40 protein-coding genes and 1 pseudogene (1 of these 41 cut by a window edge) are annotated in these 57,671 nt (G+C 65.8%); 23 read left to right on the top strand and 18 right to left on the bottom strand.

Annotated features, from left to right (window positions below):
• Positions 1–1,624, top strand: the 3' portion of a protein-coding gene (locus RZN05_RS02275) for a PAS domain-containing protein (RefSeq protein WP_317225001.1). It extends 1,862 nt beyond the left edge of the window; 1,624 of the gene's 3,486 nt are visible here — the last part of the coding sequence; its start codon lies beyond the left edge, outside the window; it ends in the stop codon at positions 1,622–1,624.
• A gap of 22 nt (positions 1,625–1,646) precedes the next feature.
• On the opposite strand, the gene RZN05_RS02270 is transcribed toward RZN05_RS02275, so the two are convergent.
• The 4 genes from RZN05_RS02270 to glf all read right to left on the bottom strand — a co-directional run bounded on the left by RZN05_RS02270 (position 1,647) and on the right by glf (position 7,881).
• Positions 1,647–2,708, bottom strand: coding sequence for an SDR family oxidoreductase (locus tag RZN05_RS02270; RefSeq protein ID WP_317227546.1), 1,062 nt, complete (start codon positions 2,706–2,708; stop codon positions 1,647–1,649).
• Between the two features lie 283 nt (positions 2,709–2,991).
• Positions 2,992–4,167 carry a zinc-dependent alcohol dehydrogenase gene (locus RZN05_RS02265; protein ID WP_317225000.1) on the bottom strand — a complete coding sequence of 392 codons (1,176 nt, stop codon included), beginning with the start codon at positions 4,165–4,167 and terminating at the stop codon, positions 2,992–2,994.
• Between the two features lie 325 nt (positions 4,168–4,492).
• On the bottom strand, positions 4,493–5,440 hold the full coding sequence (locus RZN05_RS02260) for a manganese catalase family protein (RefSeq protein ID WP_317224999.1): 948 nt from the start codon (positions 5,438–5,440) through the stop codon (positions 4,493–4,495).
• A 38-nt stretch (positions 5,441–5,478) separates the two neighbouring features.
• The gene (gene glf, locus RZN05_RS02255) at positions 5,479–7,881 is read right to left on the bottom strand and encodes a UDP-galactopyranose mutase (RefSeq protein ID WP_317224998.1); all 2,403 of its coding nucleotides are present in this window, start codon (positions 7,879–7,881) and stop codon (positions 5,479–5,481) included.
• Between the two features lie 66 nt (positions 7,882–7,947).
• Between glf and RZN05_RS02250 the strand changes: the two genes are divergently transcribed.
• The 8 genes and pseudogenes from RZN05_RS02250 (at position 7,948) to RZN05_RS02215 (ending at position 18,900) form a co-directional block, all read left to right on the top strand.
• On the top strand, positions 7,948–10,320 hold the full coding sequence (locus RZN05_RS02250) for a sugar nucleotide-binding protein (RefSeq protein ID WP_317224997.1): 2,373 nt from the start codon (positions 7,948–7,950) through the stop codon (positions 10,318–10,320).
• A 707-nt stretch (positions 10,321–11,027) separates the two neighbouring features.
• Complete coding sequence (locus tag RZN05_RS02245) at positions 11,028–11,285, top strand: GlsB/YeaQ/YmgE family stress response membrane protein (protein WP_317224996.1); 258 nt, start codon at positions 11,028–11,030, stop codon at positions 11,283–11,285.
• 87 nt (positions 11,286–11,372) lie between these two features.
• Positions 11,373–11,888, top strand: coding sequence for a hypothetical protein (locus RZN05_RS02240; RefSeq protein WP_317227644.1), 516 nt, complete (start codon positions 11,373–11,375; stop codon positions 11,886–11,888).
• Positions 11,885–12,148, top strand: coding sequence for a transglutaminase-like domain-containing protein (locus RZN05_RS02235; RefSeq protein ID WP_449618997.1), 264 nt, complete (start codon positions 11,885–11,887; stop codon positions 12,146–12,148). The genes RZN05_RS02240 and RZN05_RS02235 overlap by 4 nt, the downstream gene beginning before the upstream one ends.
• 42 nt (positions 12,149–12,190) lie before the next feature.
• Positions 12,191–13,936 carry an FAD/NAD(P)-binding protein gene (locus RZN05_RS02230; RefSeq protein WP_317224995.1) on the top strand — a complete coding sequence of 582 codons (1,746 nt, stop codon included), beginning with the start codon at positions 12,191–12,193 and terminating at the stop codon, positions 13,934–13,936.
• Positions 13,933–14,433, top strand: coding sequence for a DUF1543 domain-containing protein (locus tag RZN05_RS02225; RefSeq protein ID WP_317224994.1), 501 nt, complete (start codon positions 13,933–13,935; stop codon positions 14,431–14,433). The genes RZN05_RS02230 and RZN05_RS02225 overlap by 4 nt, the downstream gene beginning before the upstream one ends.
• Before the next feature lie 1,024 nt (positions 14,434–15,457).
• Positions 15,458–18,134: pseudogene (locus RZN05_RS02220) on the top strand (PAS domain-containing protein); the annotation flags it as partial.
• Between the two features lie 322 nt (positions 18,135–18,456).
• Complete coding sequence (locus RZN05_RS02215; protein ID WP_317224993.1) at positions 18,457–18,900, top strand: hypothetical protein; 444 nt, start codon at positions 18,457–18,459, stop codon at positions 18,898–18,900.
• Here RZN05_RS02215 and mnhG read toward each other — a convergent pair.
• The 7 genes from mnhG to RZN05_RS02180 form a co-directional block, all read right to left on the bottom strand.
• Positions 18,897–19,238, bottom strand: coding sequence for a monovalent cation/H(+) antiporter subunit G (gene mnhG / locus RZN05_RS02210; protein WP_317224992.1), 342 nt, complete (start codon positions 19,236–19,238; stop codon positions 18,897–18,899). The genes RZN05_RS02215 and mnhG overlap by 4 nt on opposite strands.
• Complete coding sequence (locus RZN05_RS02205) at positions 19,235–19,510, bottom strand: monovalent cation/H+ antiporter complex subunit F (RefSeq protein ID WP_317224991.1); 276 nt, start codon at positions 19,508–19,510, stop codon at positions 19,235–19,237. The genes mnhG and RZN05_RS02205 overlap by 4 nt, the downstream gene beginning before the upstream one ends.
• On the bottom strand, positions 19,507–19,893 hold the full coding sequence (locus RZN05_RS02200) for a Na+/H+ antiporter subunit E (protein ID WP_317224990.1): 387 nt from the start codon (positions 19,891–19,893) through the stop codon (positions 19,507–19,509). The genes RZN05_RS02205 and RZN05_RS02200 overlap by 4 nt, the downstream gene beginning before the upstream one ends.
• A complete protein-coding gene (locus RZN05_RS02195; RefSeq protein ID WP_317224989.1) occupies positions 19,839–21,308 on the bottom strand; it encodes a proton-conducting transporter transmembrane domain-containing protein in 1,470 nt (489 codons plus the stop codon). The genes RZN05_RS02200 and RZN05_RS02195 overlap by 55 nt, the downstream gene beginning before the upstream one ends.
• Entirely contained in the window at positions 21,301–21,681 is a 381-nt protein-coding gene (locus RZN05_RS02190) for a sodium:proton antiporter (RefSeq protein WP_317224988.1), read from the bottom strand. The genes RZN05_RS02195 and RZN05_RS02190 overlap by 8 nt, the downstream gene beginning before the upstream one ends.
• Positions 21,678–24,407: a hydrogen gas-evolving membrane-bound hydrogenase subunit E gene (gene mbhE, locus RZN05_RS02185; RefSeq protein WP_317224987.1), complete on the bottom strand. Its 2,730-nt coding sequence runs from the start codon at positions 24,405–24,407 to the stop codon at positions 21,678–21,680. Before mbhE ends, RZN05_RS02190 begins: the two co-directional genes overlap by 4 nt.
• 228 nt (positions 24,408–24,635) lie before the next feature.
• A complete protein-coding gene (locus RZN05_RS02180) occupies positions 24,636–25,046 on the bottom strand; it encodes an endonuclease domain-containing protein (RefSeq protein WP_317224986.1) in 411 nt (136 codons plus the stop codon).
• A gap of 353 nt (positions 25,047–25,399) precedes the next feature.
• Here RZN05_RS02180 and RZN05_RS02175 point away from each other — a divergent pair, with 353 nt between their 5' ends.
• The 4 genes from RZN05_RS02175 to RZN05_RS02160 all read left to right on the top strand — a co-directional run bounded on the left by RZN05_RS02175 (position 25,400) and on the right by RZN05_RS02160 (position 29,639).
• Positions 25,400–26,119, top strand: coding sequence for an EAL domain-containing protein (locus RZN05_RS02175; protein ID WP_317224985.1), 720 nt, complete (start codon positions 25,400–25,402; stop codon positions 26,117–26,119).
• Between the two features lie 384 nt (positions 26,120–26,503).
• Positions 26,504–27,244, top strand: coding sequence for a 3-keto-disaccharide hydrolase (locus RZN05_RS02170; RefSeq protein WP_317224983.1), 741 nt, complete (start codon positions 26,504–26,506; stop codon positions 27,242–27,244).
• A complete protein-coding gene (locus tag RZN05_RS02165) occupies positions 27,241–28,947 on the top strand; it encodes a GMC family oxidoreductase (protein ID WP_317224982.1) in 1,707 nt (568 codons plus the stop codon). Before RZN05_RS02170 ends, RZN05_RS02165 begins: the two co-directional genes overlap by 4 nt.
• Positions 28,944–29,639, top strand: coding sequence for a gluconate 2-dehydrogenase subunit 3 family protein (locus RZN05_RS02160; RefSeq protein ID WP_317224981.1), 696 nt, complete (start codon positions 28,944–28,946; stop codon positions 29,637–29,639). Before RZN05_RS02165 ends, RZN05_RS02160 begins: the two co-directional genes overlap by 4 nt.
• 19 nt (positions 29,640–29,658) lie before the next feature.
• Here RZN05_RS02160 and RZN05_RS02155 read toward each other — a convergent pair whose 3' ends face one another.
• A complete protein-coding gene (locus RZN05_RS02155) occupies positions 29,659–30,078 on the bottom strand; it encodes a DUF6771 family protein (protein ID WP_317224980.1) in 420 nt (139 codons plus the stop codon).
• Between RZN05_RS02155 and RZN05_RS02150 the strand changes: the two genes are divergently transcribed.
• The 7 genes from RZN05_RS02150 to cobA all read left to right on the top strand — a co-directional run bounded on the left by RZN05_RS02150 (position 30,071) and on the right by cobA (position 39,643).
• Entirely contained in the window at positions 30,071–30,652 is a 582-nt protein-coding gene (locus RZN05_RS02150; protein WP_317224979.1) for an ANTAR domain-containing response regulator, read from the top strand. The genes RZN05_RS02155 and RZN05_RS02150 overlap by 8 nt on opposite strands.
• Entirely contained in the window at positions 30,649–31,857 is a 1,209-nt protein-coding gene (locus tag RZN05_RS02145) for a CmpA/NrtA family ABC transporter substrate-binding protein (RefSeq protein ID WP_317224978.1), read from the top strand. The genes RZN05_RS02150 and RZN05_RS02145 overlap by 4 nt, the downstream gene beginning before the upstream one ends.
• Positions 31,858–32,093: 236 nt before the next feature.
• On the top strand, positions 32,094–33,344 hold the full coding sequence (locus RZN05_RS02140; RefSeq protein ID WP_317227544.1) for a nitrate/nitrite transporter: 1,251 nt from the start codon (positions 32,094–32,096) through the stop codon (positions 33,342–33,344).
• Positions 33,345–33,381: 37 nt separating this feature from the next.
• Positions 33,382–35,847, top strand: a complete 2,466-nt coding sequence (gene nirB / locus RZN05_RS02135) for a nitrite reductase large subunit NirB (RefSeq protein ID WP_317224976.1) — start codon at positions 33,382–33,384, stop codon at positions 35,845–35,847.
• Positions 35,844–36,182 carry a nitrite reductase small subunit NirD gene (gene nirD / locus RZN05_RS02130; protein ID WP_317224975.1) on the top strand — a complete coding sequence of 113 codons (339 nt, stop codon included), beginning with the start codon at positions 35,844–35,846 and terminating at the stop codon, positions 36,180–36,182. The genes nirB and nirD overlap by 4 nt, the downstream gene beginning before the upstream one ends.
• Before the next feature lie 61 nt (positions 36,183–36,243).
• Entirely contained in the window at positions 36,244–38,880 is a 2,637-nt protein-coding gene (locus tag RZN05_RS02125) for a molybdopterin-dependent oxidoreductase (RefSeq protein WP_317224974.1), read from the top strand.
• Complete coding sequence (cobA, locus tag RZN05_RS02120; RefSeq protein WP_317224973.1) at positions 38,873–39,643, top strand: uroporphyrinogen-III C-methyltransferase; 771 nt, start codon at positions 38,873–38,875, stop codon at positions 39,641–39,643. The genes RZN05_RS02125 and cobA overlap by 8 nt, the downstream gene beginning before the upstream one ends.
• Before the next feature lie 28 nt (positions 39,644–39,671).
• Here the strand turns inward: cobA and RZN05_RS02115 are convergent, their stop codons facing one another.
• The 5 genes from RZN05_RS02115 to RZN05_RS02095 all read right to left on the bottom strand — a co-directional run bounded on the left by RZN05_RS02115 (position 39,672) and on the right by RZN05_RS02095 (position 52,361).
• Positions 39,672–42,050 (bottom strand): hypothetical protein, encoded by a 2,379-nt coding sequence (locus RZN05_RS02115; RefSeq protein WP_317224972.1) that lies wholly within the window; start codon positions 42,048–42,050, stop codon positions 39,672–39,674.
• Positions 42,051–42,096: 46 nt separating this feature from the next.
• A complete protein-coding gene (locus RZN05_RS02110; RefSeq protein ID WP_317224971.1) occupies positions 42,097–43,134 on the bottom strand; it encodes a LacI family DNA-binding transcriptional regulator in 1,038 nt (345 codons plus the stop codon).
• 41 nt (positions 43,135–43,175) lie between these two features.
• On the bottom strand, positions 43,176–46,214 hold the full coding sequence (locus RZN05_RS02105) for a glycosyl hydrolase family 28-related protein (RefSeq protein WP_317224970.1): 3,039 nt from the start codon (positions 46,212–46,214) through the stop codon (positions 43,176–43,178).
• A gap of 70 nt (positions 46,215–46,284) precedes the next feature.
• A complete protein-coding gene (locus RZN05_RS02100) occupies positions 46,285–49,248 on the bottom strand; it encodes a TonB-dependent receptor plug domain-containing protein (protein ID WP_317224969.1) in 2,964 nt (987 codons plus the stop codon).
• A 101-nt stretch (positions 49,249–49,349) separates the two neighbouring features.
• Positions 49,350–52,361: a glycosyl hydrolase family 28-related protein gene (locus RZN05_RS02095; RefSeq protein ID WP_317224968.1), complete on the bottom strand. Its 3,012-nt coding sequence runs from the start codon at positions 52,359–52,361 to the stop codon at positions 49,350–49,352.
• Between the two features lie 181 nt (positions 52,362–52,542).
• On the opposite strand from RZN05_RS02095, the gene RZN05_RS02090 reads away from it, so the two are divergent.
• The 3 genes from RZN05_RS02090 (at position 52,543) to RZN05_RS02080 (ending at position 54,857) form a co-directional block, all read left to right on the top strand.
• Positions 52,543–53,028, top strand: a complete 486-nt coding sequence (locus RZN05_RS02090) for a gluconokinase (RefSeq protein WP_317227543.1) — start codon at positions 52,543–52,545, stop codon at positions 53,026–53,028.
• A gap of 155 nt (positions 53,029–53,183) precedes the next feature.
• A complete protein-coding gene (locus tag RZN05_RS02085) occupies positions 53,184–53,447 on the top strand; it encodes a helix-turn-helix domain-containing protein (RefSeq protein ID WP_394804771.1) in 264 nt (87 codons plus the stop codon).
• 126 nt (positions 53,448–53,573) lie between these two features.
• Positions 53,574–54,857, top strand: coding sequence for an MFS transporter (locus RZN05_RS02080; protein ID WP_317224967.1), 1,284 nt, complete (start codon positions 53,574–53,576; stop codon positions 54,855–54,857).
• Between the two features lie 57 nt (positions 54,858–54,914).
• Here the strand turns inward: RZN05_RS02080 and RZN05_RS02075 are convergent, their stop codons facing one another.
• Positions 54,915–57,560 carry a glycosyl hydrolase gene (locus RZN05_RS02075; protein ID WP_317224966.1) on the bottom strand — a complete coding sequence of 882 codons (2,646 nt, stop codon included), beginning with the start codon at positions 57,558–57,560 and terminating at the stop codon, positions 54,915–54,917.
• Positions 57,561–57,671 lie beyond the last annotated feature (111 nt).

Below are 57,671 nucleotides of genomic sequence, written 5' to 3'. Positions count from 1 at the left end.
TCGAAAGTGGACAGCGGCGGAAGAAGATCTGTTCCGAGAAGTTGGCGAGCGAGTCAAAGCCGCGATCGAACGCGCCCGCGTGGACGAGCAGCTTCTCGACTTGAACGAAACGCTGGAGCAGCGGGTCGAGCAACGGACTGCGGAGCGCAACCAGATGTGGACGCTGTCGCGCGACGTCATGCTGCGCTGCGGTTTAGATGGTCGGATCCTGGCCGTGAATCCGGCCTGGACCGAGACACTGGGCTGGCGTGAAGAAGAGCTGGTCGGGCAAATCTTATTCGAATTGATCCATCCAGAGGACCTGCGCCACACGCAGGAGGGTGCGCAGTCTCACGCGGAAGGTCGATCCTTCGAGCGCTTTGAGAACCGCTACCGAACCAAGGGCGGCGACTATCGCTGGATCTCGTGGTCAACGCGGGCCGACGCCAACGTGATCGTGGCGGTCGGGCGCGACATCACCGAAGATAAAGAGCGGGAGAAGGCCCTCCGACAAGCGGAGGAAGCATTGCGCCAGTCCCAGAAAATGGAGGCGATGGGCAGCCTCACCGGTGGAGTAGCGCACGACTTCAACAATCTGCTCACGCCAATCATCGGCTCACTCGATATGCTGGTGCGCAAAGGCATTGGCAACGACCGCGAACGCAGGCTAATCGACGGCGCTCTACAGTCGGCGGAACGGGCAAAAGTCCTTGTCCAGCGACTGCTCGCCTTCGCCCGGCGCCAGCCGCTACAGCCAATTGCAGTAGACGTCGGACGTCTAATCGACGGAATGGCGGGTTTGATCGGCTCCACTCTTGGCCCAACTATTGACGTCCGTGTCGATCTTGCTGTTGATCTGCCGCCGGCGCAGGCCGATCCAAACCAGCTCGAAATGGCACTTCTTAACCTGGCGGTGAACGCTCGCGATGCGATGCCCGAAGGTGGCCAGCTCACGATCGAAGCAAGACGCGAGAGCATTCGTGGCGTACACAACTCCGGCGTGAAGCTCGGACATTACGTCAAGCTACGGGTTGCGGACAGCGGCGTCGGCATGGATGAGGCTACACTCGCACGAGCCGTCGAGCCCTTCTTCTCCACCAAGGGGATTGGAAAGGGCACGGGTCTGGGACTGTCCATGGTTCACGGGCTCGCCGCCCAGCTCGGCGGGGGACTAACTATTGAAAGTCAGCCAGACCGGGGAACGAGCATCGAGCTCTGGCTGCCGATCAGCGGGACGGTCGTCGGCGACGATGACGAGGCCGCTCCCGCGCCGGCGGCAGGCGTAGGCCGCGGCACGGCACTTCTGGTCGACGACGAGGAACTCGTTCGCATGAGCACCGCCGATATGTTGATTGATCTTGGCTTCGAGGTCATTGAAGCGAGTTCTGCTGAGGAAGCGTTACTGATTGTCAGGAGTGGCGCAGATCCTGACATTCTTGTGACTGATCATCTCATGCCAGGAATGAATGGTGCAGACTTGGCGCGCGAGGCCCGTGTGTTGAAGCCCTCCCTGCGGGTGCTGGTGGTATCCGGATACGCGGATATGGAAGGCATTGCGCCGGAGTTGCCGCGATTGACGAAGCCGTTCCGAAGCTCCGAGTTGGCCACAAGCCTTGCGACCATCATCCCTTTGGACGGTGCATAAGACGAGCCGACAGGGGCATCGATCATGGAATCAGTCGATTGAACCGCAACTGCTCAAACAGAGCAAAGAAGGCATCGTCAGTCGGCTGATAGCCCGCGAAGCCAAAGCGGCGGCTCTTGGACATGTCTGTGACCACCTCGATCGGTCGACCGAGGTCAGCATCGGTATGCCAGGCCGAGGCCAGTCGATGTAAGTCGGGCTCGATCAGCCCCTCGCGGTCGGCGATGGCGCGCCACACTCCAGCATCGCCAGCCATTTGCTCCTCCAGCGGGCGAACTGTTCCATCAAATGACGCTGCTCGCAGCCCGAACCATTCGGCAAGACGCGGCCACATCCACTGCCAGCGGAAGATGTCCCCGTTGACGACGTTGAATGCCTCGTCATGCGCCGCCTCTGTCTCGGTCGCCCATAGCAAATGAGAGGCGAGTTGGCCGGCATCGGTCATGTCGGTGAGACCCGTCCACTGCGTCGCGGAGCCCGGGAACGTGAAGGGCCGCTGCGTCTCGCGGCACAGCGTCGCATACACCGCCAGTGTCGTGCCCATGTTCATCGCATTGCCGACCGCCAGGCCGATGACCGTATGAGGGCGATGCACACTCCAGCTGAATCCGTCGCGGGCGGCGGCGGCAAACAGCTCATCCTCTTGCGCGTAGTAGAAGTTCTCGATGTTCAGTCGGCCCTGTTCCTCGCGGAAAGGCGTTTGGGGCAGCCCGCCCTGTCCGTAGGCTTCGAACGGGCCGAGATAATGCTTAAGGCCAGTCACCAGAGCGACGTGGCGCGGCCTGGTTGCCTTGGGCAGCCCATCAAGCAGATTGCGGACCATCGCGGCGTTGACGCGGATGTTCTTCGCTTCGGTATCCTGTCGTAGCCAGGTGGTGATGAAAATGGCATCGGGGTCGATGGCAGCGAGCGCCTTGGCGGTACCCGGGGCGTCCTGAAGGTCGGCTGGCACCGGCTGAACCCCATCTTGCATCGTCGGTCGCCGGGCCAACCCGGCCACGGACCAGCTCCGACTCTTGAGAAGGGCCACGGTTGCGCTGCCGACGATGCCGCTTGCACCCACGACCAAAGCTGTTCTTGTCATCGTGCTATTCCGATCGGTGGTGTTTTCACCGACGGTTCGGCTGCAGTTCCAACGATCGCGGGGGTTATGGTATCCGCGCCAATCATCGACGACTTTCACGATAAGCGGAAGTTTAGGGGAGGTTGGCGCACCTACGCCGGTCGTCCACGGCGCGCCAAGCAATACCGATGCCCGCAGTTCGTTCGAATGCGTCGACAGGCCTTTGAAGGGCCCGGTACGGGTCAGGGCGACGTCCGACCCTTGGTCAGGGTCGGACGCAGAGCAACGGTAATGATTGTGCGGCTCAGCCGTGCGGGCGCATCACCACCTTGATCACGCCATCGTCTTTGTCGCGAAATTTCGCGTACATCTCAGGCGCGTCCTCAAGGCTTGCCGGGTGGGTAATCACGAAGCTGGGATCAATCTCCCCGGCTATAATCTTTTCCAGGAGCGGTGCGGTGTAGCGCTGCACATGAGTCTGCCCGAGCTTGATGGTGAGCCCCTTGTTCATCGCCGCGCCGATAGGCAGCTTATCCCCCATACCGACGTACACGCCGGGAACGGAAACCGTCCCGCCCTTGCGGCAGCTCATGATCGCTTGCCGCAGCACATGGACGCGATCGGTGGCGAGCATCACACTCGCCTTTACCTTGTCGATTACAGCGTCTGCGGCTCCGTGACCGGCGGCCTCGCAGCCGACGGCATCGATGCAACTGTCAGGCCCACGTCCCTTTGTTCGCGCCTGCAGTTCGTCGTAAACTTCGGTCTCGGCGAAATTGATTGTCTCAGCCCCACCGGCCTCGGCCATAGCGAGGCGCTCGGGAATTTCGTCAATTGCAATGACGCGGCCGGCACCCATCATGAGTGCGGAGCGGATAGCGAATTGGCCGACCGGGCCGCAGCCCCAGATGGCGACCGTGTCGCCTGCTTCAATCTGCGCATTCTCGGCTGCCATGTATCCGGTGGGGAAGATGTCGGACAGGAACAGCGCCTGATCGTCGGTGACGCTGTCCGGTATCTTGATCGGCCCGATATCGGCCATCGGGACGCGGAGATACTCTGCCTGACCGCCACAATAACCGCCGAGCATGTGGCTGAAACCCAATAGGCCGGCGGGCGAGTGCCCCATGGCCTTGGCGGCCATTTCGGCATTCGGATTGGTCCGATCACACGCTGCGAACAGGCCCTTCCTGCAGAACCAGCAGTCGCCGCAGCTAATGGTGAACGGTACGACCACGCGGTCGCCGATCCTGAGGTTGGTGACCTCGGAGCCCAGCGCCACGACCTCGCCCATATTCTCGTGACCGAGGATGTCGCCTGCCTCCATGGTAGGCTGAAAACCGTCGAACAGATGGAGGTCAGACCCGCAGATCGCGCAGGCGGTCACCTTGATGATGGCGTCTCGCGGGTGCTTAATCTCGGGATCTGCGACGGTGTCGACGCGAACGTCGCCTTTGCCGTGCCAGCATAGTGCGCGCATTTTTCTTCTCCGTTTGAGCAGGAGCTCCGCCAGGATCGGAAAAGCGACTGAACCACCTCAACGTTTGTGAGAGCGGAATGGGCTCGGCCTTCCACCGCAAGCAACTTCGCGTTACCGGAAGCGGGTCGTCGCATCTTGTCGCATAGCGTCGAGAAGCATCAGAATTAGCGGATCAGATTTCCATGTACCCGACCGAGACGGCTGGCAGTTGGGCAATGTACATTCGCCATGCAGAACGCTTCCTCCTGTTGCGAGGAGAAATGGGCGCCGCGAAAATATCGCGACGCCCTGACTCATTTCGATACCGCCAAAGGATGGACAGAAACTACGGCGCGTCGGCCATCTTTGCTGCGTCCTTGATGTCTTCGGCACCGCCCAGATCCTCGCCCGTAATCGGGCCCGCACCCGGGCCCGCGCCAAGATCGACGCCGGTCTCGGGATCGCTCTCCGGATCCGACGCGGTCCGCGCCGCCAGCTTATCCGCCACTGCGGCATCGTTCTTGGCAAGCGTGACGCTCGCGGTGCCGTCGCCGTCGTCGATCGGCATGGTCTGATCGAGATCGTCGATCCGAACCCATTGATCACCCGTATTCCAGGGGCCGTCCGTGTCACCTTCGCCTTGCGACGTGTTGACGTAGATGTTGGCGAACTTCTCGATCCCTGGCAGCTTGCCCGAGGGGAAATTGTCCTCGATCGCGTAGAGGGCCTTCTCGAAGGACTTCTGGTGCGCGATTTCGCGGGTCATCAGGAACCCGAGTGCGTCCTTGATGCCCGGATCGTCGGTGATGTTGATGAGGCGCTCATAGACGATCTTCGCGCGGCTTTCGGCCGCGATGTTCGAGCGCATGTCGCAGGTCGGATCGCCGCGGCTGTCGATATAGGCAGCGGTCCATGGCACACCGGACGAATTCGTCAGCGAGGGACCGCCGCCGAACAGCAGCGACTGGGTGTGGCTGTTGCCGCCCGCGGTCATCGAGAGATAGAGCTCGGCCTCTTCCATCGCCGCTTCGGCCAGCTGGGCCTTGGCACCCTTGTTCAGCATCGCGACGATCGATCCGATCACCTCGAGATGGCTGAGCTCTTCGGTTGCGATGTCGAGGAGCAGATCCTTGCGGCCCGCGTCCAGTTCGCCCAACCCTTGCGTGAAGTAGCGCATCGCCGCCGCGAGCTCGCCGTCGGCACCGCCGAATTGTTCGAGCATGAGCGAGGCGAGAACCGGGTTCGGCTCCGATACTCGGACGGTATATTGTAGTCGCTTGTTGTGCATGAACATGATGCGCTCCTGTCGTCGTTGAATCGCGTGGAATTGGTTCAGCCGGCGCTGACCTTGCGTGCCGGCTGCTCGACCGCAGTCCGGGCGTCGGGATAGGCAGGTTCGGCCGACGAGGAGGCCATCCGGCGATAGGTGGCGAGCGCCTGGCCGACGACCTGGTCCATATTGTAATAGCGATAGGTCGCGAGCCGGCCGACGAACGTCACGCCGGACAGGCCGAGCGCCAATGCTTCATAGCGCTTGAAAAGCGCCTGATTCTCGGGCCGCGGGATGGGGTAATAGGGATCGCCCGTCGCGCTGGGAATCTCATAGGTCAGACTGGTACGCGGCGCTGTCTGCCCCGTGAGATGCTTGTATTCGGTGATCCGGGTATGCGGCGCCGATTCCGCCGGGAAGTTGACCACCGCCACGTCCTGGAACCACTCGCAATCGTGCGTTTCGTGCCGGAATTCGAGCGAGCGATAGGGAAGCTTGCCGTATCGGTGGCCGAAATACTCGTCGATCGGACCGGTAAAGACCAGATGGTCGTGCGGATAAGCCTCGCGCGCTTCCTCGAAATCGACTCCGAGCAACAGGTCGATATTGGGGTGATCGAGCATGCGCTCGAACATCTTGGTGTAGCCGTCGCGCGGCATCGCCTGGAAGCTGTCGTTGAAATAGCGGTCGTCTGTCGAGGTTCGCGTGGGCACTCTCGCGGTGACTGACTTGTCGAGCTCGGAGGGATCCATGCCCCATTGCTTGCGCGTATAGCCCTGGAAGAAGGTCTCGTAGAGTTCGCGGCCGACCTTCGAGATCACGACATCGGCCGAGGTGACGATCGGCTCGACCGGTTCGGCCTTGCTGGCAAGAAAGGCTTCCGCCTCGGCATCGCTGGCGAGGTCGAGTCCATAGAGCAGATTGAGCGTGGTGCGGTTGATCGGCATTGGCACCCGCAGCCCATCGATATCGGCCAGCACGCGGTGCTCGTACGAGCGCCACTCGGTGAAGCGCGACAGATAGTCGACGATGTCGCTCGAATTGGTGTGGAAGATATGGGGGCCATATTGGTGGATCAGCACCCCCGCATCGTCGAGCCGGTCGAACGCGTTGCCGGCGACATGCGGCCTGCGATCGACCACCAGCACGCGCTTGCCGCCATCGCGGGCAAGACGCTCGGCCATCACCGCGCCGGCAAAGCCAGCGCCCACGACCATCACGTCATAACGCTTCACGCGTTCGGCCGGCCAGCTGGTCGGCGAGACGATCGGGTGGGCCCGATCCGCAGCGCGAATGGCCAGCGCGATCAACTCCGACATGTGCTGGAACGTCCGGTCCCACGACATGCGGGCCAGCAGGACGTCGATTTCTTCGCGCCATGCGCTTGATGCGCTTGGCTCGCGCGACATTGCGAGCGCGGCATCGCAGGCCTCGACAAATACTTGCGGGGTATCGGCAATCCTGACGGCAGCGACCTTGCCGTAATGACGGGTGACGTCCGCGATGGGGGTCGACACCACCGGGCGCCCCGCGGCGAGATATTCCGGCGTCTTGGTCGGGCTGATGAAGCGCGTCGAGTCGTTGATTGCGAACGGCATCAACGCGACATCCCACCCGCCCAGATAGGCAGGCAGCTCGTCATAGGTCTTGCTGCCGAGATACTGGAGATTGGGTCGCTGCGGCAGATCGGCGGGGTCGATCTTGACGACCGGGCCGACGATAATGATCGACCAGTCCGGCCGCGCGTCGGCGAGATACGCCAGCAGACCGAGATCCATGCGCTCGTCGACCACGCCGTAGAAGCCGAAGCGTGGCCGCGGCAGGCCGGCCTGGTCGGCTGGATCTTCGTCGTGCGAACGCGCAGCGGCGAAGTGCGCGACGTCCACGCTCGACGGAAAGGCGTGGACGTTCGCGTGCCGGCCGCGCTTCGCCTCGTAGAGGCTGTAGCCGCCGGTGAAGACGATATCCGCCTGCTCGAACAGGCGCAGCTCGAGCTGCATCAGCTCGGCGGGCGCGTTCTTGAAATTGGCCAGCTCGTCCATGCAGTCATAGACGACGCACTGCGCTTCGACATGCTCGGAGAAGGGGAGCATCATCGGCGTGTAATACCAGCGCATCACCGGCTGCCCGAGGTCGCCGAGGCAGGTGTCGAGCAGGCGCTTGAGCATCGCGGTTTGGTTCGCCGGCGACTGGCCGCGCGGCAGCTGCGGCGTCGCAACGGTGACTCCGGTGACGGCGCAACGCGCGGTCTCGAGCCACGGCGTCTCGTGTTCGTCCAGATAGTGCGGCTCTTCCCAGTACAGCACGTCACGTTCGCGGGCGAAGCGGCTCATCAGGTGCTGCGGACGCTGGAAGACGAATGCCCAGCGCAGATGGCTGAAGCAAAGCACGGGGCTGGCGCGCGTGGTCCCGCCGCGCGTATCGTCGTTCCCCGGTACGTGACCGAAGGCGCTCAACCGGACCATGCATTTTCCCTAAATTGGAGGCGAGATCAAAAAAGAAATCTCGTGAGGTTTGAACAATGGAGCAAAGTGTTCGTTCCCGAAGAATTCCGAATGATATTGATTTACAAAATTGATCTGTATCATCAATTGATCCAGATTAACTTGCGCGCGATAATAAATAATATCACTGATATAATTTTCGGAAATACAAATATAATAAGGCTATTATTTACGGATATGCTGGTGGAAAAGCTGATGGCTGCGGCGATCGAGCTGTGGGGTGGGCATGAATGCACGGTCAATCGGGTCGGCGAATGCTTCAGCGACCAGTCGCTGATCAGCGGTCACGATACGCGGAATGACGATTTAGACCGCTTCGCAGCGCTGGGCGTCACAGCGTTGCGCTACCCCGTCTTGTGGGAACGTATTGCGCCCGCCGATCCGTTTGCCCGCGACTGGAGATGGACCGATGCCAGGCTCCAGCGGCTGCGATCACTGCAGATCCGGCCGGTCGCCGGGCTCGTCCATCATGGCAGCGGGCCACGGTACACCAATCTGCTCGACGAAGACTTCGCACAGGGGCTGTCGGCCTTCGCCGGTGCCGCCGCGGCGCGGTACGAATGGATCGAGGACTGGACGCCGATCAACGAGCCGCTCACCACGGCGCGCTTCTCCGCACTCTATGGCTATTGGTATCCGCATGCCCGCGACGAGCGCAGCTTCTGGCTTGCCTTGCTCAACCAGATCGACGGGATCCGCCTTTCGATGCGCGAGATCCGCATCGTCAATTCCTCCGCGCGGCTGATCCAGACCGAAGACCTCGGCCGCAGCTGGTCGACTGCGCCGCTTCGCCACCAGGCGGGGTTCGACAATGTGCGACGCTGGATGACGTGGGACCTGCTGTGCGGACGCGTCGTTCCCGAACACGACATGTGGAACCGTCTCGCGAACCTAGGTCTCGCACGCCGCTTGGCAGCGATTGCCGACGATCCGTGTGTCCCCGACATCATCGGCGTGAACCACTACCTCACGAGCGATCGCTTTCTCGACCACCGCTTGCGGCGCTATCCTGCACAGGTGATCGGCGGCAACGACGAGCAGCGCTATGCCGATGTCGAGGCGATCCGGGTGCTGAGCCCGGCACCCGCGGGGTTGCGCGGGGCGCTGCGCGAAGCATGGCTGCGCTATCGGATTCCGCTCGCAGTCACCGAGGTGCACAATGGCAGCACGCGCGACGAGCAAATGCGCTGGATGGGCGAGGCATGGCAAATCGCCGGAGAGCTGCGCCAAACCGGTGTTAATATCCGTGCCGTGACGAACTGGGCTTTGCTGGGAAGTCAGGGCTGGAACACGCTGCTGACCGGTACAGGGCGGTACGAAGCAGGGGCATTCGATACCAGAAGCGGCGCGCCGAGACCGACCGCCGTCGCGGACCTGCTGGGCGCGCTCGACCATCCGGAGGTCCAGCATCCGGTGATGCGCGGAGCAGGCTGGTGGCGGCGACCGATCCGATTGCTGTACCCTCCCGTGCCGCGGGCGGCACCGATGACCGAGACTGGCGCGGTCAAGTGTCCGCAGGCAACGGTGCCGCCGCTGCTTATCTGCGGTGCGTCGGGCACGCTCGGCCGTGCGCTCGCCAAAGCCTGCGTCCATCGCGACATCGGCCATGTGCTGCTCGATCGCCACGCGCTCGATGTGACCGACTTGGCGAGCATTTCAGCCGCGCTCGATGCCCATCGACCATGGGCGGTGATCAACGCCGCGGGCTGGGTACGGGTGGATGAAGCAGAGGAGGCCTCCGACGCATGCGTCGGGGTCAATACCGACGGTGCGGTTGCGCTGGTACGGCAATGCGCGGAACGCGGCATCCCGACCTTGAGTTTCTCGAGCGACCTCGTCTTCGACGGCGCGAAGCGATCGCCCTATCTCGAGGCCGACCCGGCCGCGCCGCTTTCGGTCTACGGAGCGAGCAAGGCGCGCGCCGACGCGGCGATCGCGGCGCTTGAGGGCGTGCATCTCGTCATCCGCACCGCAGCATTCTTCTCACCTGACGACCCGCACAATTTCGCGATGCAACTTGTCGCGCGCTTGCTTTCGGGACAACGCTTCGCTGCATCCGCAACGCATATCGTTTCGCCGACCTATGTCCCGCATCTCTGCGATACCGCGCTCGATCTGCTGATCGATGGCGCGTCCGGCCTCTGGCACGTCGCCGGCGACACCGCATTGTCCTGGCATGATTTCGCCCGGCGGATCGCCAATGGTTGTGGCTTGCAGCAGGCACTCATCGACCAGTCCTCTCCGCACGAACTGGGTTGGAGAGCCGAGCGGCCGGCCTATACTGCGTTGGCAACCAGCCGCGGGCTGGCGATGCCGAGCCTCGATGCCGCGATCGGTCAGTTTTGCGATTCGCTGCCGGTTCTCTCGCGTCCTCCGCTGCTCGCCGTGTCCGAGGTCTGAGAAGGTAGCGCGCAATCTTCGCCCTAGCACGCGCCTACCAAGGAAGCCGAAAGGTCGGTCGGCCTAAAGCGGCGAACCCGAATGGACTATGTTTGCGTCGCCATCGGCAAAACCGCAGCGATGGCGTGCTGGTCCGGTCTACCGTCAATCTGGCGCACGAAGTCGGCCTGAAAGTGGTGGCAGAAGGCGTCGAGGATGCTGCGTGCTTGGAGTTCCCCTAGTCGATCGACTGCGACATCGCGCAGGGCTATTTCGTGAGCCGACCTGTCTCTGCCGATGCACTCGAAGGCCAGCTTTCCGAGTACTCACTTGCTGTGTAGCCGGCATATCGGCTCAGCGGGCGGCGGCCGCACTGTGAATGAACCTTGCTTCCATCCATATCTTAGTCGTTTGCATGGTACCGCGCGACAATATGCTGCGCTCGATCCGACGGACAAATCTTCCGTTGGAGTTCGGAAGCGTGACGAAGCGCCCACGCCGGTACTCCGGATTGCGCCGAGGCGGGATGGCGGCCTAGCCTGCGCAACCTATATTCCCCGCCCTTCCCCACCGGCGCCGATCCTGAGGGTCTGAACAAGGGTGCCGGGGACCTGAGGCTGTTCCGAGCACGATAGCAAGTCGGAAGTCGCACTGGAACGTTGCCAGAGGCCACCGGTTATCGCTGCTCAAAGCGCCGGTCGCGGTGTGCAACCTACAGGGAGGTTCTTATGGGTATCATCATGTGGCTCATTGTGGGCGGCGTCATCGGCTGGCTCGCGAGCATCATCATGCGCACCGACGGCCAGCAGGGCATCTTTCTCAATATCGTGGTTGGCATTGTCGGGTCCTTCCTAGGTGGGCTGCTTCTCGCGCGCGGCGACATCAATGACGCGCCGCTAACGGTGACGACCTTCCTCGTCTCGCTCATCGGCGCTGTCGTCCTGCTAGCGATCGTCAACCTCGTCCGGCGCGGCCGCGTGCGCTAAAGCACCCGCACCTCCCGACGGCCAATCCTTTGCGGACTCCATCTTTAACGAGGGAGCGGCGTCTGGTCCCTCTCTTCCGGAACTCCGATGAAGATCAGCATCGAGGCCATGCTCGACTATCAGCTTGAGCGACCAACCGACATCCTGCTCCAGATCGAGGCTGCTGCGATTCCTGAGCAGGTGATTGAAAGCGCCAACCTGACCCTTTGCGACAATGCGCATTTCGCTCGCGTCTGTGCGCAGGACAGCGTGGGCGAGCGCATCTGGGTGCGTGCCGAGGGCCGCTTCACCGCGGCCTATAAGGCGACCGTCTCAATTCAGCGGATTCTCGCCGACTGCCTCGACCTGCCGATCCTCCCACCGCACCAGCTTCCCGGCGAAACCGTCCAATATTTGATGGGCTCACGCTATTGCCCCTCGGACCAGTTCCAGAGCTTCGTGGACGGGGAGTTCGGCAGCATCGAGGGCGGCGCCAGGATCATCGCGATCCGCGACTGGGTGCACAACCATTTGCGCTATGTACCCGGCGTCAGCACCTCGGACACGACTGCAGCCGACACTTTATCCGGCGCGAGGGCGTATGCCGAGACTATGCCCATGTGATGATTACCCTGGCGCGAGCGGCGGGCGTGCCCGCGCGTATCGCCAGCGTCTATGCGCTAGGAGTCGAGCCGCAGGACTTCCACGCCGTCGCCGAGATATTCCTGGGAGGCGAATGGCATCTGGTCGATGCCACTGGCATGGCTGAGGAAGGCGCGATGGCTAAGATTGGCGTCGGTCGTGACGCCGCCGATGTCTCGTTTCTGACAGTGTTCGGCACCGCGGTGATGAACGGGCAGAGCGTCAAGGTCGCCGCCGCCTGACAGCTTGCGACTTGCGCGATCTGGTCTCCAAAATTCCCTATCGTGAAAAGCCTGATTGCTGCACTTCTGGCAAATCACGGAACACAAAAGCAGATGCCGGGAATTTACGCGACAATGCCTCTGTCTATCGCCTTTGTCGGAGCCGGCCCGACCACCATCTACACCTTCTGTGCCTTTCTCCGGGAAGTCAGCGGCGCTGCGTCGGTGACGATTTATGAGGAGCAGGCGCGCGCAGGCCTTGGCACGCCCTACCGACCGGGCTGGAACGATCCGGCGATGCTGTCCAATATCGCCAGCATCGAGATCCCGCCCATCTGCGAGACGCTTATAGCATGGCTGGAGCGCCAGCCGCGCGCGCGTCTGGTGCGACTCGGTATCGATCCCGACCTGATCGATGAGCACGCCTTCTACCCGCGGCTGGCCCTAGGCGAATATTTCCTCGACCAGTTCAACGGGCTGATCGACCAGGCGCGCGCGCGCGGTATCACCGTCGAGGTCGCGACCAGCTGCCGGGTGACCGACATTCGCGCCGAGGAGGCCGGCCTGCGTCTGGCGGTTGAGCCGCGTGATAGCAAGGCGTGCAAACGGGTCTACGACCGCGTCGTGCTCGCGACCGGCCATCAATGGCCCGAAGAGCCCGAGGTCCGGCCCGGCTATTTCTTGAGCCCTTGGCCGGCGACCGCGCTCCAGCGCATCCCGCCGATCGAGATCGGCATTCGCGGCAGCTCGCTAACCGCGATCGACGCCGCGGTGGCGCTTGCGGTCGCGCATGGCACGATGATCGAAACCGAAGGCGAGGCGATTCACTATCGCATCCATCCCGGCGCCGAGGCGCTGGGTATCACCATGATGTCGCGGAAGGGCCTGCTGCCAGAAGCCGATTTCTATTATCCGATTCCGTTCGAGCCGTTGTCGATCTGTACGCCGGAGGCGGTTGAGCGGCTGATCGCCAAGGACTGCGCGCATCTGCTTGACCAGTGCTACGACCTGTTTCGCGCCGAACTCACTGCAGCCGACCCGGGCTATGCCGCGCATGTCGGCCTCGCCGAGTTGTCGGTCGAGGACATTGCCGAGCGCTATTTCGCCGACCGCGTCGCCGCCGATCCCTTCCAATGGACCGAGACGAACCTCGCCGAAGCCCGCGCCAATTTCGAACGGGAGTATACCGTGCCGTGGCGCTACGCGATCCTGCGCATGCACGAGGTGGTCGGTCTGATCGTGCCGCATCTGGAGGAAGAAGCGCTTCATCGCTTCAACCGCTATCTCAAACCCGTCTTCGTCGACGAGTATGCGACAGTCCCTCATCTCTCGATCGAGCGTCTGCTGGCGCTGCACCGGGCAGGACATCTCAAGGTGCTAGCGCTCGGCGACGATCCCCGCATCGACACCCACGGCAGGGAGCCAGGCGCGGTCGTCACGATCCAGGGCGAACGCCGCCACTTCCCGGCCTTCATCGATGCCACCGGCCAGCGCCCGCTCGCCGCCGACGCATTTCCTTTTCCGAGCCTGCTGGAGCAGGACGTGGTTCGCGATGCCGCCGAGGACGATGCCGCTAGCATCAAGGGGATCGTGGTCGACGACCAGTTCCATCCGGTAAGCGATCACCCGGCGCGGGATCGCCTGTTCTGCCTCAGCATCCCCTTTATTCTCGAACGTCATCCTTTCATCCAGGGCATCACCAGCTCACATGAAATGGGCTGCATCGTCGGTGGCGAGTTAGCACGCGCTGTTCGCCAGACGGGGGCAGGCCAATACGCGACCGATAGGTATCGGGAGTCGGCGGCATGAAGCTCTTTGCGATCTATATCGGCGGCGAGCACCCCGCCGCACACATCGAAGTTCACGATGTCCGCTTCTTGGTCGCCGAAACGATCAAGGACACCTACGACCGGCTGCGTGCGGAATGGTGGGGAACGCCGGGCACGCTGCATATCGACTGCTGGGCGGAGATCTCGCATGCCGACGGCTATGATGTTGCCCTGCGGCGTGAGCCCTCGAACGGTGCCGAGAAGCTGTGGTTCGTCAATCTTGGCGGCTATGACGGCAGAGATTTTGCCGAGCAGCACAAGAACATGTTCGTGGTGGCGTTGTCGGCGAAGGACGCTAAGACACGCGCGCTCGCGACGATCGTCGACTGGAAGGACGCGCACCGCGACGATATCTATGAGGCCGAACTGGCCTTTGCGCTCGACAGTAAGGTCGGCGATGGACTGCATATCCATCTGTCCCCCGCGGAACGGACCGCATCGCCTCGCTTCACGTGCCGCTACGTCCCGCTCAAATGATGTCGCGCGCGCAAACGAAAAGCGCCACCCGATCGGGTGGCGCTTCCTACCGTTAAGGCGGAACTTACTTCGCGCCGCTGCCAACCGGGGTGGTGTTGGGCGCTTCGCCGTCCTCGAACTCGCCCTCACTGCGCGGATCGGTCTGCCAACGGCAAGCTCTGCTCTGGCCGACGCGCCCGGCTTTCTAGCCATGTAATGTGTGAACGAAAAGACGGCGCTGCCTACACTATGCGTCACCATTCCGGACGAGAGATATGCCGATGGACTGGAGATTATGATGCTATTAGCCTTCGCGTTCTCGATTGCTCTCACACCTACCCAGGCCACATGCACCGCGTCGACTAGCAGCCGCTGGCTAACGCCTACTGGGTACCAAGAGAGAATTCGAGAAACGGTGCCGCTCTGGATCGTGTATGCGGTGAATAAGAAAGAGCGCAATGAGGCAATCGCGAGATTGGAGGCTCGCCCTGCTGTGCCGCTTGGCCGTCGCGAAGCGAAACAAATTGCCGGGGCACCACTCCTTCTATATCCCCATCCAACGCTGCCAAGATACTCGCCAGCCAGTTTGAAAAAGCGGCTTCGCCCTTATCTTGTACGCGCTGTTTATCCGGTCGCTCACCCGAGAGTCGAGTTAGGCTGGACAGGCTCGCGATTGCTGGTGCGCACATCCGGGATGGGATGCGTACCCTTTTTTGAAGAGCCTCTAATAGTGTGGCTGCCTCGAGCACCTTCGGATGTTCTGACATGGGCAGTTTCAGACCTGTAGTAGCATCCGACGGCAGTTGATAATCTGGCGTGTGCCGCCCGCTCCTGCGGCGTTTCCAAATGCAAAAGCAGCATGTGCTTGCGACGGAGATGGATCGGCAAGTTCACCTATCCCTCATGATCACTTCCCATCGTCCCGAATTCGCGGCGGCAACATCCCGACCAGCCGCAAACTCAACAATCGTCCGGCGATGTCGTCCGCCTCCTCCCACAACGAATTTCGAATTTTATCCACGAAGGACTGCCATTTCGCACTTTTGCCGATCTCCGTGCGCTCGCAGCCTTTATCGGCGACCAGGCGGAATGGTCCGACCTCCCCTTCATCGTCCTCACCGAGCGCGGTGGCGGTCTCGAGCGCAATCCTGGGGCGGTTCGCCTACTTGAGACGCTGGGCAACGTGACGTTCCTCGAGCGGCCTTTCCATCCCACCACTCTCGTCAGTCTGGCGCGTGCCGCCAGGCGCGCGCGGAAGCGTCAGTATGACGCGCGCACGCGACTGGACGATATTCGCGAAGGACAGGAGCGCTTGCGCGTCGCGCTTGCCGCGGGCGGACTCGGCGCTTGGCTGCTGGACGTCCCGACGCGCACCTTGCGTGCCTCAGACGATTGCAAGGCACATTACGGTCGAGGTCCGGCCGAACCGTTCGACTATCCCGACCTCCTCGACGCAGTTCACCCCGATGATCTCGACCGGATGCAGGCCGCGGTCCGGCAGTCGCTGGACACCGGCGAAGACTACGACATCGAGTATCGCTGCATCTGGCCCGACCGGTCCGAACATTGGGTCAGGGTCAATGGTCGCGTCGAGGCCGGCACGCCCACCATGCCAGAGCGGATGGTTGGCGTATCGCAGGACATCACCATGCGCCGTGCCGCCCAGGCTCGTCAGGCTGCGCTGCTGGCGCTGGGGGATGGCCTCCGCCAGATGAGCGATCCTGTGGAGATGTCGTTGCTCGCGGCGGAAATACTCGGCTCGACACTTCGAATCAGCCGCGCCGGTTTCGGCTTCGTCGATTCTGCTCGCGAAAACATTGCTATCACGCGGTACTGGAGCGTTCCCGGTGCCCCCGACCTTCCCCCCCGATATTCACCTGCGCGACTATGGCAGCTTCATCGATGATCTGAAGCGTGGCGAATTGGTCGCGATCGCTGACGCGCGGCTCGATCCGCGAACCGCCGCTTCGGCGTCGGCAATGGAAGCGCTGCACGCCCGTGCGATTCTCAACGTGCCGGTGATCGACCAGAACGAATTGGTCGCATTGCTATATCTGAATCATGCCGAGCCGCGCGAGTGGAGCGCGGAGGAAGCCAGCTTTGTCCGCGATGTGGCCGACCGCACTCAGGCTGCGATCGAGCGACACAAGGCCGAGCGCGCGCTCGCGGACCTGGCAGAATCACTCGAGCGTCAGGTCGAGGAACGCACGCGCGAGCTCGACAGTACCTGGAAGAACTCGCAGGATCTTCTCGCGATCGTTGCGCTCGACGGCACATTCGTGGCGGTCAATCCTGCGTGGAGCGCCGTGCTGGGTTGGCGCCAGGACGAGATCATCGGGAAAGACCACCTCACTTTCAGCCACCCAGAGGACCGGCCGGCCAGCGATGCGGCGCTTCAGACCGCCCGCATCGGCCTGTTGCGGCAATACGAGAACCGCGTGCTGCACCAAGATGGATCCTATCGCTGGGTATCCTGGGTCGCATCGCACGCGGGCGATCGCATTTACGCAAGCGGCCGGCACATAACTGCGGAGAAGGAAGCCCAGCTTCAGCTCGAAGACACGCAGGAACAGTTGCGGCAGGCGCAAAAGATGGAAGCAGTCGGGCAACTCACCGGCGGGCTCGCGCACGATTTCAACAATCTGCTCGCCGGAATTTCGGGTAGCCTCGAGATGATCCAGATGCGGCTCAAACAGTGCCGGTCTGCCGATATCGATCGCTATCTGGAGATGGCATCCGGCGCGACCAGGCGCGCGGCGGCTCTCACCCATCGGTTGCTGGCATTTTCGCGTCGCCAGACGCTCGATCCCAAGCCGACCGACATCAATCGCCTTATCGCCAGCCTCGAAGAATTGCTGAGGCGGTCTGTCGGGCCCCAGGTCGAGATCGAGGTTGTGGGCGCGGGCGGCCTCTGGACGACGTTGATCGATCCCAACCAGCTCGAAAGTGCCGTACTCAATCTCTGTATCAACGCGCGCGATGCCATGCCCGACGGCGGTCGGATCACCATCGAGACCGCGAACAAATGGCTCGACTAGCGGTCCGCCCGCGAGAGCGACTTGCCGCCGGGGCAATATGTGTCGCTGTGCGTGACGGACACCGGCACCGGCATGTCGCCGGAGACAATCGAGCGCGCATTCGATCCCTTCTACACGACCAAGCCCATGGGCGAGGGTACAGGCCTTGGGCTTTCGATGATCTACGGCTTCGTCCGGCAATCCGGCGGCCAAGTGCGGATCTATTCGGAGCTCGGCCAAGGTACGACGATGTGCCTCTATTTCCCGCGGGTGTTGGATGCCGACAGTCGGGATCAAGACGGCGAGAGACTGGAGTCTCCTTTGCTCGGGTCCACTGGCGAGACGGTGCTCGTCGTTGACGACGAGCCCGCGATCCGAACCCTAATCGTCGATGTCCTCACGGAACTGGGTTACAATGCGCTCGAAGCTGACGACGGCGCGGGCGGCCTAGCCTTGCTCAAAAAGCAGCCCGGGATAGAATTGTTGGTTACCGACGTGGGCTTGCCGCGCGGAATGAATGGCCGACAACTGGCCGATGCGGCTCGCGTCGAGAGGCCTGAGCTGAAAGTGCTCTTCATAACCGGCTATGCCGAAAACGCGGTCATCGGAAACGGTCGACTCGAACCTGGGATGCATATTCTGACCAAGCCGTTCGCGATCGATGCGCTCGCAACGCGCATTCGGGATTTGATCGCTGCAGGTTGATATCAGTAGCGGACAAAAGCCTTGGTCCGCGGTTTCGTGCTACTAGGTATCGCGTCGCACACTCTTTTGGCCGACAGTTGCCTGGCAGGATATACTGGCCTGCAGCAAGAAATCACGGAGGAACAGACCGGCCGGCAATCCGCACGAGGGCCGGTTCAGAACCCGATTGGCGATCGGCTCGTCGCGTACCGCGCATTGTAGCAACCGCTTCCAGGAGTGTGGGCACGCTTCAGCAGCTTGTGTACGAAAATGCCTCGGATCTTCTCGCGGAACGGAAGAAAGCTTCCGCAGTTGGTCGAAGGCGATGCGACGGAGGCGCGAGTTGCTGACTTTGGAAGACCGTGGCGCGCTTACCGCGCTGTCGGACGCATTGAAAGATGCTGCGGTTGTACATCGTTCAAGCGCCGAGATCGCGAGCGATGCGACCTTGCGCGCTCGCCTGAAACGACGTGCTGATCGCCTGGAGGCGCTCAGCGATCAGGCGCGAAGTGGCGTGGATGACGATCAGGAAGCCGGGTCGATGCTGGTGTTGCTCGATCGGCTTCGACTGACGGTCGATCAATGGTTTGGCGACGACGATGCGGCCGCCGACGCGGCGAGCAGTCGAGCCATCGCCGATTTGATAGCGCTCATCGACGACTTTATCGGAGGCCCGGAGATATCCGAAGAGGTGCGCGCGATTTTCACTGCGATCCGCGCGCAGGTTACCCACGGCCGACCCGTCGCGCGGGCCCAGCCGACCGGACTTAGATCCATGCCGAGCTAGGCTTCGATCGGCGGCTTCGCGCGTTCCAGTTCGCCCTCCAGCGGATCGCTTTCCAGCCCTTCCAGCGGCGCACCGGAAACGTAGGCGGCGCGCCCTAGCAATTGCGCGCCGACGGGCAGCGTGAGCAGCAGGAATACCATCGCAAGCAGCCCGGTCCAGCCGATCTCGACGACGCCGGACAGCATCACGCCGCCCAGCATCAGCGCGGTCCCCAGCGTGCCGGCCTTGGTGGCGCTGTGCATCCGCTGCAACGGATCGGGCAGCCGGATCACGCCGATCGCGGCGATCAGCAGGAAGCCCGCGCCCAGCGTTAGCAGCAGCATGGCGATCACGATCATCGATCTCTCCGCTTTCTTTCGAGGAATACCGAAAAGGCCGCGGTCGCGACGAAGTTTATCAGGGCTAGACCCAAGGCAATGTCGAGAAAGACTCCTCTGCCGGTCGCCACGGTGGTGAGCGCGGCGAAACCCACGGCGATGGCTGTCAGCATGTCGATGGCAATGAACCGGTCGACAAAGCTCGGGCCACGGATCATTCGCCAGCCGGCGAGGCACAAAGCGGCGACGAGCGCGAGCGAGAGGGCCGGGGTCAACATCGCCATCAAGTTCATGCCTCCAGCTCCGCGATCCAGCGTTCGTACAGTCGCTTGAAACGGGTGGCCGCACGCTGCGCGTCCGGCGCGTCGAGGACGTGGATGTACAGGCGTGTGCGGTCCTCGGAGACATGCAGGCAGGTCGAGCCGGGCGTCAGCGACGTGAAATAGGCGAAGAGCGCGACGGCCCAGGGCCGTTTCAACCCGACCGGGACGATCACGATCGCGGGGCAGGTGCGGATCCGGGGGGACAAGACGATTCGCGCGACGCTGACGGAGGCGGCAACCAAATCCCACAGGAACACGCCGATGAGCACGATTACGGCGCGCAGGCGGCGGTATAGGTTCACAACCCGGCCTCCAGGCTCTGGGCCGATTGCAGGGCAATGCCCCACAGCCATTGTGGGGCGAGCCCGATCGCGACGGTCGCGCTAGACAGCAACCCCATCGCCACGAGTCCCGATCGCGGTATGCGGCGCACGGCCCCGGGGGCGCTCTTCCAGCAAGCGTCCGACCAGAAGCTCGCCATCGACAATATCGTCATGAACCCCGCCAGGAGCGCAACCCCGCCCAGCCAGGCGCTGCCGCCTGCCAGGCTCTCACGAATAACAATCAGCTTCGCCCAGAACCCCGAAAAGGGTGGGATCCCGGCAAGCGACAGCACCGGCACGGCGAACAGGATCGCGAACTGCGGCTCGCGTCGCACCATGCTCCCGGTGCGGGTGAGGTCCCAGCTGCCGGTGGCGTGGCGGATCAGGCCGGCGCCGAGGAAAAGGTTCGCTTGCACGATGATGGAGTGGAACATGTAGAACACCGACGCCGCCACGCCTTCGCGGGTGGCGAGTGCAAGCCCGGCCATCATGTATCCGACCTGGGCGATGACATGATAGGCGAGCAGCCGGCGCATGTCGGTCTGTGCAAGAGCGCCCGCAACGCACAGCAACATGGTCATCGCCGCGATCGCGCCGAACAGCGGCACCAGCTGCGCCGCCCCCGGCGCCCCGCGGCCCACCCCGAACATCCCGGCGAAGATCAGCAACAGCGCGAAGAAGCCCATCTTGGTGAGCAGCCCGGCAAACGCCGCGAGCGCCGATATGGGCGCGGTATGATAGGATGTCGGCAGCCAGAGATGGAAGGGCGCCAGCCCGGACTTGAGCGCGAATCCCCCCAGCAGAAGCGCGGCCGCAAGCGCCGTGGCAAAGCCGGGCGGCTGGTTTGCCAGGACCTTCGCAGCGCTGCCGATGTGCAGCGTGCCGGTGATTCCATAGACCATACCGACGCCGACCAGGATCAGCGTCGCGGCGAGCATCGCGAAGGCGGCGTAGCGGATGGCGGCATCGATCTGCGGCGCGCGGCGGTCCAGCGTCAACAGTCCCAGCGCGGCGATCAAGGCGAGTTCGAACCACACATAGAGATTGAACAGGTCGTCGGTCAGGAAGGCGCCGTTCACCGCGCCGACCATCGCCAGCATCATCGCGTCATAGCCCGCGCGGCGACGGCGCGGGCCGATGTCGGCCAGCGCGTAGATCGACACCGCAAGCGTCACCAGCGCCGTGACCAGCACGAAGGCGACGCCGGGCATCGATGCCGAAAAGCTGATGCCGATGCCCTGAGGCCATCCGCCGAACACGTTGCGGATGGCCCCCGGGCGGGCCTGCGCCTGCAGGAACAGCAGCGTCGAAAGCACCGCCAGAAGAGAAACCGTTGCGAGTCCGCATGCCGTCGCCGCGGCTGGCCGCGCACGCAGGCTCAGCGCGATCGCCGCGCCGAGGAACGGCAGCAGCACCGGCGCGACGACGAGCCCGGCATCAAACATCGATCGGATCCCGCGACTTCGGCGGCCCCAGCGTTTCGGCGGCGTCGACGTTGCGCGCATCGACGGTGGATGCCGTCCGCCAGGTCCGCAGCACCAGGATCGCAAGCACCACGGTGAGCGCGAAGCCGATGACGATGGCGGTCAGGATGAGCGCCTGGGAGAGCGGATCGGCCGCCTCGCCCAAGGTCTTCGCGCCTTCCGCGATGATCGGCGGCTGCTCGCTGCGGACGCGGCCCGCCAGGAACAGCAGCAGATTGGTGCCGGTGGCGAGCAGCGACAGGCCGAGCAGCATCCGAACGAGATTGCGCGACAGGACCATGAACAGCGCGCTGGCCATGATGCCGGCACCTGCCAGGGCATAAAGGATCATCATCGTGCCGCCTCCCGCTGCAGGCCGAAGAGGAAGGTGAGAATGGCGCCGAGAACGACCAGATATACGCCGATGTCGAATATCAGCGTGGTGCCGAGCTTGGGCAGCCAGCCGCCCGGCTGCCACCATAGCTGCTCGAGGAACGACCCGCCGGCCAGCATGCCGGGCAAGCCGCTGGCCAACGTGAGGAGCATGCCGCCCGCGACAAGGGTCAGCGGCCTTGCACGCAGCGCGCGTTCCGATCGATCGACGCCATAAGCGAGCGAGAGAAGCGCAAACGACAGCGCGGCGACCAGCCCGCCGATAAAGCCCCCCCCGGGCTGGTCGTGACCGCGCCACAGAATGACGAGCGAGGCGAACAGGAGCAGCCAGCCGAGCGGCCGGCCCGCAATCTGGAGCGAGAAATGCACCGGTTGCGCCCCTCCCGTCGCACCCGTGCCGCTGCGGCGGGGCATCAGGGCGCGGGCAAGCACCGCCGCCATGGCGATCACCATTGTCTCGCCCAGCGTGTCGAAACCGCGGAAGTCGACCAGGATCACGTTGACGACATTGTGTCCGTGCGCGGCAACATAGCTCATCCGCCCGTAAAAGGCGCTGGCGATCGAAGCATGCTCGTTCGCGATCATGTCGAGCATGCCGGCGAACAGCAGGAGGCCGAGGCAGGCGGCAACGATGGCGTCGCTACGGCGCATGGCCGGAGAACGCGTCGCCGGAGACGCCAGCGGCACCGCAAGCAGGAGCGCGGTCAGCAGCACGACGATCAACGCCTCGACCGAGAACTGGGTGAGCGCGAGATCGGGCGCGCCGTTCATCAGGAAGGTAATCGCCACGCAGAAGCCCGTCAGGCCGGTGGCGATCATCGCGGCCAGCAGCGAAGTCGCGCGTGCTGCGGCTATCGCGCCAGCGAGCCCGATCAGCGCCACGATCGCCGCCGCCGGCCGAATGTCGCCGATCGCGGGAAGCCGCGGGAACGCCCCGGCGGCAAGGACCGACCAGAGGATCAGCGCGATCACGCCGAGCGTCACGACCAGCAGATAGCGGCGCAGGTCGCCATGCTGCACCCAGGCAGTGATCGCGCGCGATCCATAGATCAGCCTGCGCAGGCTGCGTTCCCAGAGCCGCTCGACTGCGAAGGTTTCCGGCCATTGCCGGCTGCGCAGCCGAATGTGGATCGGCCGCCAGAAGCGGACGATCAGCGCGCCGATGCCCACCACCACGACGCTGAGCATCAGCATCGGCGTCACGCCATGCCACACGGCGATGTCGACCTCGACCGCGCGGCCATATACCGCGGCGACCGCCGGGCGGAGCGCCACCCGCGTGATCCAGCCGGGTTCCAGGCTGATGACGAGCCCGGTTACCGCCAGCAGCAGCGGCGGCGCCACCAGCGAAAAGCTCTCGCCGTGCCTGACCTCCTGCACCTTGCCCCGCCCGAGGAAGAAGGGGCGCAGCGTCACTACCCCCGCCACGCCGACCATCGCGGCGTTGACGATGACGGCGATTGCCAGCGGCACCAGCTCCCAGCTGCTCTCCAGCTGGGCTTCGAACAGGAATTCCTTGGAGATGAAGCCGATAAAGGGCGGAATGCCGGCCATCGACAGGCTCGCCCCGACGCAGGCGAGCGCCGTAAGCGGCAGGAATCTCGCCAGACCACCCATCGATCGCAGGCTGTACAGTCCGGTCGCATGCAGCACCGAGCCCGCGCAGAAGAACAGTGCCGCCTTGTACAGCGCATGCGCCATGAGAAATCCGACCATGGCGACCGTGGCCGCTGGTCCGTCCAACCCGACCAGCAGCACCAGGATGCCGAGCGAGGCGATCGTGGAATAGGCCAGCGCCGACTTGAAGTTTTCCGCGCGCAATGCCTGGAAAGCTGCCAACAACATCGTCAGGCATGCGACGGTGACCACGACGGTGCGGCCCCAGCTCGTCGCGGCGAACACCGGCTCGAAGCGGGCAAGCAGATAGACCCCCAGCTTCACCATCGTGGCAGAATGGAGATAGGCGGAAGCCGGCGTCGGCGCCTGCATTGCGTTGGGCAGCCAGAAGTGGAAGGGGAACTGCGCCGATTTGGTGAACGCGGCGATCAGGATACACGCCACGATCGGGCTGCCCCACGGGCTTGCCGCCAGCGTGTCGGCCTGCTCGACCGCCTTCGCCATCGAATAGGTGCCGAGTTCGTGCCCGATCATCAGGACCGCGGCAAGCAGCGCGAGGCCGCCGAATGCCGTGACCTGCAGCGCCATCAGCGCCGCGCGGCGCGAGCGGGCACTGCGGCTGTCGAACCCGACGAGCAGGAAGGAAAGGATGCTCGTCGCCTCCCAGAACAGCACGAGCACCAGCAGGTTTTCCGCCAGTACGGTCCCGAGCATGGCGGTGAGGAACAGCAGGATAAGCGTGAAGAACCGGCTGCGTTCGGCCTTTGGACGCTCGGTGAGGTAGCCGCCGGCATAAATGATCACGAGCGAACCGATTCCGGTCACCAGCAGGCAGAACAGGAAGGAGAAGCCATCGAGGCGTAACGTGAAATCGAGCCAGAGCTTCGGCGCCCAGGCTATGCCCTGGCCCCGAACCCAGCCCCGCTCGACGACGGGCGCCATCGAAACGAAGGCGGCCAGCAGCCCGAGCGGCAGCAACGCGACGACCAGCCCCGCCCCGCGCCCCATGACCCGTGCGATCAACGGCGTGACGCACGCGCCGGCGAGCGAGGCTATGAGAATCCAGAACATCCATCTGTTCTAATGCCTCAGGTCCCGATCGGATGCAGTCGGCTGTCGCTCCGCGCGGAGTTTCATGCTTCAGGTCGCGTACCGCGTTACCGAGGCGTCCGCGATCATTCGCGCGAACTGACGCAAAAGGCTTATTCCAGCGTTCAGCCCCCACGAAGGCGCTCAATCCATATACGACCGCTTTCGGCGCTTGGGTGGAAGGTCGGAGATTGGTGGTTAGCTGCCGTTCTAGCGGGAACGTAGCCGTCTTTCCCTCCCCTCCCTGGAAGGGAGGGGTTGGGGGTGGGTGCCGCCGAGGCACTCGGCGGCTTCCAGCAGAATGTGCTGGGCGGCACCTTCCGGGTTACAGAGCGCGTCCGAGTTCCACAGGCGGATGATATGCCAACCTCGCCTGCTGAGGTATGCCGAGCGACGCTCGTCGGGTTCGATCGCCTGAAGATGCTGGCTACCGTCGAATTCGATGCCCAGTTTCGCCTGACGGCACGTCAGATCGATGATGAAGGGAGCGATCACGCGTTCTCGCGTGAAGGCCGGGCGATGCCTGGAAAGCAGCCGCCAGATCGCCGCTTCGGCGGGCGTCGGATTGTTTCGCAATTCGCGCGCTCGGGCGGTCAGCTCCGGATCGATGCGATGGCGCATCGGGCCAGCGTAGGATGGCTCGCTTCGCTCGCCAACCCACCCCTAACCCCTCCCTTTCAGGGAGGGGGATGAGAAAGTCGCGGCGCCTTTGGACCGTCCGCTACTGGGCGATAGCTGACCGGTCGCTTCACGAATCTACGGACTAGAACCCCGCCAGTGCAGCCCCCGACAGAGCCGAGGACGTCGGAAGCCGACAATCCCAATTGCAATTCAAAAATCCTCGAACCGCAAACAAGAAATCTTAATCCGTTTCAGCTACTTATTGCGGCATGGTTCCGCTTACCCCTTCCCGCTCGCCTGCCCAGCCATGCGCCGGATGCCGTGACGGCAACGGTTTGGATTTCTCCTTTTCGATGGCCTTCCAACCCATCGTCGACATCGTGGAGGGTCGCGCCTTTGCCTACGAAGCGCTCGTCCGTGGTCCGTCCGGGGAGAGCGCCGCCAGCGTCCTGGCCCGCGTGACCCAGGAGAATCGCTACGCCTTCGACCAGCAATGCCGCGTCAAGGCAATCGAAACTGCCGCGCGGGCCGGGGTGGTCCAGTCCGGTGCGCGGCTGTCGATCAACTTCCTGCCGAACGCCGTCTACTCACCTGCCGCATGCATTCAGCTGACGCTCAAGACCGCAAAGGCTACCGGCTTTCCAACCGAGCGCCTGATCTTCGAGTTCACCGAGAATGAGGAGATGCGAGACCCCGACCACGTATCGAACATTATCGCTACCTATCAGAAGATGGGCTTCGGCACGGCGCTCGACGATTTCGGCGCCGGCCATGCCGGTCTCAACCTGCTCGCCAGGTTCCAACCCGACATCATCAAGCTCGACATGGAACTGATCCGCGGGCTGGACGCGAGCTTGCCGCGCCGGATGATCGTCGATGGCGTCGTGAAGATGTGCGACGCGCTCGGCGTCACGGTGATTGCCGAGGGTATCGAGACGCGAGCCGAACTGGAAGCGCTGAGCACGATCGGTGTACGCTATATTCAGGGCTTCTATTTCGCCAAGCCGGCATTCGAGGCGCTGCCGCCCATCAGCCTGGAGACCCCGGACGACTTGCTTCGGCATCGCGCCTGACACGGAGAAGTGCCGGCACGCGGGAGCGCCCGGAGAGTCGCGGTGCCCGCGCCGCGGGCAGCCGCCGAGTGCCACCCGCTTCGGTCGATATCGAACTCGATAGTCCGGGGCGGGACGAGAGGCACTCGCGAACGAGGGCCGGGAAAATCTTGCCCGCCTGCTACCAGGGCTAAGCAGCCGGTAGCGGGCAAGGCACCGCCAAGGGCATGCGGATGGCCGATATATGAAATCAATTTTCTTTATCCACGCTTGCGGCTAGTTTCCAAACCTGCTCTTCCGAGTTGCGACAACCGGCTCATCGCGGTCGTTGTCGCAACGTCGTGCCGGGCAGCCGTTTCGAAAGATCGCCTCCGCAAGACCAGGCGACGGATGGAGAGAGAGTTGATGCGTAGAGAATTGATCGGTGGCCTGTGTCTCCTGGCATTGACCGTTACGCCGGCTATCGCCGGCCAGAAGCAACCCGCCCACAACACACTCACCGCCAGCGAACGCGCCCAGGGTTGGCGGTTGCTCTTCAACGGCCGCGACTTGCGTGGCTGGCACTCCTTCGACGGCAGCGCGGCATCCCCCGATTGGTCGGTGCGCGATGGCACGCTCGTGCTCACCACGACGAGTGGGAAGATGGATGGCGGCGACCTGGTTACCGTCGACAGCTACGGCGCCTTCGAACTGACCCTCGATTGGAAGGTCGAGCGCGGCGGCAATAGCGGTGTGTTCTATCTCGCACGCAATGCCCCTGGGACCAGGAATATCTACGAAACCGGGATCGAGATGCAGGTTCTCGACAATGATGGCCATAGCGACGGCAAGATCCCCTCGCACCGCGCCGGCGCACTCTACGACATGACGGTGCCGCCATCGGGCGCGGCACGTCCCGCCGGGAGCTGGAATCACGCGCGCTTGCGCGTCGACAAGGGCCGCATTCGCCAGTGGCTGAACGGCACGCTGACGGCCGACGTCTCTTTCGGCGACGATAGCTGGCGCAAGCGCGTGGCGGCATCGAAATTCGCCTCGATGCCCCTGTTCGGCACCTTCCCGAGCGGCGTGCTGGCGTTGCAGGATCACGGCAATCCGGTCGCTTTCCGCAACATCAAGATCCGCAGGCTCGGCGAGGCAGCGCAGTGACGCTCGATACGTTCGATCCGGCGACGACGACCGTCGATGTCATCATCGTCGGCTCGGGTGCCGCCGGCGGCATGGCCGCCTTCAGCCTCACTCAGGCGGGCCTGCGCTGCCTGATACTGGAGGCGGGACGCGACTATGATCCCCAGTCCGAAGTCAACATGATGGCGCCCGAGAGCGCTGCGCCCCTGCGCGGCGCGGCAACCCCCGACAAGCCGTTCGGCTATTTCGACGCGACCGTGGGCGGTGGATGGGAAGTGGACGGCGAGCCCTACACCATGCGCGAGGGCAGCGACTTCCGCTGGTACCGCCCCCGCATGCTCGGCGGGCGGACCAACCACTGGGGCCGCCATGCGCCGCGTTGGGGTCCGTACGATTTCAAGCCGTTCTCGCGCGACGGGCTGGGCGTGGATTGGCCGATCGGCTATGACGACGTCGCGCCCTTCTACGACCGCGTGGAGCGAATGATCGGCGTGAATGGCGGCCGTCTCGAGCTGGAGAACCATCCGGATTCGCCGGCGAACTGTCTGATGCCGCCGCCCAAGCCCCGTGTCCCCGAGATGCTGCTCAAGGCGACGTGCGAAAGCATGGGAATCCCGGTGCGGGCCGCGCATACCGCGGTACTCACGCGCGACATGCCCCACGACGTCGCGCCGCGCAGCGCCTGCTTCAATGCGACGCCCTGCACCCGCGGGTGCACGATCGGCGCGTTTTTCCAGACAACCACGTCGTTCCTGCCGATCGCGAAGGCCACCGGCAGGCTGACGGTGGTCACCGACGCAATGGTCTCGAAGGTGGTGATGGCCGGCAAGGATCGCGCCGCCGGGGTCGAATATGTCGATCGAAAGACCGGCGCGCGGCACAAGGTCGAGGCCCGGGCGGTCGTCCTGGCGGCGGGGACCCTCGAGACGACGCGACTGCTGCTCAATTCCGGCGAGAGCCCCGCCGGGCTCGCCAACGCTTCGGGCGAGCTCGGGCGCAATCTCACCGATTCGACCGGCGCGTCGTTCCGGGCGTTCGTCCCCGCACTCGCCGATCGTCCGCGCTACAACGAGGACGGGATCGGCGGGCAGCACGTCTACATTCCGTTTTGGTTGTACGGGGAACAGAAGCGCGGCGAACTGGATTTCGCGCGCGGCTATCACTTCGAGATCGGCGGCCGCTTCGGCATCCCGCCGGCCGCGACGCTGCCGCGGGTCTGGGGCGCGGGGCTGAAGAAAGCCGTCCGCGCCGCCTCCGGGGCGACGATCGGCATGACATTGCGCGGCGAGATGATCCCCAACAAGGACACCTTCTGCGAGATCGACCAAGGCGTAAAGGATCGCTTCGGCATTCCCGTGCTGCGCTTCTCGTTCCGCTGGTCGCAGCACGAACTCAACCAGGTCGCGCATGGGCAGCGCATCGCGCATGCCGTGTTCAAGCGGATGAACGCCACGATCCTCAGTCCCGAGCTGCCGCCCGAAAAGCTCATCACTGCTGGTGGCGAGATCATCCATGAGCTCGGCACCGCGCGGATGGGCGCCGATCCGCGGTCTTCGGTGGTCGACAGCTATGGTCAGGCCTGGGACGTCAAGAACCTGTTCCTGATGGATGGCGCGATCTTCGCCTCGGGCGCTCACAAGAACCCTACCCTCACGATCCTGGCCTTGGCGCTACGCGCGTCCGAGCGGCTCGCTGCCCGCCTGAAATCCGGAGCTCTCGCATGACACCCTCACGCCGCCAGACATTGCAGTGGGTGATGGCCGCGGCGGCACTGCCGCTCGCCCGCTGGACGTCACCTGCACTGGCCGCAGGCCCGGGTACCCCTGCGCCGTTCGAGGTGGTGGCATGGCCCCCCACGCTGCCCCCGCCCCCGCCAGCGCAAGGCTATGGGCGCGATCCGAACCTCATGGAGCCCAAAGTGACCTGGCCGCTGACGTTGAGCACGGCACAGCGTGCAACGGTCGATATGCTCGGCGACATGATCCTGCCCGCCGATGGCAAGTCGCCGGGTGCGGGCGCATTGGGTGTCGGCGGGTTTGTCGACGAGTGGATCAGCGCACCCTATCCGGTGCAGCGGCGGGACCGCGAACTGCTGCTCGGCGGGCTGATCTGGCTCGATGCGCAGAGCCGGGCGCTGCACCAGGCGGAATTTACCGCGATCACGGCGTCTCATCGCGCTGCGCTGCTCGACGCGCTCACCGTCGAGACCCCCGATGCGCGGTTGGCGAAGCCGGTCGCGTTCATGGACGGCCTGCGCTATCTTTTCGTGCTGGGCTATTACAGCCTCGAAGAAGGCAAGGCCGATATGGGATATATCGGCGACCAGCCGACCCCGGGGGAGTATCCCGGCCCGACGCCGGAGGCGCTGGCGCATTATGCGGGGGTTCTTCGCGAATTGGGCCTGCCGACGGATTGAGCGGCGGATCCCGACGGCATCACAGCGCCAACGGAATTTGATCCGGGTGCGCTTCCTGCGCGAAATCGCTTTGCAGACGATCTAGAACCGTCTCGGCCAATTCCTGCGCTGCGCGCTCGCGCATGCGCCCATTGCGGGACGCCAGGCCGATCTTTGCCCAGCCAGGGGCGGCGAGGATAGCGGCGGTTAGCGCCGATGACGTTGCGACTCGTTCCATCCACCCGGTATAGCGAATTTGGAACATGATGAGAACATCGACGTGGGGATTGCGTGGATCGCCCAACTCTCGCTGAAAGCGCGGACCGTCCCGGCCTTGCCCAGGCAATCGTCGCGCGTGAGGTGCGCGGCTTCGATGGCAGCCATGTTCCCGCGCGGCGTTGACGTACGCGGTGTCGCCGGTAGCCTCGCGCGCATAGGCTTGGGGACCGGCGTTGCGCATTGCCATTATCGACGACAGCGGGTTGCGCGCCACGATCCTGGAGGAGGGATTGCGCGAGGCCGGCTTCGAGGAAATCGACGTCGTGCCGCCGCATGGCGCCTTTGTCGCACGGCTGGAACGAATGGCACCCGATGTGGTGCTGATGAACCTCGGTAACGCCAATCGCGATTCGCTCGAGGAAATGCTGGCGGTGAGCCGGGCACTGGCACGGCCGATCGCGATGTTCGTCGATCAGTCGGACGAGAGCATGATCGGCGCCGCGATCGATGCCGGCGTCTCCGCCTATGTCGTCGATGGGTTGCGCAAGGACCGGGTGAAGCCCGTCCTCGAACTGGCGATCCGGCGGTTCAACGCGTTCTCCAAGCTCCAGGGCGAACTGGACGCCGCGCGCACCGAGCTTGCCGAGCGAAAGACGGTGGACCGCGCCAAGGCGATCCTGATGCAGAGCCGCGGCCTCAGCGAGCCCGAGGCCTATGCACTGCTGCGCACCACCGCGATGCGGCAGGGCCGGCGCATCGCCGAAGTCGCCGACGCCCTGATTACTGCCGCTGACCTGCTGGGAGACGGGCGATGACGCCGCTTTCGATCGCCTTTCTACCGCTTACCGACGCGGCGCCGCTTATTGCCGCGCGCGAGCGGGGCTTCGCCGAGGCCGAAGGGATCGCGCTGTCGCTGATCCGCGACACCAGCTGGGCGACGGTGCGCGACCGGCTGGTCTATGGCCAGGTTCAGGCGGCGCACATGCTCGCGCCGCTCGCCGTCGCGGTCACGCTGGGGCTGAGCCAGGCGCCCTGTGCGATTGCCGCGCCGTTCAAGCTCAACGACAATGGCAACGCGCTGACGCTATCGCGCGAGCTTGCCGCAGCGCTCGACCCCGATCTGCGCCGGCGCATCGCCGATCCGGAAGCGACCGCGCATGATTTCGCCGCCGCGATCGGGCTGCATCGCCGCAAGCCGGTGCTCGGCATCGTCCATCGCTATTCGAGCCACGCGCTGATGCTGCGTTACTGGCTGGGCTATGCCGGGGTGAACCCGGACCGCGACGTGAGCCTGCGCGTGCTGCCGCCCTCGCTGATGACCCAGGCGCTGCGGCTGGGCGAGATCGACGGCTTCATCGCCGGCGAGCCGTGGAGCAGCGTCGCGGTAGCGGAAGGGATCGGCGAGATCGCCGCGGTGGGCGTGAATATCTGGCGGCGCGGCGTGGAAAAGGTCCTCGCCACCCGGACCGATTGGGCGGAGAGCAATCCGGATACGCTCGATCAACTGCTGCGCGCGCTCGACCGTGCTGCCGCGTGGTGCGATGATCCCGCCAACCACGCGGACCTCGCCGCGCTGCTCGCCCGCCCCGATTATGTCGGCCAACCCGCCGACCTGCTCCGTCAGGCGCTCGCCGGGCGCATATCGCTGGTACAAGAGGGTGAGCCCGTCGCAGTGCCCGAGTTCCTGGTCTTTCACGGCGGCGCGGCGAACTTCCCATGGCGCAGTCAGGCACTGTGGATCTACTCGCAGTTCCTCCGCTGGGACATGGTCGAGCCAAGCCCCGAAGCGCAGGCAGCCTCGGCGGGCGTGTTCCGGTCCGACCTGTATCGCCGCGCGCTGGCCGGGAGCGGAGTCGCACTGCCTGGGGCGAGTTCGAAAGTCGAAGGCGCGCTCGCCATTCCGCTCGCAGCCGCATCACATCAGGGGAGCCTGACGCTCTCGCCCGATCAGTTCTTTGACGGCAAGCCTTTCGATCCGCAGGATATTCCGGGGTATTTGCGTACCCTGAAGCAAAATTGAAATTTTTGCACTTGCGAAGAAAGCGCTGATAGGTCAGCTTTGATCGTCGCCCGAATGAACGGGTGGCCTTATCGAAGATCCGGGCCAGCGTGGGCTCGGAGCTTCACCGGAATTCAGCAAAGCCGCTGTCCGATCCCCGCCTCGCGGGAGATCGACAGCGGCTTTTTTCGTGCCTGCGGCACGGGGGAGCCCGCGAGATGAAAATCGCCGAGTTGTTGCGCGAAGGCTATGATGCGATGGGCGGGGGCGCCGAGGTCGAACCCTTCCCGACCCCACCCCCCAAATCGGCCTTCTGGAGCAGCGGCCACACGCCGACTCTGATCGCCGCCTTTCTCTATTTCGACCTGGCCTTCATGGTCTGGGTGCTGCTCGGGCCGCTCGCCCCGGAGATTGCCCGGGATATCGGGCTGAGCCCGGCGCAGAAGGGCCTGATGGTGGCGACGCCCACCCTCGCCGGCGCAGTGCTGCGGCTGCTCGTCGGTCTGCTTGCCGACCGGATCGGCCCGAAGCGCACCGGCGTGATCGGCCAGGTCATCGTGATCGCTGGCCTGTTCGTTGCCTGGCGGATGGGCGTGCACAGCTTCGCCGGCACGCTAGCCCTGGGCGGGGTGCTCGGGTTTGCCGGCGCCAGTTTCGCAGTCGCGCTGCCGCTTGCCAGCCGCTGGTATCCGCCCGAGCATCAGGGCAAGGCGATGGGCATCGCCGGCATGGGCAATTCCGGCACCGTGCTCGCCGCGCTCTTCGCGCCGATGCTGGCCAAGACATTCGGCTGGAACGCCGTGCTCGGCCTCGCCTGCATCCCGCTGGCGATCGTGCTGGTCGTCTACATAGTGCTGGCCAAGGACGCGCCGAACCAGCCCGCACCCAAGCCGCTTGCCGCCTATCTCGAGCCGCTCAAGACTGCGGACGCCTGGTGGCTCATGCTTTTCTACGGCGTCACCTTCGGCGGCTTCTCGGGCCTCGCCTCGTCGCTGACCATCTATTTCACCGACCAGTTCGCGCTGAGCACGATCACCGCCGGCTATTGCACCGCGGCCTGCGTGTTCGCCGGATCGCTGGTCCGCCCGCTCGGCGGCGCGCTGGCCGACCGGGTAGGCGGCGTCGCGGCGCTCACCGCGGTGTACGTGGTCGCGGCGCTCGCCCTGCTCGGCGTCAGCACCTCGCCCGCCAGCTTGGGCATCGCGCTCACCCTGTTCGTCATCGCGATGCTCGCGCTCGGCACCGGCAATGGCGCGGTGTTCCAGCTGGTGCCGCAGCGCTTCGGCAAGGAGATCGGCATCCTGACCGGCCTGGTCGGCATGGCGGGCGGCGTAGGCGGCTTCTACCTCGCCTCCTCGCTCGGCCTGGCACGGCAGGTGACCGGCAGCTTCGGCCCTGGCTTCCTGATCTTCGCGCTGCTCGCCCTGGTGGCGCTCACCGCGCTCAGCTTGGTCAAGGCCAGCTGGCGCACGCGCTGGGGCGCCGCCGCCCAGGGCGTGCGGATCTGATGCGCGCCCTCCCCTTTCCCTCGACAAGGCTTCAGCCATGACGCACCACATCAACCGACCGCATCTGGTGGTTATCGGCAACGGCATGGCCGGCTGCCGCGCCGTAGAGGAACTGCTCGCGCGCGATCCGAACCGCTACCGGGTGACGATCTTCGGCGCCGAGCCGCACGTAAACTACAACCGGATCATGCTCTCGCCCGTGCTCGCCGGTGAGAAGACCTTCGACGAGATCGTGATCAACCCGCGCGACTGGTATGACGGCAACGGCATCGAGCTGGTCCCCGGCGACAGCGTCACCGGGATCGACCGCGCGGCGCAGACCGTCACGGCCGCCAGCGGGCGCACCGTGCGCTATGACAAGCTGCTGATCGCCACCGGCTCGGATCCCTTCATCATCCCGGTGCCGGGCAAGGACCTGCCCGGCGTGATCAGCTTCCGCGACATGAAGGATGTCGATGCGATGCTGGAGGCGGCCGACAAGGGTGGCGATGCCGTGGTGATCGGCGGCGGCCTGCTCGGCCTCGAGGCGGCGCATGGCCTCACCCTGCGCGGCATGAAGGTCACCGTGCTGCATCTGATGCCAACGCTGATGGAGCGCCAGCTCGACGAGGCGGCGGGCTGGCTGCTCAAGTCCGAGCTCGAATCGCGCGGCCAGACGATCCTGACCGGCGCCGACACCGCCGAGATCCTGGGCACCGATCATGTCGAGGGCGTGAAGCTCAAGGACGGACGCGTGATCCCGGCGAGCCTGGTGGTGATGGCGGTGGGCATCCGCCCCTCGACCGCGCTCGCGCGCGAGGCCGGGCTGGCGGTCGGCCGCGGCATCCACGTCGACGATCATATGATCACCAGCGATCCCGATGTGCTCGCGGTCGGCGAATGCGTCGAGCATGACGGCAATGTCTACGGCCTGGTCGCACCGCTCTGGGAGATGTGCCGGGCGCTCGCCGACGGGCTGGTCGAGGCGCCCACCGGCTATCGCGGCTCGGTCACTTCGACCAAGCTCAAGGTCTCGGGCATCGACCTGTTCTCGGCGGGTGACTTCTCCGGTGGCGACGGCGCCGAGGACATCGTGCTGCGCGATGCCAGCCGCGGCATCTACAAGCGCGTGGTGGTGAAGGACGACCGCATCGTCGGTGCGGTCCTCTACGGCGATACCGCCGATGGCAGCTGGTATTTCGACCTCTTGAAGAAGCAGGAGGACATCTCCGATCTCCGCGACCTGCTGATCTTCGGCCAGGCCTTCGCCCAGGGAGGGGGGCAAGCGGACCCTAAGGCGGCCGTTGCGGCGCTCTCGGACGATGCCGAGATCTGCGGCTGCAACGGCGTGTCCAAGGGCGAGGTCGTCGCCTGCATCGCAAAGGGCGCGGCCAGCCTCGATGCCGTCCGCACCGGCTGCAAGGCCTCGGCGAGCTGCGGCTCGTGCACCGGGCTGGTCGAGACGCTGCTCGCGGTCACGCTCGGCGATGCGGTCCAGTCGGGTCCCAAGACGATGTGCAAGTGCACCAGCTTCGGCCATGACGATGTCCGCCGCGAGATCGTCGTGCAGGGCATGCGCTCGATCCCCGAGGTGATGCAGAAGCTGCACTGGTCCACGCCCGATGGCTGTTCGAGCTGCCGGCCGGCGCTAAACTATTACCTGCTCTGCGCGCTGCCCGGCGACTATCAGGATGACCAGCAGAGCCGCTTCGTCAACGAGCGCATGCACGCCAACATCCAGAAGGACGGCACCTATTCGGTCGTCCCGCGCATGTGGGGCGGCATCACCAGCCCCAGGGAGCTGCGCGCGATCGCCGATGTCGTCGAGAAGTACGACGCGCCGATGGTGAAGGTCACCGGCGGCCAGCGGCTCGACATTTTCGGGATCCGGAAGGAGGACCTGCCCGCCGTCTGGGCCGATCTCAATGCCGCGGGGATGGTCTCGGGCCACGCGTACGGAAAGGCGCTGCGTACGGTGAAGACGTGCGTGGGCTCCGAATGGTGCCGCTTCGGCACCCAGGACTCCACCGGTCTCGGCGTGAAGCTGGAACGCGGCTTCTGGGGCTCGTGGATGCCGCACAAGTTCAAGATGGCCGTCTCGGGCTGCCCGCGGAACTGCGCCGAGGCGACGATCAAGGACTTCGGCGTGGTCTGCGTGGATTCGGGCTACGAGCTCCATGTCGGCGGCAATGGCGGCATCCATGTCCGCGCGACCGACCTGCTCGTGAAGGTCGCGACCGAAGACGAAGCGATGCACTATGCCGCCGCCTTCGTGCAGCTCTACCGCGAGGAAGCCCGCTATCTCGAGCGCACCGCGCCGTGGATCGAGCGCGTGGGTTTGCAGTATCTGAAGGACCGCATCGTCGAGGACGAAGTCGCCCGAGACACTCTCGCGGCGCGCTTCTGGTATTCCCAGACCTTCAGCCAGGACGATCCCTGGGCCGAGCGCGTCGCCGGCGACGCCCGCGAGCAGCACGCGCACATGGCCGCCTTCACCCCCATCCGCACGGAGGAACTCGCATGATCGGCGAGTGGCTCGACATCGGCTGGCTGCAGGAGATCCCGGTGCGCGGCAGCCGCACCGTCCCGGTCGAGGGCGGCGAGGAGATCGCCGTGTTCCGCACAGGCGACGACAAGGTGTTCGCGCTGGTCAATCGCTGCCCGCACAAGGGCGGCCCGCTCAGCGCGGGGCTGGTCCATGGCCACAGCGTCGCCTGCCCGCTGCACAATTGGAACATCGCGCTGGCGACCGGCCAGGCGAAGGGCGAGGACAAGGGCTGCACCCCGGTGATCCCGGCCAAGATCAGCGGCGGCCGCGTGCTGATCTGCCGAGCGAGCACGCTGAAGGCGGCGGCGTGAGAGAGACGCTTCTTTCTCCCTCTCCCCTCCGGGGAGAGGGTCGGGGAGAGGGGCAAAAGCCGTGAATGCGCCGCACTTCCCCTCTCCCAACCCTCTCCCCGGAGGGGAGAGGGCTTCCGTCCGCACCACCTGCGCCTATTGCGGCGTTGGCTGCGGGATCGTCGCGACGCGCACCGGCGTGCGCGCGGTCGAGATCAAGGGCGACGCCGAGCATCCTGCCAATCGCGGCCGGCTCTGCTCCAAGGGCACGCATCTCGGCGAGACGGTGGGCCTGGAAGGCCGCCTGCTCCATCCGATGATCGGCAAGCGCCGGGCGAGCTGGGACAAGGCGCTCGACTTGGTCGCGAAGCGCTTCAAGCAGGCGATCGCCGAGCACGGGCCGGACAGCGTCGCCTTCTACGTCTCGGGCCAGCTGCTCACCGAGGACTATTACGTCGCCAACAAGTTGATGAAGGGCTTCATCGGCTCGGGGAATATCGACACCAATTCGCGGCTCTGCATGTCGAGCGCCGTCGCCGGCCAGCTCCGCGCATTCGGCGAGGATGTCGTGCCGGCGAGCTATGACGATCTCGACGCCGCGGACCTGATCATCCTGGTCGGGTCGAACACCGCCTGGTGTCACCCGATCGTCTATCAGCGCATCCGCGCACGCTGCGATGCCGGGGCGAAGCTGGTGGTGATCGATCCGCGCCGCACCGAGACGTGCGAAGGCGCCGATCTGCATCTCGCGATCCGGCCGGGCAGCGACGTCGCGCTGATGAACGGGCTGCTGACCCATTGCCGCGAAGCCGGGCTGATCGACCTGGACTATCTCGCCCGCAGCGTCAGCATGCCCGAGAATTTCTGGGACCAGGTTGGAGAGGGGAGCGACCTGTGGTCGGTGGCACGGACATGCGAAGTGCCGGCCGCCGACCTCAGGCGCTTCTACGAGCTGTTCGCCGCACATCCGCGCACGATCACGCTGTTCAGCCAGGGCATCAACCAATCGATCCGCGGCACCGACCAGGTCAATGCGATCCTCAACCTCCACCTCGCCACCGGCCGGATCGGCAAGCCGGGCGCGGCGCCCTTCTCGATCACCGGCCAGCCCAATGCGATGGGCGGGCGCGAAGTCGGTGGTCTTGCTTCCAGCCTTGCCTCGCACATGGACTTCGCGCCGGAGAGCCGCGCGCGCGTCCAGCGATTCTGGGCCTCGCCCACGATCGCGCCCAAGCCCGGCCTCAAGGCAGTCGACCTGTTCCGCGCGATGGGCGAGGGGCGGATCAAGGCGCTATGGATCATGGCGACCAACCCCGCCGTCTCAATGCCCGATGCCGGTGCGGTGCGCGAGGCGCTGGCGCGCTGCCCGTTCGTCGCGATCTCCGACGTGATCGCCGAGACCGATTGCACGCCCTTCGCGCATGTCCGCCTGCCCGCCACCGGCTGGGGCGAGAAGGACGGCACGGTCACCAATTCGGAGCGCCGCGTCAGCCGCCAGCGCGCCCTGTTCGAAGCGCCCGGCGAGGCACGGCCGGACTGGTGGATCGTCAAGGAAGTCGGCCGCCGCATGGGCTGGCCCGGCGCCTTCGCTTATGCCCGCCCCGCCGACATTTTCCGCGAGCATGCCCGCCTCTCCACCTATCAGAACGATGGCGCGCGCCTGTTCGACCTGGGCGACAAGGTCGCGATCGGCAATGCCGATTATGACGCGATGCCCCCCTTCCGCTGGGGCGGCGACGCCTTTGCCGATGGCCGCTTCCCCACCCCCGATGGCCGCGCGCGGCTGGTGCCGGTAACGCAGATGCCGCTGCCCGCGCCGCTCGCCAACTGGCCCCTGACGCTCAACACCGGGCGCTACCGCGACCAGTGGCACACGATGACGCGCACCGGCCTCAGCCCCAAGCTCTCGCGCCACCGCGAGGAGCCCCTGGTCGAGGTCCATCCCGAAGACGCGGTCGCCTATGGCCTGGCCGATGGCGGCCTCGCCCGCGTCTCGACGCCGCAGGGGGAGAGCCTGTTCCGCGTCGAGTCCAGCGCCGGCCAGCGCCGCGGCGAGATCTTCACGCCGATCCACTGGACCGACCGCCAGTCGACCGGCGGCCGCACCGGGCTGCTCCCCCGCCCGCTCGTCGATCCCCATTCGGGCCAGCCAGGGTTCAAGTCGACCCCCGCGAAGATCGAAGCAGTCGCACCCGCCTGGCGGGGCTTCCTGATCACAACCGAAGCGATAGAGCGCCCCGATTGCCTGTGGGCCACCCGCGTCACCGTGCCCGGCGGCACGCTATTCGAACTGGCGGGTGACGGCGATGCGCGGGAGATCGAAGCGAAGCTCCCGCGCGGCCAACGGATCGAAAGCTTCGACCGCGCACGCGGCTCGCACCGGATCGCCGTGATGCGCGAAGGCCGGCTAGCCGCCGCTTTGTTCCGCACCGAACGCGGCATGCTCCCCACCCGCGGCTGGCTGGTCGAGCAACTCGGCCAGGCCGCCAGCACCGCGCTGCTCGCTGGCGCGCCGCCGGGGGCACGCGAAGATCGCGGACCGACTATCTGCCTGTGCTTCGATGTCGGTCTCAAGACCATCGTTGCAGCAATCGCCAGCCAGCGGCTCGCCACCGTCGAAGCTGTGGGCGCCGCGCTTTCGGCAGGCACCAATTGCGGCTCGTGCCGACCGTCGATCCGCCGGATCCTCGAAGAAAACAGGAGTGCCGCCAATGGATGAGTTTCTTCCCGGCGACGTCTGGCTGGTCGGTGCCGGACCGGGTGATCCCGATCTGCTCACCCGCAAGGCCGAGCGACTGCTGCGGACTGCGAGCATCGTCTTCTACGATGCATTGGTCGGGCCGGGCGTGCTGGCGCTGATCCCCGAACAGGTGCGCCTCGTGCCCGTGGGCAAGCGATCGGGCCGGCATTCGAAGGACCAGAGCGCCATCAACGTGCTGCTCGTCGAGGCCGCGCTGAACGGCGAACGCATCGTACGGCTGAAGGGCGGCGATCCCTCGATCTTCGGCCGCTCGACCGAAGAGATCGGCGCGCTGTCTGCGGCCGGCATCCGCACGCGTATCTGTCCCGGCATCACTGCCGCCAGCGCGGCAGCGGCTTCGGCCGGCATCTCGCTTTCGCTGCGTGGCCTGGCGCGACGGCTCCAGTTCGTCACCGCCCATCTGCGCAACGGCGAGAAGCTGGCGCTAGACTGGGCCACGCTCGCCGATCCCACCGCAACCACTGCCTTCTATATGGGCCGTGGTGCCGCGGGGGAGATCAGCCGTCAGTTGATCGCGGCAGGGTTGAGCGGCGCGACGCCGGTGCTGATCGCCTGCGACATCAGCCTGCCCGGCGAACGGTTGCTCCATACCCGGCTCGACCTGCTGCCGATCGCGGTGGGTGCCGTCACCGAGGACAAGCCGACCCTCCTGCTGGTCGGCGAGGCAGTGGCGAGCAACGGCGCGCGGGCTGCCGCCACGCTGGCGGAGCATCTGCCATGACGCACATACCGGTTCGCATGCGCTCGCTTTACCCCCCCGTCGGCAGTTCCACCACTTCCGACGGCGCGTCCTGAAGCCGGATATAGAGCTTGCCCGCTTGTGGTGCGGGAACCTCGATCGTGCGGCCGGTAAAGCCTTGGGGCACCTGGACGAGCCCATCGAACGACGGCGTGCCCGCGATCGCCTCGATGAGGAACAAGGACTGGCCGGTGAGCGTGCACCGTCCCTGCGCGCCGCAATCGACACGCTCGATTTTTGGCAGCCGCGCCAGCGTAATGAGCGGACGCCAATCGCTCGCCTCTCCCTCGCGGACCAGCCGGAAGCGCAGCGGACCGAAGGCAGAGGGCCCCAACGCGGCCGGATCCAGCGTCGCGACGAGGACGGTATCGCCCTGGAGTTGCAGGTTCGGCCCGGCTTTCAGGATAAGCGACTGTCCCCTTGGCCCTGTGATTTCGATCGCGTCGCGCGCCGAGAGTGCTCCGTTGGCGGCGCGCAGCGAGAAATGCAGGCGGGCGGTGTCCGGCAGCAACGCGTTTCCCGCCACCAACGGAAGTTGCGAGGCAGGCGCGGTCGCGCGGACATCCTTGTCGAGCAGTTCCACACGAATGCGTGGCGGCCGCACCGTGACCGGGAGCCTGAGCGTCCGGCCATCGTTGAGCGCCACTCGCGCAGTCGCCTCGCCCGGCGCGGGGGCATCCCCTGCCCCGGCGACCCGCAGCCGATCGGTATCGCCCTCGCGAGTCAACCCATCCGGCTTCAGGCGGAGCCCGCCCAGCTCGACGCTTGCCACCTGATCGAGCCGCTGGCCGGTAAGCTCGCCCCAGCTGTCGCCGGCATGCAGCACGAGCCCTGCGATACGGCTCGCCTCGCGATAGGCGCGCAACGCGACCGTGGCGGGCGCCGGCCGGCCGGTCTGCCGGATCTCGAGCGTCACATCGCCCGGGCGCGCATCCTTGAGCGGAAGCGTCAGCGCCAGGCCGTCCTCCTCCGCCTTGAACTTCACTGGCTGTGCGGGACCATCGCCCACGCGCATCGATACGCTCGATACACAGGCGGGCGCGGGCCCCTCGAGCTTGAGCGGGTTGTCGCGCCCTGTGACCAGGCTTGGCGCCTCGGGCCCTGCCTTCCACGGCGCTGCCGTGGGGAACTGCAAGGCGAACGCGGGCCCGGTCAGCGCCTGATATCCCCATGTCCCGTGCAGGCGCCCCTCGACGCTACCCTGGAAGCGGCTCGGGTCGATCGGCGTGCGCGGTACATAGCCGCCGCGATCGGCCCGCGCCTGGAGCGCCACGTCCGCACCGTTCAGCCGCACCACCATGTTGCGGGCATAATCGGTGGAATAGATGAGCGGCGCGCCTTCCACCGGGAGCACCAGGTTGGGATCGGCACCGCAAAGGGGCGCCGCATTGGCCGCGCGCAGCCGGGGAAGGCTGTCCGCGCCGATCGCGGGCATCGATGCCACCAGAACCGATTTGGGCTTGGCGAAGGACGGCGCGGCATTGAGCAGCAGTGCGATGCGCTCGCCCTCTTGCAGACCCAGCGCGGGCAGATAGCGGAATTGCGGTGTGCTGAACGCGCCGAAAAGCCGCGCAATGTCGCGCACCACCGCGATATACTGGCTGTAATAGCCCAGGCCCGCTTCGCGCGTGTAGCTCAGTTGCAGCGCCAGGTCGGTGGGCGCGCCGGCGAGCGTCGCGGCGACCGAGCTGCTGTGCATATCGGCAAGGACGAGCGATTCGCGGTTCTCGAGAAGACACGCCGCCTGGAACTCGACGACCTTGTCGAGGCATTCGGCGTTGAGCTTGATCGCCAGGCTGCGCGCGAGCATCGGCGCGATGGCCTTCAGATGTGCGGGATCCTTGTTCTCCTGCGCACGGATCGCGGCGACGAACGCGTCCAGGCGCGAGCGATCGAGCGAGGCCTGGTTGATCGCCTGCGCGGCACGGACGAACTCGCCGGGCTTGTTGCGCACTGCATCCGCGATCGTCCCCGTCGCGCCCCCCGTTTCGGGCACCAGAAACAGCACGAGCTGCCGCGCGCCCTCGGGCACGCGGAGAGTCAGCGCGCGATCCTTTTGCTTGCGCTTCCAGGTTTCCGCCGCCTCGATCCACTCCTTGGGCGGGGGATTGGTCGCGCTGCTCAGGAAAGCCGAGACCAGCACGAAGCGAGTGCGCTGATCCTCGGGCAGATCGGCATGAATCTCGATCCGATCCCCCGCAGCGAGATCGGGAAGCTGCGCGATCGGGAGTGTCACGGTGCCCCGCGTCACGGTCACGCGCAGTCCCGGTCCCGGCAGGTCGAAGGCGGAGTCGGCTGCGCCGGCCGGAGCGGCCGCCAGACCCGCAAGGAGCAACGCCGCGCCTGCGGCCCGCCGCATCCGGTGCGGCACCAGGGAGGCAAAGGTCATCCGCCCCTAAAAGCGCGTGTGCCGCGCCGGATCAACCCCGGTTCGGTTACGGACGAACGCGGTACACCGCGCTGGACTGTCGTTTGACAATGCCATGCTCCAGCACCCGATCGACGTGCACGGCCGTCGCCCCCTCAGGCGCAGCGATCTCTGCGGCCAGCAGGCGCAGCGCTTCCGACGCCAGCGCGCGGACCGGCTGGTGCACCGTCGTCAGCGGCGGCCACAGCATCACTGCCGCGGGCGTATCGTCGAAACCGGCGACGGTCAGCGCATTCGGCACGTCGAGCTGGCGGCGGTGCGCGACCGAGACGACCGCCGCCGCCATATCGTCGTTGCTGGCAAAGATCGCCGAAGGCATCGGATCGGCGTCGAGCAACGCCTCGGCCGCCTTCAACCCCGAGGCGAAGCTGAAATCCCCCTGCGCGATCACGACTTCGACATCGCCCATCTCGTCCGCAGCGGCGCGAAAGCCGGCGAGCCGCTCGGCGCTCGCCGCCTGGTCCGGATTGCCGACGATGAAGCCCAGGCGTCGATGCCCGAGGTCGATCAGGTGCCGGGTCATCTCATAGGCGGCACGGCGATCGTCGATCCGCACGCAGATCGCCTTCGCCACACCATGCGCACCGACCGCCGCCATCGGCAGTCCGGTCTCGCCGAGCACTTCGAGCATCGCGGCGGACTCGCCCAGCGGCGGCGTCACGAGGAACCCCGCCACGCCCGAGGCCGCTAGCTTTGCGATCTGCGCCTCGGCGGGGGGCTTGCCACCCTCGCCTTTCAAGAGGGTCAAGCGAACGCCCCGCGCGGACGCCTCCTCGAACACCCCGATCAGGAAGTCGCTCATGAACGCCGCGCTGGGATTGGAATAGATCACCCCGATCCTGGGCTCGGCCGCAGTCACCAGGCTGCGCGCCGCGACGTTGGGCGTATAGCCAAGCGCGCGAATGGCCTCCTCCACCGCGGCCCGGGCTTCGGGACCGACGCCACTTTGTCCGTTGATCACGCGCGAGACGGTCATCGGGGACACGCCGACCCTTGCCGCGACATCCTTGATTGTGGCGCTGCGTGGGCGCGGCTTTCGTGACACCAATTTCCCTTCGATGCGGTGCGATACCTTGGGCTGCGCGCTCAGCGCAGCGCAAGCCCGTACAGCGCATGGTGCGTCAGAACGAACAGCGTGTCGCCGTCCCTGCCCCCGATGACGAGTTGGAGCGGACGCTCCGGCACGTCGATCAGGCCAATCTGGCGTCCGTCAGGCGCGTAGACGAAGACCTGGCCATTCGCGACGAACACCCGGCCCCGCCCATCGGTCGCCACCCCTTCCCCGCCGCGCTCGGCGAAGGGCTTCAGGTCCGTGATATCGCCGCGCGCGCCGACAAGGCCGCTATAGGTCCGGTTCTCCGATCCGTTGGTCACGAAGACCCTCTTGCCGGGCCGGCCGAGGATAAAGCCATAGCTGTCGAGCGAGTCGGAGAAGCGAAGCCCGCGATGATCGGGCGGGCCCTGCTGGAACACGCGCGAGACCGGCAGCGCGATGCTGCCGTCGGGCGAGACATATTCGCGCGTCTTGGGCAGGGCGACATCGCGCGCGAACATCTCCGCCAGCGTCGTGAATTGATAGGTCTCCGGGTCGAGCTGGTCGCGAAACTCGCCATTGTTCCACCAGTTGACCGGCAGCACCACTGCGGCATCGCTCCGCGCCGCGACGGGGGTCGCCGCGATCACCTTCACCTCCTGCTCGGGCGCGTCGGGACGGACGCTGTAGACGGTGCCATTGCGCCCATAGGAAGACAGCACCAGCAGATTGCCCGAGCGGTCCACCGTCAGGTTGACGGGGTCAAGCGCTGCGTCGCGCACCAGTTCGAGGCCGCCTGCGTCCGACCAACGCCAGATCCGCTTGAAGAAGCGATCGATGAAATACAGCCGCCCCTGCGCGTCCACCGCCCCGCCGCCGAGCGAGTGGAAGCCGTCGGCGAGCTTCTCGGGCTTCGCGGCGTTGAAGGCGGAGGCCTTCACCGGATCCGGCCGCGCAGGCACGTCGAGCACGGCGAATTCGCGTTCGCGCACGTCGAGGCCATGCGTCACGTCGCGGATCGCATTGTCGAACGGGAATTTGGTCAGCCGGAGGAAGGTCGCACAGCCATTCTCGTCGCAGGTGCCAAGCCCGCTCTCGCCGTTCACATGGACGTTGCGGAAGCGGATGTCGTGCGAATTGTACAGCGTCACCGCGGCGGGCGCCGGCTTGCGGGTACGGGTGACGCGATAGGCGTGGAGATTGGCGACCAGGATGTTGCGCGAGTTGCGGATCTCGAGCGCGACCGCGTCGCCGCTCTCGCCCGCCTCGCCTTCGGTCTGGGGCGCGAGCAGTTCCCAATTGGCCACGCGGTTGAGCCCGATCTCGGTGCGCACATGGTGCTCGACCGAAGCCTGGATGATCCGCCCCGGCGTCTCGGTGTCCGAGACCAGGATGCCGGGATGCGCAAAGGTGCTGGGGCTCCAGATGTTGGCGAAGGTGCCGCCGCCGTCATCGGTTACCCAGAGGCTGGCATATTGGCCGTCCCAGCGCCGCGCGGCATCGGGGTCGGCAGTAGCATTGTTGTTATAAGGGCTTGCGCGCGTGCCGTCGAAACGATTGGTGCCGTGCCCACCCTGGAACTTGACGTCGGTGACCAGCGAGTTGGCGCCTGCCATCCACAAAAGTGCCGTCGCACGCGGATTGGCGCCGTTGGTGTCGAGGCCGATTCCGGCGACGATCGCGTCGCCGCCGCGCGCGCTTTCGACCAGGGCCTTGGGGGCCCCGACGCCCTGCCAGGCCGGCGTGCCGTCGGGGAGCACGATCTGGGTAAGGCTCGGATGCAGCCCCAGCAGCACGGTGTCGGGGCGCAGCCGCAGCGTGTCGCTAACGCGATAGAAGCCGGCGGGAAGATAGACGACGCGGTGGCTGTCGATCGCCTTCTGGAGCGCGGCGGTATCGTCGGCCTTGTCATCGCCCTTGGCACCAAGCGACCGCACGCTGACCCATTCGGATACCGGAGGCAGCGCGCGGAGGATCGGCGTGCCGCGCGGCGGCAGCGCGGCGATGCGTTCGACCTGCATGTCGGTCTTGAACATGCCCGTCCGGCCGAGGCCCGGGAGCGTCAGTCCATAGGTGAACGACGCGACCTTGTAGGTCGCGGCCGGCCCCCTTAGCGCCTTGCCGCTGTCGCGGAAGCGCGCGAACACCGGGGTGCCGGCGGCGACCACATTCTGAAAGCCGACCTGGGTGTAGACGTTGTTCTCGTTCGAGATGATCACGCCGGCCTTCGAGACATTCTCGAAGCGGACGTCCTGCCCCCACAGCCAGTCGCCATAGCCGCGGTCGATCTCGATCCCGACGGGCACGTTGCGGAACGCGACGTTGACGAGGGTCAAGCCGGCCTCGTGCTCGCGGATCGCAGCGTCGCGCTGCCCTTCGAAGGTCGAATCGACCAATGCGAACGGCCAGGCGGGCGATGTCTTCTCGGCGAGGATGCCATAGCGTCCGCCGCGGAAATGCAGATCCTCGGCCTGGTTGGCGACGTGGTAGAGCCCCGCCAGCCCAGAACCGATATCGAAGTCGGCATGGCTGACGAAGCTGTGCTGCGCCGAGTGGAAGCGGATCGCGGTGGCGGCGGGATTGCCGTCGAGGATGCGGAAATCGATGTTGCTCAGCGCCGAATAGAAGGTGCCGGGATTGGCGTCTGGCAGGTCCTTGTCGAAGGGTACGCTGCCTGACGGCGGGAAGGCGACCTGCACGCCCGGTCGCGCATCGCGGCCGGGCCGCCCGCCTGCGAAGATCAGCATATGCGCGACGCCGCGCTGGAAGCCCGGAGTGCTGGCGCCGAGCAGGATAACCGGCCGCCTGGCGCCGATCCCGAAAAGGCGCACACCCGGCCACAATTTGATCGTCCGGGTGATGCGATACGTGCCCTCGGGCAGGAAGACGATCCCGCCCCCGCTTTTGTCCGCCGCCTTGTCGATCGCCCGCTGGAGCGCGGCGCTGTCGTCGGCGCGGCCATCGCCGATCCCGGCTACCCGTACCGCCGCCGGCTCGTCCGGCGCGCTGGCGAAGACCGATTGCGACGCCGCGGCGGGCATCGCCGCCAGCACCAGCCACGCCGCGAGGGCCGCAATCCATCTCCGGGTCATGCTGCGCGCTCCGACAAAAAATGTCCCGGCACAAAGGCCGGGACAAGTACCCACGGGAGGTGGGGTATCTCTAGAAATTGAAGCGGATGCCGGCTCGATAGGTGCGCCCCAGCGTGTCGTAGAGCGCCGGATTGACGTCGAGCCCGGTGTTGGTCTGCGGCGACGGCGCAGGATCGTGATCGAACAGATTGTCCACCTTGAAATAGGCCTTGATGTTCGAGGTCACGTTGTACGAGCCGCCGACGTCCATGTAGAACGCGCCCTTCATATAGTTGCGGTCGATCGTCGGGTGGTTGCCGGTCGATACCGGGCAACCGGTGCTGCACACGACATATTGGTTGCCGAACACGCCGTCAGAGAACCAGCGTTCTTGGACAGTGAAGCTGAACGCATCGTTCTCGTAGGTCTGGATCGCCAGCCACTTCCAGTCGGGGGTGTTGCCGGTATTCGCACCAGCCCGTTCCTCGATATCGACGCCCGCGATGCCGGCATCGACGCGGAACTCGCGGATATGGGTGCCGAGGCCCCGCACGGTGAAGCTGCCGGGCAGCCCCAGCGGGCGTTCCCAGCGGTAGCTCGCCTCGATGTCAAAGCCGCTGGTCTTCCACGAGGCGAGGTTGAACGGCTGGACGTTGATGAAATTGCCGCCCTGCACGGGACTGTTGAGCACGAAGCCGCCGCAGAACGCCTGGTTGCCCTCGAAGCAGAAGCGGACGATCTGGTCGGCCGACAGCGTCGAGACCACGCCGTCGAGCTTGATGCTGTAATAGTCGACCGACAGGCTCAGACCCGGCAGCCAGGACGGATTGGCGAGCGCTACGCCCACTTCGGTGTTGCGCGCGATTTCGGGCTTGAGGGCGGGATTGCCGACCGTGTTCTGGAACGCCTGCACCGCGCCTGCGGGCGGGAACGGATTGGCGAAGTTGGGCAATGTCGTCACCGTCGGCGCCGCAAACAGCTCGGAAAGGTTGGGCGCACGCACGTCGCGCGAAGTCACTGCGCGTAAGCGGAAGCCGTTGAGCGGGGTATCCCAAGTGCCGCCGATCTTCCACGCCCAGACGGTGCCCGAGGTGCTGTAATGCGTCATGCGCGCAGCGCCGTTCAGGTTGGCGCGGCCGATCCCGCCGCCGTCGAACAGCGGCAGGTTGAGCTCGGCATAGCCTTCGTACACGTCATAGGCGCCGCCGCCATTCTTGTAGTTGCCGGCAGCCCAGTTGCTGCCCAGCGCGGAATTGAGCAGCGGATCCGCGGGATACGCCGCGTTGTTCGGACTGATCGGGGAGACGCCGGCACCATAGGCATCAGCATTCACTCGGTAGAATTCGTGGCGATACTCGCCGCCGAACGCTAGCGTCAGCGGCCCCGCCCACAGATCGAACAGGTTGCCCGAGAGGTTGACGCTGGCGACGTCCTGGGTCAGCCGGGTATGCTGGAACGGGCCGTTGGCCGGCATGATGTACGCGAGCGCCGCCTGGGAGGGCTCGAAGCCGCCGAAGATGTTGATCGGTTGGCATCCCGCCGCGCGCGCCGCCGCGTTGGCGCAAACCACTGCGCCATTCAGCGTGATCGCGTCGCTCGCCGCGGCATAGCGATTCTGCAGGACGATATCGTTGACGTCGATCTTGGAGAGCGTGATTCCCCTCTCGTAATAGGCGTCATAGTTCCACTCGCCCTCGCCCAGGCCGAACCTGCCCTTGAGGCCGCCCACGAAGCGGTACTGCCGGCGGTCGGTAAAGACGTGCGGGCTCGGGAACGTTCCGTTGCTCGATCCGAAGTTGAAGTTGGTGATCCCCGCCGTCGCGCAGCGGTCGCGGACCAGCTGCGGAAGAAACGGATTGGCGCATTGGACGGTGAGGCTGGCGCGGTTGTAGCCCGGGCTTGGCTGGTTGTTCGTCTTCACCTGCGCCGCGCTGACGGTGACGTAGAATTCGTTGTTCGGCGCGAAATCATAGCCGATCCGGTAGAAGCCGGTGATGCGCTGGAGTTCCGAGGCGAGCGACGCGCCCGAGCCCACCGCCCCCGAAAGGTCGCCGCCGACGCAGAAGCTGTTGCCGGGATAGCAGTTGCTCACCCGCCCGTTGCCGAGCGGCACCCCGTTCGAGCCATAGTTGAAGTTGTACGGCGCGCCGTTGACGTCGAATGCGATGCCCTGGAGCGGGCCGTTGTTGATCAGGCCATAGAGCGCGTACTGATAGGGCTGCGCATAGTCGCGATAGTTGAACTGCGGCAGCCCGTTGTTGGTCACGCCGGTATTGAGCAGCGTCGAGGCCAGGTGCCAGTCGCGCTTGCCGGCGAGATCGATCCCGAAATTGCCCGGGCCGACGCCTTCGTCATGCGCATATTCGCCGCTCACGATAATATGGAGCTTGTCGTCGGCGAAGGCGCCGCCCCACGCCGCCTGGGCGAGGATCTGCTCATTGTCGCCATAGGTCGTGATGCCGCCCTGGACGTTGCCCTTGAAGCCGGTGAAGCGCGTATCGGTGATGAAGTTCACCACCCCGCCGACCGCGTCCGAACCATAAGAGGCCGAGGCGCCGCCGTTGACGATGTCGACGCGCTTGACCAGCAATTGCGGGAACAGGCTGATGTCGGGCACGCCGGTGACGTTGGCGCCGACGACGCGCTGGCCGTCGAGCAGGGTCAGCGTGCGGATCGGCTGGAGCCCCCGCAGCGAGAAGGAGCTCAGCCCCTGCTGTCCGCTCGACGTGCTGAACGTCCCCGTCGCGGTGCCGGTCGAGCCCTGGAGCGAGGGCAATTGCGCGATCGTGTTGAAGATGTTGGGCTGTGCGTTCGACGCGATCTGCTCCTCGCCGATCACCGTGGTCGGCGTCGGCGCAGTGAACCCGCTCGCGACGATTCGCGATCCAGTGACGATGATGTCGGGGTTCTGCGCGGGCGCTTCGCCAGTCTCGACCTGCGTCTCGGGCTCTTGCTGCGGCGCCGGCACGGTCTGCGCCTGTGCGGCGCCCGCCACCAGCATCGCGGCGACCGCGGCCAGGCTCACGCCTTGCGGACATGCGAAAACTCGCTTCATCTCTCCAACCCCTCTCCGTCTTTTTCTGGTTTGTTGCAGGGAAACGGTAACGCTACCGCACCCCCGCCGCACGTACGACAAAGGTCGTAGCGTCAGCCTGATCAGGGCCGCGCGGCGTAGAGCGCATGGTGCGTCAGGATAAACAGCGTACGCTTGTCGGGCCCGCCGAAGAGGATCTGGAGCGGCCGCTCGGGCACGTCGATCCGCCCGGTCTCGCTGCCGTCGGGCGCGTAGACGAACACCTGCCCATTGGCGACGAACACGCGCCCCTGCCCATCGACCGCGACGCTCTCGCCGCCGCGATTGGCGAAGACCTTCAAGTCGGTGAGCGTGCCGCCCGCGCCGACCATGCCGCTATAGGTCAGGTTCTCGGAGCCATTGGTGACGTAGAGCCGCTCGCCCGGCCTGGCGCCGACCAGCCCATTGGCGTTGAGCGCATTCGACCATCGCCAGCCGACATGATCGGCAGGCCCTTGCTGCCACACCCGGAACGCCGGAAGTGCGATGCTGCCGTCGGGCGAGACATATTCTTTAGCCTTGGGCTCGCCAGCTTCGCGCGCGAACATCTCCGCGAGCGTGGTGAATTCGTACGTCCCATGATCGAGCTGATCGCGGAACTCGCCATTATTCCACCAATTGACCGGCAGCAGCGTCGTCGCCTTGGCGCCGCGCCGCACCGGCGTCGGTTCGATCAGTTTCACCTTGTCGAAAGGCCCGTCGGGATCGATCGAGTAGACTGCGCCCTTCGCTCCGAGCGACGACAGCACCAGCAGGTCTCCCGACGCATCGATCGCAAGGTTGACCGGATCGAGCGCATGATCGCGCACCACCTCCAGTCCCTTGCCCTCGCTCCAGCGATGGATGCGCTGGAAGCGGCGATCGATGAAATAGAGCGCCCCCTTGGCGTCGACCGCGGCGCCCGAGATCGACCAGAAGCCCTCGGCGAGCTTGTCAACCCCAGCCAGACTGGGCGGCGGTGCCGCGATGCTGCGGTCGGCCGCGCCAATATCGAGCGAGGCGAACTCGCGCTCGCGCACCACCAGCCCGCGCGTGACATCCTCGATCGCATTGTCGAACGGATATTTGCTCGCGCGCAGGAACGTCCCGCAGCCTTCGTCGTCGCAGCTCGCATAGCCGCTTTCGGCGTTGACGTGGACGTTGCGGAACTTGATGTCGCTCGAGTTGAACAGCTTCACTGCGCTGCGCTGCGGCGCATAGCTTCGCGTCACGCGATAGCCGTGATAATTGGCGAACAGCAGGTTGCGCGAGTTGCGGATCTCGATCCCCACGGCATGCGGACCGTCGCCAACTTCCTGCTCGGTCTGGGGGGCGAGGAACTCCCAATTCTCCACATTGTCGAGCACGAACTCGTTGCGGGGGTGGTGCTCGACCGACATCTCGTAGACGTGGCCGGGCGTGCTTGTGTTGGTGACCGTGAACCCCGCCGAGGCGAAGGTGTTGGGGCTCCAGACATTGGCGAAGGTGCCGCCGCCGCCATCGGTGACCCAGATGCTCGAATATTGCGCGTCCCAGCGCCCGTCGGCGATCGGATCGCCGCTACGCGCAGTCCGCGTGTAGAGCGGCGCGCTGTCGGCGGTCGGCGTGCCGCCGCCGCCCATGATCTTGACGTCCTCGACCAGGCTGTTCTCGCCCGAGCGCCATAGCAGCGCCGACGCGCGCGGATTGACTCGGCCGGTGAACAGCCCGAGTCCCGAGAGGATGTTGTCGCCGCCCTTGGGGGTTTCCAGGATCGGCAGCACCGCGCCGAGCCCGGCATGGCGCGGATTGTCATCGGGGATGTAGAGCTGGGTGATCGCCGGGTGGAGCCCGATCAGCACGCTGTCCGCGCGCAGCTTGAGCCGGTCGGTCACCTTGTAGAAGCCGGTCGGGAAATAAAGCACGCGGTTGCCATCGATCGCGCGCTGGATCGCCGCGGTGTCGTCGGCCTGCCCGTCGCCCTTCACGCCGAGGCTGCGCACATTCACCCAGTCCGCCATCCGAGGCAGCGCGCGGATCGCCGGCGCACGGCGCTTGGGCATCGAGCGCAGCGGCTTGATGTCGGCCTGCGTCGCATAGTCGCCCATCTGGCCGAGTTCGGGAATGGCGAGGCCATGGCTGAACGACGCAACCTTGTACGCCTTCCCCCTGCCGTCGATCGTCTGCGCGCTGTCGCGGAAGCGCGCGAACACCGGGGTGTTGGTGGCGAGCGCGTTTTCGAAGCCCACCTGAGTGAACACGTTCTTCTCGTTCGAGATCACCACCGCCGCGCGGCTGACATTCTCGAAGCGAACGTCCTTGCCCCACAGCGAATCGCTGTACCCGCGGTCGATCTCGATCCCCACCGGCGTGTTGCGGATCGCGACGTTGACCAGGGTCAGGTCGACTTCATGCTCGCGGATCGCGGCATCGCGCTGCCCGTCGAAGGTCGAATCGAGCAGGGTGAACTGCCAGGCCGGCGAGGTTTTCTCGGTGACGATACCGTAGCGCCCGCCCTTGAAATGGACGTTCTCGAGGACGTTGCCGGCCTGGTACACCCCGGCAAAGGCCGAGCCGAGGCGGAACTCCATGTCACTCAGGAACGCGTGCTGCGCCATGCGGAAGCGCACCGCAGCCGCCGCCGGATTGCCCTCGGCGATCTCGATGTCGATATTGCGCATCGAAGAGTAGAAGCTGCCCGAATTGGCGTCGCGGACGATCTTGTCGCGCGGCACGATCGTCGGCACGGGCACCGGCACCTTGCCGACATTATACTGGTCGCCCCCGGAGAAGACGATCATCGTCGAGACGCCCTGCTGGAAGCCCGGGGTGTTCGCCGCGAGCCGGATCACCGGCCGCCTGGGGCCCACGCCATAGACCCGCACCCCCACCGGCACGACGAGCGTGCGGGTGATGCGATAGGTGCCCGAGGGCAGGAAGACGAGGCCGTGCCCGGTCTTGTCGCGCGCGCGATCGAGCGCCTGCTGGATCGCGTCGCTGTCGTCGGCCACACCGTCGCCTTTGGCGGCGACGGTCACCGCATTGGGCTCGGCGGGCGCGACGGGGAACACGCTCTGCGCCCAGCCCGGTGCCGCCAGCGCCGTCGTCACGAGCAACCCAATCAAAACGCAACGCATCGGGACCTCCAGACTTCGCCATTCGCTTCTTGCTGGCTAGCCCGCGGCCCGATCCGAGGCACCTGCGACCAAGGTCGTAGTTTCCAATTTCCCGGCCCCGATCCAGAAGCGCCGAACCCCCTTGCGAGGACGCCGCTTGCCGCCATTCGCCCGCCTTTCCACCCCCTTCGCCATGATCGTCATGGGGGTCAGCGGGTGCGGCAAGTCGACGCTCGGGGCGCTGCTCGCAGCGGCGCTGGACTGCCCGTTCCTCGAGGGCGACGACTATCACTCGCTCGCGGCGATCGCGAAGATGCGCGGCGGCGAACCGCTCGACGACGCCGATCGCTGGCCCTGGCTCGACCGGCTCGGCGCCGCCACCGCCGCGGCGGTCTCCGGACATGGCGCCGCGGTGACCGCCTGCTCGGCGTTGCGCCGAAGCTATCGCGACCGCCTGCGCGCGACGATCGGTTGGCCGGTGCGGCTGGTCCTGCTCGAGAACAGCCGCGAACGGCTGCTCGAGCGGCTCGCGGCGCGCCCGGGACATTTCATGCCGCTCAGCCTGATCGACAGCCAACTCGCCACGCTGGAACGGCCGAGTACCGACGAAGACGCGCTCGTCCTCGCGACCGAAACGCCCGCGGAGGCGCTTCTCGGCGACGTTCTCGCGCGGCTACGCATTGGCTGACTCGAACTTGTTGGACAGGTTTGACCCAATCTGCGCGCAATCGCGAAATATTGCTTGAATCTGTCGGACAACTCACCCTATGGTAGCGTTAACGTATCCACGCGGCCCGATCCGTCGAGTCGACACGAATGGAACGGCTAAAGGGAGAGGCAAGGATGCACGGCGTGACCGATCTGCATGACGATCTCGGCCATTCGGGGAGCCGGACCCAGCCGCCCCCCCGGCCCCAGCTCACCCCCACCCAGATGGAAGTGCTGCGCTGCGTGCGCTCGGGCCTGCTCAACAAGCAGATCGCCTATCAGCTCGGAATCGCCGAGGCGACGGTCAAGGTCCACATGACCGCGGTGATGCGCAAACTCAACGTCCGCAACCGCACCCAGGCCGCGATGGCCGCCGAGCAGCTCCGCCTCGTCGCCTGATCCGGGCGACCTTGGGATCGCCATGCCGGCCGGCGGCGGCTAAGCAGCCCGCACGATTTGAGTGGCGATCTGACGGAGAACCCTCGGTCGCGACTCGTCAAGACAGAGCATAAGGGGAGCGCGTAGATGCACGATCACCAGGCGCCGGGCGAAGCCACGCTCGGCCGCATCAGCCGCCGCCTGATGCCGCTGCTCTGCGTGATGTACCTGATCGCCTATATCGATCGGCAGAACGTCTCCTACGCCAAGCTCGAGATGGTCGATGCGCTCGGCCTGTCCGAAGCGGCCTATGGCCTGGGCGCCAGCCTGTTCTTCCTCGGCTATTTCCTGTTCGAGGCGCCTGCGAACATGATCCTCGCCAAGGTCGGCGCGCGCGTCTGGTTCGCGCGTATCATGGGCACCTGGGGGCTGATCACGCTGGGGCTCGGCTTCACCCAGGACGCGACGATGTTCTACGTGCTGCGCTTCCTGCTGGGCGTCGCCGAAGCGGGGTTCTTCCCCGGCGTGCTCTACGTGCTCACGCTCTGGTATCCGCAGCGGCGGCGTGCGCAGATGGTCGGCTGGTTCATGATCGCCAGCGCGATCGCCAACGCAGTCGGCTCGCTGATCGGCGGCGCGCTGCTCGAACTGGGCGGCGTCGCCGGGCTCGCCGGCTGGCAATGGGTGTTCCTCGCCACCGGCCTGCCCGCGGTGCTGCTGGTGCCTGTGGTGCTGATGACCCTGCCCAGCAACCCCGCCGATGCGAAGTTCCTGAGCGACGCCGACAAGGCCTGGCTCGCCGCCGAACTCGCCGCCGAACCCAAGCAGGCGATCGAAGGATCGGCGTGGCGCGCGCTGCTCGATCCGCGCGTGCTGCTGCTCGCCGCGCTCTATTTCGGCATGCCGCTGGGCGCCTATGGCCTCAGCTACTGGCTGCCGACCATCGTCAAGGGCTTCGGCGCCAGCAATTTGCAGAACGGCGTCATCAACGTGCTTCCCTGGATCTGCGTCGCGCTCGCCCTCTGGGCACTGCCCCGCCACGCCGCGAAGCACGGCGCCACCCGCTGGCACATCGTCGCGCCGCTGCTGATCGCCGCCGCCGCGCTGCTCGGCAGCGTGTTGCTGCCGGGGGCAGTGGTGAAGTTCGCCTGCCTGTGCATCGCTGCCGCGGCGGTCTTCGCGGGCCAGCCGATGTTCTGGAGCGTGCCCCAGCGGCTGCTGACCGGCGCGCACGCCGCCGCCGGTCTCGCCGCGATCAACTCGGTCGGCAATCTCGGCGGCTTCGTCGCGCAGAATGCCGTCCCCGCGGTGCGCGACGCGACGGGCAGCACGCTCGCGCCGATGGCGCTGCTCTCGGCCGCGCTGACGCTCTCGGCGCTAGGCTTCTTCCTGTTCCTTCCCCGGATCACCGAGGGCAAGCGCGCGCCCTAGCGCCACGGCTGCCGCGCCTCGCTCCAGCAGCCCCTCACTCGGGCCGAGCGCATCGGGCTAGCTGCCGCAAGGCCGATCCGACGCTTCGGCTTCGACCAGGCTCACCGGTCCCAGCAGCCCAGAGGGTTGCGGGGCGATCTTGCCTTGGTCCTGGTTCTGGAAACGCTCGCCATAGCGCGCGGTGAGCAACCGGAAATCGGCCGGCGCGCGCCCCGCGAGCCGGTTGAGCATCGTGTTCGATACCTGGATTTCGAGCAGGTTCTCGCCCGGGCGCAGCGCCTTGCCGATCTCGAGACGGTAAGGCGGCGCGAAGACGGTGCCGACCACCTGCCCGTTCAGCCGCACGATCGCCGCATCGCGGATCGGCGCGTCGATCGCCGCAACCGGGCGCGAAGACCGCCCGCCGGCCGCTTCCGCGCGCGGCACGCCCACACCGAAATCGAGCGCGAAGCACCTGCCCGCGGCCGGCGCGGCGTCGAAGCGGAGCCGATAGGTGGCCGTGCCCGAGAAGAAGCGCGTGTCGGGATCGTCCGCCCACGGTCTCCGCGACCCCAGCCCCCGCTCGTCCCTGCCGGGGAATTGCACCCGCCAGGCGCCGGTGAGCGCGCGGACGGACGCCGAAGCCCGCGCGACGCTGCCAGGCGCCGCCGCGCCGAACATCAGGAAGCGCGTCTCGTACGGCGCCAGCTCGATCGCGATATCGCCGGTGCCCGCTGACCAGCGCTTGCCGGTCATCGCGTCCCACCACGCGCCGGTGCCGCGATCGCCGGCGAAGCGCGCACGCGTCTGCACCGGCAAATTGCCGGTGTTCGCGACGAAATAGAGATCGCCCTCGGGTAGTTTGCGGTGGACGAATCCTAGCGTCGGGTCCGGCGCCGCGAGCACGACATCCGGCACCGCGCGCGCCAAAGCGGGCCCAAGGTCGCCCTCGCTGACGATCGTCGCACGCATCCGCTGCGACAGCCGGCGCACCGCCGCACGGGCGGCTTCGTCGCGCAGCCCGCCCGCGCTGTTCGGCAGCCGGTCGATCGCGATCAGTGTGCCGCCCTTGCGCGTCCAGCGCTCGATCGCGGCATAGGCCTCCGGATCGATCCGATCGAGCCGCGGCAGCACCAGCACCCGATGCCGGAAGCCCGGCGCCGCGATCGCCTGCGCATCGACGAAGTCGAAGCCATGCCCGGCATCGAGCACCTGCGTCACCAGGCTGTGCGGCAGGCGATGCGCGATCGCGTCGTTCACCGACGCTGCTTGTGGATGCATCGCGGCGAGCACGTCCTCGGTTGGCAGATAGATCGCGACAGCATTGGCGGGCTCTCCCAGCCGCAGCAGATGCGAGGCGCGCTGGAGATAGCGGGTCAGCGCCGGCATCGCCCCATACCAGGGATTGCGGTCGCTGAGCGCGGCGGCGGCGTAGAAGGCCCATCCCGGCTCGCCCGCACCGGGCGGGCTGTAGGGCCAGCCATGCCCGACCAGCTGGTTGACGCCCTGGAGGAAATGGCGATCGGCCTCGACCTTCATGTCGAGCGGCGTCGCCGCCCAGGACGGCGAGTGCAGCCAGGTCCAGGCCTCCGACGACACCACCGGCTTGCCATAGAGATGCGCGCCCGACGTCGCCCAGCGGGTCGAAGTGAATTCGCGCCAGTTCGCCCCCTCCCCTTCGGGCAGCGCAACCCGCCCATTGCCCGATAGGAAGGTCGGCGGCGTACCATAGGCCTGGACGCGGAAGCGCGTGCCGTGCCGCTTCGTCCACGCGTCGATCGCCGAGAGATAGCGCTCGCCGGTAAGCTCGGCGAGCGTGCGCGCCCAGTCGAAACGGACCGCGGCGCTCTCGGGGGTGTCGAGGAACAGCGCGGGCAGATGCGGCACCAGGTCATAACCGCGCCGCCGGGCGAACTGCGCCGGCAAGTCGCCGGTCCAGCTCGATCCATAGGATTCGAGGCTGTCCGAGAAGAAGGCATAAGGCGGCGCGATCCCCGCAAAGGCCGAGAGCAGCCGCTCGCCCACGGTCTCGAGATGATGCGCCACCGCTGCGCCATCCAGATGATCGAGCACATAGCCCTCGGCGCCGATCGCGGCGCGCTTGACCTGCTGCCCGGTCCGCCCGGCGACGAAAAGCAGCGCCTCGCGCGGCACTTCGCTCGCCCCTACCTGCGCGCGAAGGCCGTCGATCGCGAGTATCTTCGCGCCGATCCTCGCCGAGACCAACGCCTCGGCCGGGCCGAGCGCGGGCACGACGAATTCCGTAGCGCCCGCCGCCACGGGCACGCGGACCATCCGGATGTTCATCGCAGCCTGGGTCACAGGCACATGCGGGCCGCCGAACGGCCAGCCGCTACCGCCGGTGACATCGATGCGCATGCCCTCGGCCTGCGCGGTCCGCGCGGCGTGGCGCAGCGCGGCGAGGAAATCATCCGAAAGCCAGGGCCGGTTGCGCACCCCTGTCGCGGGGTCGTCGGGGCTCAGCGGATAGACCGGCTGGACTTCGAACCCGCCGAACCCGCCGGCCTTCATCGCGCGGATCTCGCGGTCGATCTCGGCCTCGTCGACCGCGGGGCCGAACCACCACCAGCGCATCATCGGCCGCGCTTCGGGCGGCGGGGCGAGGAAGGATTCCCATAGGAATTCGGGGTCAGCGCGGGACTGCCCGTGTGCCGGCAATGCCACGCACAGCAATGCCAGCCCGGCTGCGATCCTGCGTGTCATGCCGCCTCCTCTCCGCCGGGTCGCGCTGCTCGGAGTCGCGCGATTCCCGCTGGCAATACCTAGCATCGAAATATCAAATATTGCTAGTTCATCCCACATGATGTAACAATC

The organism is Sphingomonas sp. HF-S4 (assembly GCF_032911445.1).
Lineage (GTDB): Bacteria > Pseudomonadota > Alphaproteobacteria > Sphingomonadales > Sphingomonadaceae > Sphingomonas > Sphingomonas agrestis.
The sequence above is the reverse complement of the archived record's forward strand: the minus strand, read 5'-3'. Positions and strand labels throughout refer to the sequence as shown.

Excerpts from the sequence above, each read along its gene's own strand:
- RZN05_RS02265 (WP_317225000.1), bottom strand. The coding sequence starts at position 4,167 with ATGCGCGCACTATGCTGGCACGGCAAAGGCGACGTTCGCGTCGACACC.
- mbhE (WP_317224987.1), bottom strand. The coding sequence starts at position 24,407 with ATGTTCTGGATTCTCATAGCCTCGCTCGCCGGCGCGTGCGTCACGCCG.
- cobA (WP_317224973.1), top strand. The coding sequence starts at position 38,873 with ATGGATGAGTTTCTTCCCGGCGACGTCTGGCTGGTCGGTGCCGGACCG.
- RZN05_RS02085 (WP_394804771.1), top strand. The coding sequence starts at position 53,184 with ATGCACGGCGTGACCGATCTGCATGACGATCTCGGCCATTCGGGGAGC.
- RZN05_RS02160 (WP_317224981.1), top strand. The coding sequence starts at position 28,944 with ATGACACCCTCACGCCGCCAGACATTGCAGTGGGTGATGGCCGCGGCG.
- RZN05_RS02145 (WP_317224978.1), top strand. The coding sequence starts at position 30,649 with ATGACGCCGCTTTCGATCGCCTTTCTACCGCTTACCGACGCGGCGCCG.
- RZN05_RS02100 (WP_317224969.1), bottom strand. The coding sequence starts at position 49,248 with ATGAAGCGAGTTTTCGCATGTCCGCAAGGCGTGAGCCTGGCCGCGGTC.
- RZN05_RS02180 (WP_317224986.1), bottom strand. The coding sequence starts at position 25,046 with ATGCGCCATCGCATCGATCCGGAGCTGACCGCCCGAGCGCGCGAATTG.
- RZN05_RS02195 (WP_317224989.1), bottom strand. The coding sequence starts at position 21,308 with ATGTTTGATGCCGGGCTCGTCGTCGCGCCGGTGCTGCTGCCGTTCCTC.
- RZN05_RS02095 (WP_317224968.1), bottom strand. The coding sequence starts at position 52,361 with ATGCGTTGCGTTTTGATTGGGTTGCTCGTGACGACGGCGCTGGCGGCA.
- RZN05_RS02240 (WP_317227644.1), top strand. The coding sequence starts at position 11,373 with ATGAAGATCAGCATCGAGGCCATGCTCGACTATCAGCTTGAGCGACCA.
- RZN05_RS02140 (WP_317227544.1), top strand. The coding sequence starts at position 32,094 with ATGGGCGGGGGCGCCGAGGTCGAACCCTTCCCGACCCCACCCCCCAAA.
- RZN05_RS02225 (WP_317224994.1), top strand. The coding sequence starts at position 13,933 with ATGAAGCTCTTTGCGATCTATATCGGCGGCGAGCACCCCGCCGCACAC.
- RZN05_RS02155 (WP_317224980.1), bottom strand. The coding sequence starts at position 30,078 with ATGCGCAACGCCGGTCCCCAAGCCTATGCGCGCGAGGCTACCGGCGAC.
- RZN05_RS02080 (WP_317224967.1), top strand. The coding sequence starts at position 53,574 with ATGCACGATCACCAGGCGCCGGGCGAAGCCACGCTCGGCCGCATCAGC.
- RZN05_RS02260 (WP_317224999.1), bottom strand. The coding sequence starts at position 5,440 with ATGTTCATGCACAACAAGCGACTACAATATACCGTCCGAGTATCGGAG.
- mnhG (WP_317224992.1), bottom strand. The coding sequence starts at position 19,238 with ATGATCGTGATCGCCATGCTGCTGCTAACGCTGGGCGCGGGCTTCCTG.
- RZN05_RS02075 (WP_317224966.1), bottom strand. The coding sequence starts at position 57,560 with ATGACACGCAGGATCGCAGCCGGGCTGGCATTGCTGTGCGTGGCATTG.
- RZN05_RS02170 (WP_317224983.1), top strand. The coding sequence starts at position 26,504 with ATGCGTAGAGAATTGATCGGTGGCCTGTGTCTCCTGGCATTGACCGTT.
- RZN05_RS02090 (WP_317227543.1), top strand. The coding sequence starts at position 52,543 with ATGGGGGTCAGCGGGTGCGGCAAGTCGACGCTCGGGGCGCTGCTCGCA.
- RZN05_RS02175 (WP_317224985.1), top strand. The coding sequence starts at position 25,400 with ATGGCCTTCCAACCCATCGTCGACATCGTGGAGGGTCGCGCCTTTGCC.
- RZN05_RS02105 (WP_317224970.1), bottom strand. The coding sequence starts at position 46,214 with ATGACCCGGAGATGGATTGCGGCCCTCGCGGCGTGGCTGGTGCTGGCG.
- glf (WP_317224998.1), bottom strand. The coding sequence starts at position 7,881 with ATGGTCCGGTTGAGCGCCTTCGGTCACGTACCGGGGAACGACGATACG.
- RZN05_RS02270 (WP_317227546.1), bottom strand. The coding sequence starts at position 2,708 with ATGACAAGAACAGCTTTGGTCGTGGGTGCAAGCGGCATCGTCGGCAGC.
- nirD (WP_317224975.1), top strand. The coding sequence starts at position 35,844 with ATGATCGGCGAGTGGCTCGACATCGGCTGGCTGCAGGAGATCCCGGTG.
- RZN05_RS02200 (WP_317224990.1), bottom strand. The coding sequence starts at position 19,893 with ATGGCTGTGGGGCATTGCCCTGCAATCGGCCCAGAGCCTGGAGGCCGG.
- nirB (WP_317224976.1), top strand. The coding sequence starts at position 33,382 with ATGACGCACCACATCAACCGACCGCATCTGGTGGTTATCGGCAACGGC.
- RZN05_RS02205 (WP_317224991.1), bottom strand. The coding sequence starts at position 19,510 with ATGAACTTGATGGCGATGTTGACCCCGGCCCTCTCGCTCGCGCTCGTC.
- RZN05_RS02190 (WP_317224988.1), bottom strand. The coding sequence starts at position 21,681 with ATGATGATCCTTTATGCCCTGGCAGGTGCCGGCATCATGGCCAGCGCG.
- RZN05_RS02115 (WP_317224972.1), bottom strand. The coding sequence starts at position 42,050 with ATGACCTTTGCCTCCCTGGTGCCGCACCGGATGCGGCGGGCCGCAGGC.
- RZN05_RS02245 (WP_317224996.1), top strand. The coding sequence starts at position 11,028 with ATGGGTATCATCATGTGGCTCATTGTGGGCGGCGTCATCGGCTGGCTC.